The following is a 57671-nucleotide window of genomic DNA, read 5'->3' on the forward strand; positions in this document are numbered from 1 at the left end:
GGCCCGCGCTCGTCGCGCCAAGGCCCGTGCCCGCGACCAGTCCCCCGAGAACGGCGGAGATACGTCGTCCGTACCGGCCGCCAATGCTCGGGCGGAGGCGGAGTCGTGATGTCCGCCCGCACCGATAAACCTGCCCCGAGTGCGCTCGTTCGGGCCCCGGCGGCTGTTCCGAGTTTGTTCGAATTCGTCCTTGCCGGGCGGGGAGTCGCTTCCCTGCCGGTGGCGGGGCCTGTCCTGGAGGAGTGCTGATGAGCGAGCCGACGCGTATCGAGGTGCGGACGGCTGATCCGTATCCGGTGATCATCGGTCGTGGGCTGCTGGGGGATCTGGTTACCGAGGTGACCGGGCGGTCCGGGGTGCGGACGGTGGCGATCTTCTATCAGCCGCCGCTGGCGGAGACGGCCGAGGTGGTGCGGAAGGCGCTGGCGGACAGTGGCGTCGATGCGCATCGGATCGAGATTCCGGATGCGGAGGCCGGTAAGGATCTGCAGGTTGCCGGGTTCTGCTGGGAGGTGCTGGGGCGGATCGGACTGACCCGCAAGGATGTGATCATCAGTCTGGGTGGTGGCGCGGCCACCGATCTGGCGGGCTTCGTGGCCGCTACCTGGATGCGCGGGGTGAGCATCGTGCATGTGCCGACCACGCTGCTGGCCATGGTGGATGCGGCGGTCGGCGGGAAGACCGGGATCAATACCGAGGCGGGCAAGAACCTGGTCGGCTGCTTCCACGAGCCGGCCGCGGTCATGGTGGATCTGGCGACGCTGGAGACGGTGCCGCGCAATGAGATCGTGGCCGGCATGGCCGAGATCATCAAGGCCGGTTTCATCGCCGATCCGGTGATCCTGGACCTCGTGGAGCAGGATCCGCAGGCCGCGCTCGACCCGACCGGTGAGGTGCTGCCGGAACTGATCCGCCGCGCCGTTCAGGTGAAGGCCGATGTGGTGGCCGCCGACCTGAAGGAATCGAGCCTGCGCGAAATCCTCAACTACGGCCACACTCTCGCCCACGCCATCGAGCGCCGCGAGCGCTACCGCTGGCGGCACGGCGCGGCCGTCTCGGTGGGCCTGGTGTTCGCCGCCGAATTGGGCCGCCTGGCAGGGCGTCTCGACGATGCCACCGCCGACCGGCACCGCGCCATCCTCGAGAGCATCGGCCTGCCCACCAGCTACGACGCCGACGCGCTGCCGCAGCTGCTGGATTCCATGCAGACGGACAAGAAGACCCAGTCCGGCGTCCTGCGCTTCGTGGTCCTGGACGGTCTGGCCAAGCCCGGTCGCTTGGAGGGCCCGGACCCGAGCCTGCTGGCGGCCGCTTACTCGGCCGTCGCCCGCGAGGACAAGCCCGGCGGCGGCGCGATCCTGCTGTAACCGGCCGGACCGAACGAAAAACCCCGCGCCGCAAGCGATATGCGGCGCGGGGTTTCGTTTATGTCCGTGGCGTCAGACGCCGGCGGGCTCCGGGCTGACGGGCTCCGGATCCGGGGTGACCGATTCGGCCGGGGCGCCCGCGCCGCCGTTCTTCTTGTGCTCGCGTCCGGTCAGCCAGCGGCCCGCCGCCACGCCGATCACGCCGGGCACGAAGATGAGCAGCACGATGAACGAGGCACCCGCGGTGAGCTCGAACAGCAGCCCGTTGTCGCCGAGGTCGAACTTGGGCAGGAAGTCGAGCAGCCAGGCGACGAGCCCGCTGCCGAGTCCGCCCGCGATGGCCGCCTTCAGCCAGCGCATGGTGAGATCGGTGCCGTGCTCGGGATCCGGATGGGCGCGGCGGTCGGCGCGACCGTCCAGGTAACCCCACGCGACAATGGCCACGACCAGCACGATCAGGCAGAGCGGCCGCATCCAGCCGCCGTTGGTCGGCCAGTACACCATGGCGAAGCCGAGCAGGGTCCGCAGCACTACGGTCAGTGCTCCCAGGCCCACGGCGCGTAACACCCACGCATTCATGACGAACACCTTAACCTGCGCGGCCACGAAGCCGAATCGAATGAATTGAAACTTGTTCCAGAACTCTAGCGGCAGCGATCCCGCGTGGCGCACCGGGGCGCGACCGTCCGGGCCGAAACCCCGACACGCTGCTGGAAAACCCTGCCACGCTGATGGAAAGGCCACGCTGCTAGAAAGGCAATTGTGGACATCGAAGCCGTCGCCCTGCTGCAGGATCCGGTCCGCCGGCGTCTCTACGACTATGTAGCGGCCGCGGATCACGATGTCAGCCGGGACGAGGCCGCCGAGGCCGCGGATATCAAACGCCCGCTAGCCGCCTTCCACCTGGACAAGCTCGCGGAGGCGGGCCTGCTGGACGCGGTGTTCCGCCGCCCGGAGGGCCGCAATGGCCCGGGCGCGGGACGGCCCGCCAAGTTCTATCGCCGCGCCGACGCGGAATTCGCGGTCACCGTGCCCGCCCGCGACTATCGCACCGTCGCAACGGTTCTCGCGGAGGCCACGGAGTACGCGGGCCTGGAGGACGCCATCGCGAAGGCCGCGGCGGCGCACGGCCCGGCGGTCGCGGATCGCGATCTGGTGGAGGTGCTGCGCGAGCGCGGCTACGAGCCGTATCTCGACGAGGGCGTGATTCGCCTGCGCAACTGCCCTTTTCACCGGCTGGCTGTGGATTTTCCGCCGCTGGTGTGCGGTATGAACCTGGCGCTGCTGACCGGCCCGGCCGCGGAGGCGGGCTGGACCGCGCGAATGGATCCGGATCCGGGCCGATGCTGCATAAGTTTCTCTAAAATCAACGATGATTAGTTATAGTCCAGGTATGCACCTCGCACAGATCAATATCGGCCGACTGGTCGCTCCCGAAGGCGACCCGCGAGTCGCCGACTTCTATGCCGGATTGGACGAGATCAACGCCCTGGCCGAAGCCTCCCCCGGCTTCGTCTGGCGGCTGATCGACGGAGACACCAACAACGCGACCTCCCTGCGCCCGTTCGAGGGCGACCCGGACATGCTGATCAATATCAGCGTCTGGGAGTCACGAGATGCCCTGTTCGACTACGTGTATCGCAGCGCCCATATGGACTTCCTGCGCCGCAGAAGGGAATTCTTCCTGCCGATGGGCGAGGTGTTCACCGCGCTGTGGTGGATTCCGGAGGGCCACACACCGGGCATCGAGGAGTCGATCGAACGCCTGGAGCATCTGCGCGAGCACGGACCGACGCCGTACGCGTTCACCTTCCGTAGTGCCTTCGAGCCGCAGCCGGCCGTCTAGACCGGCCGCGGCGAGACGTCACTCCCGCAGGGCGGCAGCCATTTCCGCGCGCGGGGCGGGCTTGCCGGTGAACTGCTCCACCTGGCCGTAGGCCTGGTTCAGCAGCATTTCGAGACCACTGATGACGGTGTGCCCGGCGCGCTGCACGGCCTCGGCGAGCGGCGTGGGCCACGGGTTGTAGATGGCGTCGAGCACCACCGGGGCAAGTGCCACGGCCTCGGCGACCGCGGCGGCGCCGGCCGCCGGGACAGTGCTGACGACGGCGTCGACCTCGGAGCACACGAAGGTGAGCCCATCCGGGTCGAAGTCGATCACTTCGGCCGAAAGCCCCAGGCGCTCGGCCAGTTCCAGGGTGTCGGCGGCGCGTCCCCGGTCGCGGGCGACGATGGTGACGGTGTGGGCGCCGAGTTCGGCGAGGGCGAGCAGCGCCGGTCGTGCGGTGCCGCCCGCGCCGAGCACGACGGCCCGCGACACCTCGTCGACTCCCCCGCCCTGCAGTGCGCCCCGGACGCCGTCGACGTCGGTGCAGTCCGCGCGCCAGCCGTTTTCGGTGCGTACCAGGGTGTTGGCCGAACCGACCAGTTCGGCCCGGTCGGTCTTCTCCGCGGCATATTCGAGCGCCGCGACCTTGCCCGGCATGGTCACCGACAGCCCGACCCATTCGGGCCCGAAACCATCCACCAGACCGGGCAGTTGCTCAGCAGTGCATTCGATCCGCTCGTACGACCAATCCAGCCCGAGCGCCCGGTAGGCCGCCAGATGCAGTTGCGGCGACCGCGAATGCGAGATCGGGCTGCCCAGCACCGCGGCCCGGCGCTCACCGCCCACTGCGGCTTGCCGCTCACCGGCCGTTGCGGCTCGCCGCTCACCGCCCACTGTCGAGAATTCCACTCTGCCTGGCCTTTTCAATATTCTTCAGATGCTCTTGATAGTTGTCGGTGAACAGCGTGGTGCCCTGCTTGTCCACCGTCACGAAGTACAGCCACGGCCCCGGCGCCGGCGCCTCCATGGCGCGCATGGCATCCAGTGACGGCGCCGAGATCGGCGTGGCGGGCAGCCCGGTCATGGCGTAGGTATTCCACGGCGTCTGCTTGGCCCGGTCCGCGTCCGTGGTCGCGACCTCGGTGCTCGGCAGGGTGTAGTTGACCGTCGAATCGAACTCCAGCTTCTGATTCGCCTTGAGCCGGTTCAGGATCACGCGCGCCACCTTGGACATGTCCTGCGGCAACGCTTCCCGCTCCACCAGCGACGCGCCGATGAGCGTCTCGTACGGGGCGAGGCCGTTGGCATTGCCCGACTGCAGCAGACCGGTCGCCTCGTAACTCTGCGCGCTCGCGGTGACCAGCTGCTTGAGAATGTCCGTCGCGCTGGCACTGGGATCGAAATCCCAGGTGCCACCGGCGATCAGCCCCTCCAGCTGCCGGGTCCGATCCGGCACCGTGCGCACCCGATCGAGGGCCCACGCCGGCACGCCCAGCGCCGCCGGATCGGTATTCGCGCCCGCGGCGTCGAGCTGTTCGTAGGTCACGCATTTCGCGTTCGAACCGGTGCCGACACAGCTCGCGTCGGCGATCTTGCGGTAGATGCCGTCCTTGCGCGCATTGGTGCTCGCATCGGTGGAATCGTGCAGCTGCCGGCCCTCGGAGATGACCACATTGCCGACCCGCGCGTCCTTGCTGAACAAGGCGGACACGGCCTCGGAACCCTTGCTGTGCGTGGGAATCGCGTAATAGCCGGGCTGCAGCGAATTCATATTGTCATTGCGCACGGCCGCCTCGTAGAAGGCGCCGGTGCTCTCGACGACGCCCTTGTCGTGCATGGTCTGCGCGATCTGGGTCGAGGTGTCGCCGGACTTGACCTGCACCACCACCAGCGGGCCCTGCGGGCCGGAGAAGTCGGCGGGCGGATTCCACTTGCCCATGAACTTCCAGCCCGCGAAACCCACGGCGCCCAGGAACAATATGGCGAACACGCCGGCGATCACCAGCAGGTTCCGGCGGCGGCGCTTGCGCTCGGCGGCCTTGCGGGAGGCCATGCGGGAACGCCGCGGCCGCTGCCCGCCCGAGCCACGGGAGCCGCGGGTGCCGGAAGACGGCTTGCCGCGACGGGATTCGGCGCGCGTGGGCTGGCGGCGCCCGACGCGTTCGGGGGTGCGCTGCGGGGGACTGCGGCGCGGAGGTTCGGGTTCGAGGAGGGGTTCCTCGTCGTCCTCGGCCTCATCCTCGTAGCGGGGGATGACGGTGGTGTCGTCCTCGTAGTCGTCGTCCCACTCGAGGTCGTCGCGGCGGTACCGCCGTTCCGCGTTCTGCCGGTAACGTTCCTCGGCTCGCGTCCAGCGGTCGGTCATGCTTCGTCACCGCGTGGCTTCAAAAGCGAACTCCGTTCGTCCAACCAACCTTGCAGGATCGACACGGCCGCCGCCTGATCGATGACCTGCCGCTGTCCGCGGGCGCGAACTCCACTGTCCCGCAACGCTCGTGCAGCAGACACCGTAGTCAAACGTTCGTCGGAAAGTCGCACCGGAACCGGAGCGATCAGGCTCCGCAAACGTCCCGCGAAGGTGGCCGCCAGCTTAGCTGAAGAGCCACTTTCCCCGCGTAAGGTGCGCGGCAAGCCGACGATCACTTCGACTGCTTCATACTCCCGCACAATCTCGGCAATTCGGGCCAAATCCGGCGCGAGAGCGCCCGGCGCGACCTTTTTCGCGCGTGGCACCGTCTCCACCGGAGTGGCGAGAATCCCGTCCGGGTCACTGGACGCGACACCGATGCGGACCGTGCCCACATCGATCGCGATGCGACGGCCCCGGCCCGGATCATGTTCCAGGCTCGGCCGCTCGGCGGCCTCCCGGCCCCGCGCCGAGTGCGGACGCTCGAAGCCGTCCGCACTCCGCCCCCCGGGGGTCGCTGCGGCCGCAGCCCCTCCGGGCTCGAAGCCGTCCGCCACGGCGGGAATCCGGGCGCTATCGTCGGCGCCCGGCGTGTCCGATGGTTCGGAACTAGCCATCAGCCGGCGAGCTCGGCCACCCGTGCCCGCAGCGCAGCCAGCCCGGCCTCGATCCCCGACGGATCCGAACCCGCGCCCTGCGCCATCTCCGGCTTGCCGCCGCCGCGGCCGGCAATGCTCGGACCGAAGGCGCCGACCAGGTCACCGGCCTTGAGACCGAGATCCTGCGCGCCCTTGGTGAGAGCCACCACGAACGGCACCTTGCCGTCGGCATTGCCGAGCAGCGCCACCACGGCGGGCTCGGAACCGAAGCGGCCCTTGATGTCCTGCACCAGCGTGCGCAGATCACCCGCGCCCACGCCCTCGGGCGCGGCGGCGGCCACCAGCAGCACCTTGCCGACCCGCTGGGCCTGGTCCACGAAGGCACCCGCATTCGACAGCACGGCGGCCATCTTGGTGCGCTCCAGCTCCTTCTCGGCGACCTTGAGCCGCTCGACCAGCTGCTCCACCCGGCCCGGGACCTCGTCCGAGGGCACCTTCAGCGAGGAGGCGATACCGGCCAGCAGCGCACGCTCCTTGGCCAGGTACTTGTAGGAGTCCAGGCCGACAAAGGCTTCCACGCGCCGCACACCCGAACCGACCGACGACTCACCGAGCACGGTGATCGGGCCGATCTGCGAGGAGTGCCGCACATGCGTGCCACCGCACAACTCCATGGAGAACGGCCCGCCGATCTCCACGACCCGCACCTCGTCGCCGTAGTTCTCGCCGAACAGCGCCATGGCGCCCATCTTCTTGGCCGAGGACAGGTCGGTGACGAAGGTGTTCACCGGGAAGTCGTCGGCCACAGCGTCATTGGAGACAGCCTCGATATCGGCCTTCTGCTGCTCGGACAGCTGGCCCTGCCAGTTGAAGTCGAAACGCAGGTAGCCCGGCTTGTTCAGCGATCCGGCCTGAACCGCGTTGGGGCCCAGCACCTGTCGCAGCGCGGCATGCACCATATGGGTGCCCGAGTGACCCTGGGTCGAGCCACGCCGCCATGCCGGATCCACGCTGGCGAGCACGGTGTCGCCCTCGGTGAGCTGACCGGCCTCGACGGTGGACTTGTGCACCCACACCTTCTTGGCGATCTTCTGCACATCGTTGACGTGCAGCTTCGCGCCGTGCGAGGAGGAAATGGCGCCGCGGTCGGCGATCTGGCCACCGGACTCGGCGTAGAGCGGGCTGCGGTCCAGGATGACCTCGACGTCCTGCCCGGCCTCCGCGACCGGCACCCGCACGCCGTCCTTGATCAGGGCGAGAACGGTTGCCTCGGTGGCCAGTTCGTCGAAGCCGGTGAACTCGGTCGCGCCGCGGTCCACGAATTCCTTGTAGACGGTGAGGTCGGCGTGCGCGTGCTTACGCGACAGCGCGTCCTCCTTGGCCCGCTTGCGCTGCTCGGCCATGAGCGAGCGGAAGCCGGCCTCGTCGACCTGCAGACCGGCCTCGGCGGCCATCTCCAGGGTCAGGTCGATCGGGAAACCGTAGGTGTCGTGCAGCGTGAACGCGTCGGTGCCGCTGATCTTCTTGCTGCCCTGGGACTTCACCTCGTCGACGGTCTCGTCGAACAGCTTGGTGCCGGTGCTCAGGGTCTTGAGGAACGCGGATTCCTCACCGACGGCGACGGTTTCGATGCGCTTGAAGTCGGTGGCCAGCTCGGGGTACGAGGGGGCCATCAGCTCGCTGACGACCTTGATGAACTCACCCATCACCGGCTTCTCCGCGCCCAGCAGGCGCGCCGAGCGGACGATGCGGCGCAGCAGGCGGCGCAGCACGTAGCCGCGGCCGTCATTACCGGGGTTCACACCGTCGGCGATGAGCATGGCGGCGGTGCGGGCGTGGTCGGCGATGACGCGGAAGCGCACATCGTCGGTGTGCTCGACACCGTAGGAGCGGCCGGTCAGTTCCTCGGCCTTGTCGATGATCGGGCGCAGCAGGTCGGTCTCGTAGACATTGTCGACGCCCTGCAGCAGGAACGCGACACGCTCGACGCCCATGCCGGTGTCGATGTTCTTCTTGGGCAGCGGGCCGAGGATCTCGAAGTCGTCCTTGCCGCGCCCTTCCCCGCGCTCGTTCTGCATGAACACGAGGTTCCAGATTTCGAGGTAGCGGTCCTCGTCGGCCTCCGGGCCGCCCTCGACGCCGTATTCGGGGCCGCGGTCGAAGTAGATCTCCGAGCACGGGCCGCAGGGGCCGGGGATGCCCATGGACCAGTAGTTGTCGGCCATGCCGCGGCGCTGGATGCGCTCGGCGGGTACGCCCAGATCGAGCCAGATGCGCTCGGCCTCGTCGTCGTCGAGATAGACGGTGGCCCACAGGCGTTCCGGATCGAAGCCGAAGCCGCCGTCCTCCACGCTGGAGGTCAGCAGGGTCCAGGCGTGGGTGATGGCCTCGCGCTTGAAGTAGTCGCCGAAGGAGAAGTTGCCCGCCATCTGGAAGAAGGTGTTGTGGCGGGTGGTGATGCCGACGTTCTCGATATCGCCGGTGCGCACGCACTTCTGCACGCTGGTCGCGGTATCGAAGGGCGGGGTCTGCTGACCGAGGAAATACGGCACGAACTGGACCATGCCTGCGTTGACGAACAGCAGGTTGGGGTCGGCCAGGATGAGCGAGGCACTGGGTACCTCGGTATGTCCCGCCTTTACGAAATGCTCCAGGAAGCGCCGTCGAATCTCGTGGGTCTGCACAACTATCCAGCCTACCGGTCCGGGTCCAGGGCGTTTCCACCCACCACCTGGCGATAGCTACCCTCGGCGGAGTGACTGTGATCCCCGACCCATCCCAGCGCTTCCCGCTCCCCCACGCACACCGGACCGTCTTCCTGAAACCGCATGTCACCTCGGCCAACATCGAGGTCGGCGACTACACCTACTTCGACGACCCGGACCGCCCGACGGCCTTCGAGACCGAGAACGTGCTGTACGCCTTCGGCCCGGAGAAGCTGATCATCGGCAAATACTGCGCCATCGCCGCCGGGACCCGCTTCATCATGGCCGGGGCCAATCACCCGACCGCGGGCGTGTCGACCTTCCCGTTCACCATCTTCGGCGGCACCTGGGCCGAGCAGACCATGGACATCATCACGTCCATCCCGTCCAAGGGCGACACGGTCGTGGGCAATGACGTGTGGTTCGGCTACCACACTCTGATCATGCCGGGCGTCCGCATCGGCGACGGCGCGATCATCGCCACCGGCGCGGTCGTCACCGGCGACGTTCCGCCCTACACGATCGTCGGCGGCAACCCGGCGCAGCCGGTGAAGCAGCGCTACGCCGACGAGGACGTGGACCGTCTGCTGCGCGCGGCGTGGTGGGACTGGCCGGTGGAGCTGGTGACCGACAACGTCCGGGCCATCATGGCCGGGACTCCTGCCGACATCGAGAAAATCGCGCGCGACAACGGCCTGTTCCGCGGGTAGAAATCGGTCGAATCGGTAGTATCAGTAACACTCTCAACTGGACGAACGCCGAAAAGCTTGCACTCGATGCACTCTCGCGTCGAGTGCATCTCGGCGTTACATGCTTTCGCGCAGAGGCTGTCGGAGTGAGGGTTTCATTTTCCCCGCACGATACGGCGGAGTTTGGTTACCCGCGGTCCGACTTCGCGCTCGTAACCGTGGTCGGTGGGCTGGTAGTAGTCGACGCCGACCAGCTCGTCCGGTGGATATTGCTGGGCGAGAACGCCGTCCGGGTGATCGTGGGGGTACTTGTAGCCCTGGGCATTGCCGAGTCCGGCCGCGCCCGCGTAGTGACCGTCGCGTAGGTGCGGCGGGACGGCGCCGGCCTTGCCCGCGGAGATATCGGACATGGCGGCGCCGAGCGCCTTCACCACACCGCCCGATTTGGGGGCGGTGGCGATGTGGATCGTGGCCTGGGTCAGCGCCAGCTGGGCTTCGGGCAGGCCGACCAGCTGGACGACCTGGGCCGCGGCGACGGCGGTCTGCAAGGCCATCGGGTCGGCCATGCCGACCTCCTCGCTGGCCTGGATCATCAAGCGGCGGGCGATGAATCGCGGATCCTCGCCGGCGCTGAGCATGCGAGCCAGATAGTGCAGGGCCGCATCCACATCCGAGCCGCGCAGGGATTTGATGAAGGCACTGATCACGTCGTAGTGCTGATCACCCGCGCGGTCGTAGCGCACGGCGGCCTTGTCCACGCTGGCCTCGACCAGTTCCACGCCGACCGTACCGTCGAGGGAGGATTCGGCCGAGGCCTCCAGCGCGGTCAGCGAACGACGGGCATCGCCGCCCGCGATGCGCACGATGTGGTCGATGGCCGCATCGCTGACGGTGTACTCCCCCGCCAGGCCGCGCGGATCGTCGATGGCCCGCTGCAGGACGGTGCGAATGTCGTCTTCCGACAAGGACTTCAGCTGCAGGACCAGTGACCGCGAGAGCAGTGGCGACACCACCGAGAACGACGGGTTCTCCGTGGTCGCCGCGACCAGCAGCACGATGCGATTCTCGACGGCGGCGAGCAGTGCGTCCTGCTGCGTCTTCGAGAACCGGTGCACCTCATCGATGAACAGGACGGTCTGCTCGCCCACGGTGAGCCGGCGACGCGCGAGATCGATCACCCCGCGCACTTCCTTCACCCCCGCCGACAGCGCGGACAGCGCCTCGAAGCGACGCCCGGTGGCCTGGGAAAGCAGCGAAGCCAGGGTCGTCTTACCGGTGCCGGGCGGCCCGTACAACAGCACGGACGCGGCGCCCGACCCCTCGATCAGGCGGCGTAGCGGCGATCCAGGACCGAGTAGATGCTGCTGGCCGACGACCTCGTCGAGATTGCGCGGCCGCATGCGCACGGCCAGCGGCGCGAAGCGATCGTCGCGGCTCGACGGGCGCGGCACGCTCGTCTCGAAATCTTCGGATACGGCCTCCACCCCCGGCGCCGCGAACAACCCATCACTCACCACAGAGACCCTACCGACGAACACCGACACAACGAGACATACGGCAGGTCAGCGCGGCTGCGAGCAATACGGCGAAGGCCGAAGTCCGGTCGGTGACCAGGCTCCCGCCCTCGCCGTAGCGCCTATTCCTCCCAGTGCTCTTCCAGCGTGGCCGACACGTGCTCGGCGAAGTCGCCCAGCGTGTCGTCGCCGGTGCAGCGCGCGTCCTCGGCCAGTGCGGCCCAGCGGTTGATCAGCGCCGCGGACCGCGGGATGGAGAGCCCGTGTTCGCGGGCGGCCGCGATGCGGGCGTGGTCGGCGGGCAGGAACCAGTAAGTGGACAGCCACACCCAGATGAGCCGGGCCTCGAGAATGCGTTCGGCCAGCACATCGTCGTCGGCGAGGGCGGGCCACACCGCGACCACTTCGGATCGCCAGGCCTCGACCATCTGCCGGGCGCGTTCGCGGGAGAGCTCGAAGTCGCACAGGCAGCCGGGGAAGGAGACCAGCGCGTACGCGATATCGAGGGTCGCGTCGCGGAAGCCACCCCACTCGTAGTCGAGGAACCGCGCGCCCTCCTCGTTGAGGATGACATTGTCGGGGCACAGGTCGGACGGGCTGAAGGCGCGATAGCGGCCCGCGGAGAACAGCCGGTTGCCGCGCACGATGCGCTCGGCGATCTCGCCCGGCACTTCGATGCCGAGTTCGTGTTCCAGCATGACGGGCACCTCGGCGACCGCGGATTCGGCCTGCTGGGCAATGCCGTCCACCCGGTGTACGACGTCGACGCGGCGTAGCAGTGCCACGAAGTCGGCCTCGCGGCCGACGGTCGCGGCGTGCATCCGGCCCAGCGCTTGCGCGAAGGCCATGAGCGAGTTGCGCCCGGCGGGTTCCGATCCGGACTGCAGTACCGCGGTGAGTGACGTGTTCTCACCGAGGTCGCTGAGGATCAGCAGGCGCTCGGGCAGGCTGTAGCCGAGTAGGTACGCGCCGGGCCGATGGTCACGGCCCAGTGCGGTGGTGAACTGGTACGACACCGCTTCCCGGAGGAAGGCGGAGTCGATGCTGGCGACGCCGGGTGCCATGCCGCCAGTGCGTCGCTGCGTCGCGTTCCCGGCAACCTGCTTCACAATGAGGGTGCGCGGAAGTGAAAAAGCGTTCTCCGCAACGCGGACACGTAGGACCGTCGTTCTACCACTGCCGCTGAGTTCCATAGGATCACTCAGCTTTACCGGAGCACCCATTCGCTTTGTGAGCAACTGTTGTGCCGCGGACACGACTTCGGCGGCGCGTTCGGCCAATAGTGCGGTCATCGGAACCCAAGGTACTCCCGCCAGGTCACTTTCAGCGAGCGGTTGCGCAACCTTTCGCGCGTCGGTCGGCGTGTCTTTGTGAAGGGTTTGCCCACACCGCGCTGGTTGCTTGACACAACCAAGGTGGTCTAGTTGGGTTCGTATTCAACTGCTGTGCGCCACACCGTAAACCGGGAAATGTGAAAGGCTTGTGACCATGACTGGCACGCCGCCCTCAGCACCGAACGAACCCTTCGGCGACCCGTCCGGCGAGGGGGAAGGCGAGCAGTATACGAGTCACGCGAGCGGACGACAGCACCCGGAAGCCGGACAATTCACCGGCGCACCGGATCCCACCGGCGGCCACGGCCGGCACGAAATGCCCGGCCTCTCCGGCTATCCGCAGTTCGGTGGACTCGGCGCGGCGCAATACGGCAGCGAACCGGTCGAACCCCCGCCGCCGCTGCCCGCACAGCCGGGCGCGCCGGTGCAGGTTCCCGGATATGCGCAGGCAGGTGCCGTGCCACCGGGTTATCCGACACAGCAGGGCATGCCGCCGCAGGGCCCGCCGCCCGCCGGTTACCAGGGCGCCGGCGGCTTTCCGCCACCCGGCAACACCCCGCCCGGCGGCTATCCGGTGGCGGGCGGCACTCAGCCCGGCGGCTTCGCACCGCCCGGAACCATGCCCCCGGCGAGCACCGCACCCGCCCCCACGGGCCAGCTGCCCGCCTACGACTACCCGCGCGAGAAACTGAATGTCGGCGCCGCGCTGGCCTACGGCTGGGACAAGTTCCGGCTCAACCCGCTTCCGTGGGTGGGCATGGTGCTGATCGGCCTGGTCGCCTGGCTGGTGGTGACGCTGCTGGTGAATATCGTTGATGTGCAGTCGTTGTCCGCGGTGTTGCTGCTGTTCGCGGTGGCCTCGCTGCTGGTGTGGCTGCTGCAGGCCGCCATGATCCGGGGCGCGCTGTATGAAACCGATGGGACACCACCGGATTTCCCGGCCTTCTTCGGTTTCGTGAACGCCGGCAATGTGCTTCTCACCGCGCTCATCGTGTTCGTGGTGTGCCTGGTGGCCTCGTTCGCATGTCTCTTCCCCGCGATCATCGTCGGTGTGTTGTGCATGTTCGCACTGAATTTCGTGATCGACCAGGATCAGAATCCGCTCGAGGCGATCAAATCCAGTGTGCTGCTGGTGGTCCGCAATGCCCTGCAGGTATCGCTGCTGGCCTTGGCGGTATTCGTGATGACGTTCTTCGGCGTGCTGCTGTGCGGCCTGGGTCTGCTGGTGGCCGGTCCGGTCACGGCCATCGCGATCACCTACGCCTACCGCACGCTCACCGGCCGGCTGGTCGTCCCGGTCTGATCGACCCGATTCCGGTTCCGCTCAAGCGGTATCGCTCAGCCACCATCGGTTGAGCCGGCTCAATGTGCCGCCGCCCGGACGATGCCGGGGCCGCAGCCACAGCACGAGCACGCCCGCGGCCACGATCCCGACCATGTTCACCGCGAGCTGCCCGAGGGACATGGCGGCCTTGTGCCAGGACCCGACCTCGGCGGCCACCACCGCGAATCCGGCCGCCGGGATGGTGGTGACCGAGATGAAGACGCCCACCAGCGCAGCCGATTTCGGGGTCATGGTGGCGAGCATGCCGGCCGCACCGGCCAATAGCGCCACCACCACCGAGAACGGCCCGACCTTGTAGATGAAGTCGACGTTCTGCAGATTCTCGACGCCGGCGGCGGTGACCCAGCCCAGTTTCCGGAACAGCCAGGTGGCGAACCAGGCCACGGTCATGGCCACCGGGAACCCGACCAGCAGCGCCAGCGCGGAACGCGCGGCGAGCCGATAATCCTTGCGCACCAAGGCGACCGCGGTCCCGGCGAGCGGCCCGTACTCGGGCCCGACCACCATCGCGCCGACGATCGTGACCGAGGAGTCGGTGGCCACACCCACCACGGCGAGCAGGCACGCGATGATGATGAAGGCGAGGAACGAAGGCGTCAGGGTGGAGGCCTCACCGGTCTGTGCGACCAGTTCCTGCCACACCACCGAATCCGCGCCGCGGTCCGGCGCTTTCTCGGCGGCGACCTCGGCGGCATCGGAGAGCAGCGTGCCGACATCCTCGAGTGCGATGCCGCCCGTGCGTACGACGCCCAAGTCGCGCAGCGCATTCAGGACATCGTCGGCGGATTCGCGGGCGAGCACGCACTCCAGGAGGTCACCCGCCGGTTCCACCGCGGCGCCGCGCTGGACCGTGACCAGGGTGGCGCCGGGGTCGGCGCGCAGCAGGTCCAGCGCGGTGTCGGTGATGTCGGCGGGGCAGACGGCCCGGACATGCAGCACCCGTAACCACCTCGTATCGGCGGGTTTCCGGTATCGGCCGATACCGGCGGGTGCAGCCTATCCGGGCGTCCGGTTACTTCCCGGCTTCCTTGATGGGGTTGCCGTCCGCGTCGAGCTTGACGTCCAGGCCCGCTTCCTTGCGCTGCTGCGGCGTGATGCCGGCGGGCGCGTCGGTGAGCGGGTCGACGCCGCCGCCCGACTTCGGGAAGGCGATGACCTCGCGGATGGAGTCGACGCCGGCGAGCAGCGCGGTGATGCGGTCCCAGCCGAAGGCGATGCCGCCCATGGGCGGAGCGCCGAAGGAGAAGGCGTCGAGCAGGAAGCCGAACTTCTCCTGCGCCTCGTCGTGGCCGATGCCCATCACCTTGAACACGCGTTCCTGCACGTCGCGGCGGTGGATACGGATGGAGCCGCCGCCGATTTCATTGCCGTTGCAGACGATGTCGTAGGCGTAGGCCAGTGCGGAGCCCGGGTCGGTGTCGAAGGTGGCCAGGTGCTCCGGCTTCGGCGAGGTGAAGGCGTGGTGCACGGCGGTCCAGGCCGAATGGCCAAGGGCCACATCGCCGCTGGCGGTGGCGTCGGCGGCGGGTTCGAACATGGGCGCGTCCACGATCCACACGAAGGCCCAGGCGTTCTCGTCGATGAGGTTGCACTTGCGGGCGATCTCACCGCGGGCCGCGCCGAGGATGGCGCGGCCGGCCTTCTCGTCGCCGGCGGCGAAGAAGACGCAGTCGCCGGGCTCGGCGCCGACGAACTTGGCCAGGCCCTCGCGCTCGGCGTCGGTCAGGTTCTTGGCGACCGGACCGCCGAGGGTGCCGTCCTCCTGCACGAGAACGTAGGCGAGGCCCTTGGAGCCGCGCTGCTTCGCCCAGTCCTGCCATGCGTCGAGCTGGCGGCGCGGCTGCGAGGCGCCGCCCGGCATGACGACCGCACCGACATAGGGAGACTGGAACACCCGGAACGGGGTGTCCTTGAAGTACTCCTTCATTTCGGTGATCTCGATGCCGAAGCGCAGGTCGGGCTTGTCGGAACCGAAGCGGCGCATGGCATCCGCGTAGGTCATGTGCGGGATGGGGGTCGTGATCTCGTAGCCGACCAGCTTCCACAGCGCGGCGAGGATGTCCTCGGCGAGCAGGATCACATCTTCCTGCTCGACGAAGCTCATCTCGATGTCGAGCTGGGTGAACTCGGGCTGGCGGTCGGCGCGGAAGTCCTCGTCGCGGTAGCAGCGCGCGATCTGGTAGTAGCGCTCGATGCCGCCGACCATGAGCAGCTGCTTGAACAGCTGCGGGGACTGCGGCAGCGCGTAGAACTTGCCGGGCTGCAGGCGCGCGGGCACCAGGAAGTCGCGGGCGCCTTCCGGGGTGGACCGGGTCATGGTCGGGGTTTCCACCTCGACGAAGGCGTGCTCGGCGAGCACGGCGCGCGCGGCGGCATTGACCTTGGACCGCAGCCGGATGGCGTGGCCCGGGCCTTCGCGGCGCAGGTCCAGGTAGCGGTACTTGAGGCGGGCCTCTTCACCGGGTTCGTCGTCGAGCTGGAAGGGCAGCGGCGCGGCCTCGTTGAGCACCTCGAGCTCGGTGACGTTGACCTCGATCCGGCCCGTCGGCAGATTCGGGTTCCCGCTGCCCTCCGGGCGGTCCTCGACCACTCCGGTGACCTTCACACAGAACTCGTTACGCAGCTTGTGGGCCTGTTCCGCGGGCACGCCCTCCCGGAAGACGGCCTGCGAAACACCCGACGCATCGCGCAGATCGATGAAGATCACGCCACCGTGGTCTCGCCGACGAGCCACCCATCCGGTGAGGGTGACGGTCTGACCGGCGTGCTCGCTTCGCAGCGAACCAGCCAAGTGGGTGCGCAGCACGGGATTCCTTTCGACGGGCTCGAAACACCGGCAGAGTCGGCCGAGTGCGGAACCCATCGTAGTGAGACACGTCCGGCGAGTGAAAACGGATATCCGCCGGACCATGCCAAAGTAGACGCCATGACCTTCAACGAGGGCCTGCAAATCGACCCGGACCGGGTGCAAAGCGGCGGCGGACCGGGCAGGGGCGGCGGTTTGGTCCTCGGCGGCGGTGCGATCGGTCTCATCGCGGTGGTGGTGACGCTGCTGCTCGGCGGCGACCCGGGGAGCGTGCTCGGGCAGTTCACCGGAGCGGACGCCAAGTCCGAAGGCGAGACCGCGGCCACGCCCGCGCACTGCAAGACGGGTGCGGATGCCAACAAGTACGTCGACTGCCGCGTGGTGCTGACCGTCCAGAGTCTCGACAATGTGTGGGGCACCGAACTGTCCAAGCAGACCTCGACCCGCTATGCGGCGCCCAAGGTGCGGCTGTTCTCGGGCGCGGTCAACACCGGCTGCGGTCAGGCGTCCTCGGCGGTCGGTCCCTTCTATTGCCCGGCCGACCGCACCGCGTATTTCGATACCAGCTTCTTCCAGGAGCTGGTGGATCGTTTCGGTTCCAGCGGTGGACCGCTGGCGCAGGAGTATGTGGTGGCGCACGAGTTCGGCCATCACATCCAGAACCTGCTCGGCGATATCAATCGCGCCCAGCGTGATCCACGCGGTCCGCAGTCCGGCGCGGTGCGCACCGAACTCCAGGCCGACTGCTATGCGGGTGTCTGGGCGTACTACGCGGACAAGCTGCCCGCGCCGGGTAGCAATCAGCCGTTCCTGAAGCCGTTGACCGACAACGATGTCCGCGATGCGCTCTCCGCGGCGGCCGCGGTCGGTGACGATCGGATCCAGAAGGCCTCGACGGGCCGGGTCAATCCCGAGGCCTGGACGCACGGTTCGTCGGAGGAACGGCAGAAGTGGTTCCTCGCCGGATATAAGACCGGTCAGGTCAAGGCCTGCGACACCTATTCCGCCACCGATCTGAACAACCCGCCCGCGCTGCGCTGACAAGTTCTTCCACCGCAGGTCGCACGGATTCCGCCCGCCCGCAAGCGTTTTCTCGCGCGTGTGGGATCGCTCGCACCTGGGCGGAGTTCGGCGTGCCGTTGCGCGGGTCGCGGCGCGGACCCGGCAGAATCACCGGCGGCGAGCGGCTGCTCGCAGGGTGATTCGGAGGGTAGCGATGCAAAGAGTCGGTGCGGCAAGCTCATTCGAGACGGTACGGGGTGAGCTGTGGCGCGGCTGCCGGATCGCGGCGACGACCCTGCTGACCGCCGCAATGCTCACCGGCGCAACCGGTTTCGCCACCGCCGATCCGGTACCGGGCGCGCCGCCCGCGCCTGCGCCGGCCCCCGCACCGGCGCCTGGGCCCGCACCTGCTCCCGCCCCTTCGGCGGCCTTGTTCACCCTGACCGCCATGCCCGCGGGTTGGCAGACGCGCACGGATCTGCATCCCGCTCTGGAGATCCAGTCGGACGGCCATGCCACGAAATGGCCGGGCGACGGTGCGACGCAGCCGCTGAACGGCACGATTCCGCAGGACGTGCTGGGCGCCGCCACCGCGGAGGTCCGGCAGCTGGCCCTGGTGGATATGGGCATGCCCACGGTGGTCGACAAGAGCACGTCCATCATCGATTTCATGCCGCAGCCCCCGGATCAGGATGCGCACGTCATCGTCTACGCGCCCGAGCTGACCGATGGCCTCACCGATGACCAGAAGGCGTCCCGCAAGCGCTTCACGGATCTGTTCCAGCGCCTGCTGAACGCCTTCGTCCAGGGTTAGTTCCGGCCGGGCCGGTTCCGGAGGGTCAGCTGACCGTCCAGGTTTCGCGACCGGTGAGCAGGGACTGCAGCGAGTTCTCGTGCACCGGTTTACGTTCGGCGGCGGCGGTGAGCTGCGCGCGGACCCCGTCGTCGTAGGTGGGCCGGTTCACACTGCGGAAGATGCCGGTGACCACGTGCGACAGGTCCTGATCGGACAGCCGCGAGAGGGCGTAGGCGTATTCGGGATTGTCGCTGTAGGCGTCGTGCACCACGATGTCGGATTCGGCGGCGGCATCGGAGCGCGCCACCCGCAGGCCGAAACCGTCACGCACGACCGCGAATTCATTATCGGCCCCGAAGCGGATCGGCTGCCCGTGCCGGAGCCGGATGAGGTGGGATTCGGCGTTCTCCTTGCGGAGCATGTCGAAGGAGCCGTCGTTGAAGATCGGGCAGTCCTGCAGGATCTCCACGAAGGAGGTGCCGCGGTGTTCGGCGGCGGCGCGCAGTACCTCGTTGAGTCCGGCGCGATCGGAGTCCAGGGCCCGTCCGGCAAAGCTGGCTTCGGCCCCGAGGGCCACCGACAAGGTGTTGAACGGGTGGTCGACCGAGCCCATCGGAGTCGACTTGGTGACCTTGCCGGTTTCGGAGGTCGGCGAGTACTGCCCCTTGGTCAGACCGTAGATCCGGTTGTTGAACAACAGGATCGTCATGTTCACATTGCGCCGCAGCGCGTGGATGAGGTGATTGCCGCCGATGGACAGCGCGTCGCCGTCGCCGGTGACGACCCAGACCGACAGGTCCGGCCGGGTGACCGCGAGCCCGGTGGCGATGGCGGGCGCGCGGCCGTGGATGGAGTGGATCCCGTACGCCTCCAGGTAGTACGGGAACCGGCTGGAACAACCGATGCCGGAGACGAACATGAGGTTCTCGCGCTTCAGCCCGAGGTCGGCGAGGAAGCCGCGCACGGTGGCGAGGATGACGTAGTCCCCGCAGCCGGGGCACCAGCGCACCTCCTGATCGGAGGTGAAGTCCTTGACCTTCTGTGGTCCCGCGGCGGTGGGCACGCCGGAGTATCCGGTGAGCCCGAGATCCGTTCCGATGAGCGGGTTTTCCATGATGGTCATCACTTGCCCCCTGTGGTGCGGTAGGTGGCCCGCGCCCGCGCGGCGAAGGCCTTGCTCTGCTCCATCTCCGCAATGGAGCCATCGAGTGCCGCGTCGATGACGCCGACGAGTTCCTGGGCCTGGAAAGCGGTTCCGGCGATCTTGGTCCACGGTTGCACGTCGACGAGGTAGCGGGCGCGCAGCAGCATGGCCAACTGTCCGCCGTTCATCTCCGGGCAGACCACGGTGCGGTACCTGCTCAGTACGTCACCGAGGTTGTGCGGGAAGGGATTCAGGTGCCGCAGGTGCGCCTGGGCCACGGGGACGCCGCGGCGCCGGGCCCGCCGGCATGCCTCACCGATCGGACCGTAGGAGCTGCCCCAGCCGATGAGCAGCAGTTCGGCGCGGCCGTCCGGATCGTCGACCTCGAGTTCGGGCACGGTGATGCCGTCGATCTTGGCCTGCCGCAGTCGCACCATGAGTTCGTGGTTGGCCGGTTCATAGGAGATATTGCCGCTGCCGTCGGCCTTTTCGAGGCCGCCGATGCGGTGGGCGCGGCCCACGGTGCCGGGTACGGCCAGCGGGCGGGCCAGGGTTTCCGGGTCGCGGGCGTAGGGCTGGAACGAATCCTCCTCGGACCCAGCGGGTTCGAAGGCCGGATGGATGGGCTCCAGCTCGGACACCTGCGGAATCGACCACGGTTCCGAACCATTGGCGATGGCGCCGTCGGAGAGCACCAGGACGGGCGTGCGGTAGGTGAGGGCGATGCGGGCCGCCTCCACCGCGGTGTCGAAGCAGTCGGCGGGTGACCGCGGCGCGACCACCGCCACCGGCGATTCGCCATTGCGCCCGTAGAGCGCCTGCAGCAGATCGGCCTGTTCGGTCTTGGTGGGCAGGCCGGTGGAGGGCCCGCCGCGCTGCACGTCGACGATGAGCAGCGGCAGTTCGGTCATGACGGCGAGGCCGATGGTCTCGCTCTTGAGCGCCAGACCGGGCCCGGAGGTGCTGGTGACGCCGAGCGCGCCGCCCAGGGCCGCGCCCAGGGCCGCGCCGATGCCGGCGATCTCGTCCTCGGCCTGGAAGGTGGTGACGCCGTAGTTCTTGTGCTTGCTGAGCTCGTGCAGGATGTCGGAGGCCGGGGTGATGGGATACGTCCCGAGGAACACCTGCAGCCCGGACAGCTGCCCGGCGGTGACGATGCCGTAGGCGAGCGCGGTATTGCCGGTGATCTGCCGGTAGGTGCCGGCCGGCAGCGTCGCGGGGGCTACCTCGTAGGTGGTGGCGAAGGCCTCGGTGGTTTCGCCGTAATTCCAACCTGCCCGGAATGCGAGGATATTCGCTTCGGCGACATCCGGTGTCGCCGCGAATTTCTCCCGTACGAACTGCTCGGTCCCGCCGAGTGGCCGCCCGTACATCCAGGACAGCAATCCCAGCGCGAACATATTCTTGGCGCGCTGGCCGTCCTTTTTGCCCACACCGGTCGGTTCGGTTGCCGCGAGCGTCAACGACGTCATGGGCACCCGGTGCACCACGAAATCGGACAGCGTGTCATCGGCGAGCGGGTCACCGGAGTAGCCGACCTTGGCCAGATTCCGCTTGGTGAATTCATCGGTATTGATGATCAGCGTCGCCCCGCGCGCCAGGTCCTCCAGATTCGCCTTCAGCGCAGCGGGATTCATGGCCACCAGCACATCGGGCTGGTCACCGGCGGTGAGGATGTCGTAGTCCGCGATCTGGATCTGGAACGACGAGACGCCCGGCAGCGTGCCCTGGGGGGCCCGGATCTCGGCGGGGAAGTTCGGTTGTGTAGCAAGGTCGTTGCCGAATGCGGCGGCCTCATGGGTGAATCGGTCGCCGGCCAGCTGCATGCCGTCACCGGAGTCCCCCGCGAAGCGGATTACGACCTTTTCCAATTTCTCTGCGGTACTGCTCTTTCCGGGCAGCTCCGCGGAATCGTCATGCTGCGAAACCATGCGCGTGCATCACTTCCTTGTCAGGTGTGAGGTACCAACGCCAAACTACTCCGCAATATTCGCGACACACCCGCAATATGCAATGGTTTCGATCATCGAAGGCGTCAGGCGAACAACGCCAGCTGTGGATCGGGCGTGTACGACTCGGCGGCGCGCACCTCGGGTTCGGCCGGCCGATCGCGGTTCAAACGATGTTTCTCGAGCAACGGCTCAATCCGGCCGCGTAGCCACGCAGAGTACTCCGGCGTGACCGAAGCTCCACGACCATACAGCTGCCGATAGCGTCGGAGCAGCGATGGGTGCGCTTCGGCGAGCCACTCGATGAACCAGCCGCGCGTGCTCCCGCGTAGGTGCATGGGGAAGGCGGTGACACCGGCCGCGCCCGCGGCGGCGATCTCCCCGAAGAGCTCGGCCAGGTGTGCCTTGCTGTCCGTCAGATACGGAATGACCGGGGCCACCATGACATTCACGGCGAACCCGGCATCGGCCAGCGCGCGCACCAGTTCCAGCCGCGCCCGCGGCGAGGGCGTCCCGGATTCGACGGCCTTGTGCAGCTCGGGATCCAGAATCGCGATGGAGACGGCGAGATGCACCGGCACCTGCCGGGCCGCCTGGCTGAGCAGTGGCAGATCCCGCCGCATCAGCGTGCCCTTGGTCAGAATCGAGAATCCGGTGCCGGATTCGGCCAGCGCGCCGATGATGCCCGGCATGAGCCGGTAGCGCCCCTCGGCGCGCTGATAGGGATCCGTATTCGTGCCCAGCGCAACGGGTTCGCGGTGCCAGGACCGCTTGTGCAGTTCCTTGCGCAGGATGGGCACCACATTCGTCTTGACCACGATCTGCGAGTCGAAGTCGGTGCCGGAGTCCAGATCCAGGTACTCGTGCGAGCCGCGCGCGAAACAGTAGCGGCAGGCGTGCGAGCAGCCGCGCATGGGGTTGACCGTCCAGCCGAATGGCAGACTACCCCCGTCGGGGACCTTGTTCAGCGCACTCTTGCACAACACCTCATGGAAGGTGATGCCCTCGAACTCGGGGGTCTGTACGCTGCGTACGAAGCCGGCACGTTCGAGCCCGGGCAGCGCGCCGTCATCGGCGTCCAGGGTCTGGCTTTGCCACCGCACCACCCAAGTCGAACATTTGTTCTAGCCGCTGTCAAGCAATCTTCTGCGTGTCGACCTTGATCGTGCGCCCGTTGTAGAAGTCCACAAGATCCGAGATGGTCTCCCGGGCCGGACGCGGGCGGTAACCGAGTTCCGTTGCGGCCTTGTCATGTTCGACGCGCGGCGCGGACAGCAGCGCGCCCATGGCAGCCTTGGAGACGCGGTCGCTGCCGAAGGCACGGGCGGCCGGTTCCAGCACCGGCATGCAGGCATTGATGACCTTGGCCGGAATCGCGAAGGCGGGCTTCATCTTCCCGTTCACCTCGGCGGCGGTCCGAGTGGCCTGGAACATATCGGTGAAATGCCCGCCGAGCAGGTAGTTCTCACCCGTGCGGCCGCGTTCGCCCGCGAGGATCAGGCCACCGGCGACGTCGCGCACATCGACCAGGTCGAAGCCGCCGCTGATCATGACCGGTACGCGGCCGCGCGCGGCGTCCCACAGGGTCTTGTTGATCCGGGAATCGGAGTGGTCGATGGGGCCGTACACGCCGGTCGGGTTGCAGATGACCGCGTCCAGGCCCGCGTCGACGACCTTGCGCAATTCGGTCTCGCCCTGAAACTTCGACCGGTCGTACACCGGGAGATCGGGATTGATGGAGCGCGGCGAGCGCTCGTTGATGACACCGCCGCAACAGTATTGATCGAACGCGTGAATCGAGCTGGTGTGCACCATGCGCCGCACCCCGACCTCGCGCGCGGCCTCGGCCACCACCCGCACGCCCTCGGTGTTCACCCGCCAGGCCAGATCATGCTTGTGCGCCAAGGTGATCAGCGCGACCAGGTGGTAGACGACCTCGGCGCCGTCGAGGGTCTTGCGCATGGAGGCGGGATCGAGGACGTCGCCGCTGACCCAGGTGACGCCGGGCTGATCGGCACCGGTGGGACGCACGCGGTCGATGGCCGTCACCTCGTGCCCGCGTTCGATGAGCTGCTGAAGCAAGTTGGTGCCAAGGAACCCGGCAGCGCCGGTGACTGCGACCTTCATGGCATCGAGAATATAGAACTTGTTCTAATTTGCAACAAGTTCCAGTTTGGTGAGTGGGACGCACGCCACGCCGAGCGAGACGGCGAGTGGGATATATTCGCTTTTCGCATGTCTATGACGATAGGGGGGCTCTGAAATGGCCGATCTCTCGGTCGACACCGCGGCGGTCCGAACCTTCGCCACGACGCAGGATGGCGTGGCCACCGACATCGCCGCGACCGGCAATCTCGACACCGTATCCCACGTCGCCGCCATGACGCCGGTATTCGGCCTCGTCGGCGCCGACTTCCTGGCCAGCTTCGCCGTCGCCGAACTGCTACACGACCGCGACATCAATGCCCTGTCCGCCCGCTTCGCCGAGCTGGGTCAGGCCGCCTTCGGATCCGCCGGCACCTACGAGGCCACCGACGCGGGCTTCGCGGGCGGATTGGACGGGATCGCCGGACAGGTCGGAGCCGAGGCGTGAACCCCCTCGATCCCGACGCCGGCGTCATCGCGCCCGCATATCCGGTCGCGCCGGCCGCTGCCGCGAGCACTGTGCACTATGCGCTCGCACCAGGCGCGCTGCCCGATCTGCCGGTCGGTCAGTTGCCCGCCGATGTGCCGGCCTTCGAGCCGCCCGCATTCGCCTTGTCGCGCAAGGAATTCGAGCAGGGCACCCCACCACTGACCGGCGGCGTACCGCAGGGCCCCGGCAGCCCGCAGGGCGCTGCCGACGCCGTCCTCGGTGGCACGATCTCCCCCGCGGTCGATGCCGCGCACGGCGTGCTGGCGGGTGCGCAGCAGACCTTGGGTGACGCGCAGGACGCGCTTTCCGGCGCGCAGGCCGCGCTCGACAGTGCGCCGGCCGCCTTCGTCGCCGCGCAGACCGCGCTCGCCCGGGCGGCCGCCAACCCGGCGGCCCTGCTGCCGCCGCTGTCCGCCGATCCGGTGGGCGACCTCATGAAAGGTCTCGCACTGCCCGCGGTGCCGGGCCTCGACGCCCTGTTCAAGCCGTTCCTGGACCTGATCAACAGTTTCGGCACCGGCGTCATGGGCGCACTCAACCCCGCTACCCTGCTGAGCCAGGCCTCCCAGTTCATCGAGGGTGCCGTGCAGGTCGGCGGCGGTGCGCTGAAGACCGTCGAGGGGCTGTGGCAGGGCAAGGCGTCGCAGTGCGCCCAGGATTCCGGCGTCCAGGCGCAGAATCACGGCAAGGAGACCAGCCAGCGCGGTTTCGACCTCTCGTCGCTGACCGAACAGGCGGCCGGAGTCGTACAGCGCGGCAATATCCAGCTCACCGCGATCGCGCAATCCTTCGCGGCCCAGGCGACCGCGCTGGCTCCGGTGGCCCTCACTCCCCCGGGCCAGACCGCACTGATCACCTCCGCGACCGAGCACCTGGCTTCCGCCGTCTCGGTCGTGAACGTGACTCGCGGCGAATTGTCCGGCTACACAGCCCAAGTCAACGGCCTGGTGGCCCAACTGCTCGGCCAGGGCAATGGTCCCAACCCCGCCGACGTGGCCCAGTCCCTGGCCCAGAATGTCGGCCAGCCCATCCTCGACCAGGCCAAGGGCCTGCTGGACAGCGGCCTCCAGGCCGCGAACCAGTCCGGCCCCGGTAACCCCGCGGGTCCGGCCCCGGGCGGTGCGCCCGACACGATGGCCGCGGGCCTCGGCGACGGCGGAGCCGGTGGTGGCGGTGGCGGTCTCGGCGGCGGCGGTCTCGGCGGCGGCCTGGGTGGCGTACCGTCGACTCCGGGCAGACCGGGCCAATCGGTCCCCGGCGGCAAGGCTCCCGGCTCCGCGAACCCCTTCGGCTCGGGCATCGCGGGCATGCCCGGCGCGGGCGGCCCGGGTTCCCAAGGCTTCATGGGTTCTCCGGGAGCAGGCGCCGGTGCGGGCGGCCGCGGCTCGGATTCGCAGCACTCGCGCACCGTGCAGCCCTACCAAAACCAGTCCGGCGAAAGCGAACTCACCGGCAATCTCGGCGCTTCCGCCCCCGGCGTCATCGGCGGTCTCCCCGATGACCCCGACGGTATCGAGTCCGACCAGACCTGATCCAGCCCGTAGATCGGACTGCGCCGCAGCGGCATTCGTGCCGCTGCGGCGTTGTCGTCTGTGCCGTCCGCGGGCCGCATCGCGGCCCGGACGTAGTGATGCCGCGGTGATCGGGACGGGTACCCCGATCACCGCGGCATCGAGTGGGGTCGAGCACGAGTTGTACACCTCGCGGGCCCGACCACCGTTTCCGGCGCGGATGCGCTGTGCCGCAGTGGGTTACACCGTGGTCGGGCGCGTCTGCGCGTCCATGCCTCCGTCGATGACGAATTGGGCGCCGTGGATGAACCCGGCCTGGGGGCCGAGGAGATACGCGATGAGAGAAGCGATCTCGTCCGGGCGGCCGTTGCGTCCGATGGGCGCCACGAAGTTGCGGATGGCTTCACCATAGCGGGGATCGTCCATTCCCGCTTGCAGCAGCGGGGTGTCGACGCTGCCGGGGGCCACCGTGTTCAGTCGCACGCCGGCCTTGCCCCATTCGACCGCGCGTTCCCGGCAGGCCACGGTCACGGCGTTCTTGGAGGCGGCGTACGCGAAGGCGCCCGCGGCGTCGCCGGCGCGCGGGAAGGACTCGGCCTCGGCGCCCTTCGCGATCGGGTTGTCCTCCCATTTGACCTGCGTGGAGGCCACGGAAGAAACCACCACGGCCGCAGGCGATTCGCCCTTCTGCAGGGCGGGGTAGAGCGCGTCCAGCAGGGCGACGGTGGACCGGTAGTTGACCTCGAGGATGGTGTTGAAGTCGGGTACCTGCGGTCCCACACCGGCGCACAGCACGAGTCCGTCGAGCGCGCCGCCGGAGCGTTCCAGCAGTTCGGTGACGGCGGCCGCGCGGGCCTCGGAGTCGGTGAGATCGACGGTGATGTCGGCATTGCGCAGGTCGATGCCGATGATGTCGTGCCCGGCGGCGGCCAGGGCGGCGGCGGTGGCCGCGCCGATGCCGGACCCGGAGCCGGTGATGGCGATCGTCATGCCGTCGATTAGAACAAGATCCAGAACCGCTGAGCAAGCCAAACCGTGGCGGGTCTCGGTTGCCGGGATTAGCATCAGGGCCAGAACTAGAATCTGTTCTAGTTTTCGCCCTTGCTCACCGTCGAGAGGACCCACCCGATGCGCTTCACCTACGCGGAGGCGATGACCGATCCGGACTACTACATCCCCCTCGCCCAGGCCGCCGAGGCCGCCGGGTTCCACAGCATCACCATCGCCGACAGCATCGCCTACCCGGCCGAATCCGACTCCAAGTACCCGTACACGCCGGACGGCAATCGCGACTTCCTGGACGGCAAGCCGTTCATCGAGACCTTCGTGCTGTCGGCGGCCATCGCGGCGGCCACCACCACGCTGCGGCTGACGCCCTTTGTTCTCAAACTGCCCATCCGGCCGCCGGTGCTGGTGGCCAAGCAGGCGAGCTCACTGGCCCGCTTGAGCAACAACCGTTTCGCGCTCGGCGTGGGCATCAGCCCGTGGCCGGAGGATTTCCAGATGATGGGCGTCCCGTTCGAGAAGCGCGGCAAGCGCATCGACGAGTGCATCGAGATCGTGCGCGGCCTGTCCACCGGCGAGTACTTCGAGTACCACGGCGAGTTCTACGACATCCCCAGGATCAAGCTCACCCCCGCGCCCACCGAACCGCTGCCGATCCTGCTCGGCGGCCACAGCGATGCCGCGCTGCGCCGCGCGGTCCGGCTGTGCGACGGCTGGATGCACGCCGGCGGCAAGGGCGACGACCTGGACAAGTACCTGGCCCGGATCGACGAATTGCGCAAGGAGCGCGACAATCCCGGCGAATTCGAGATCCACGCCGTCTCCCGTGACGGCTACACCCCGGACGGGGTGAAGCGGCTCGAGGAGAAGGGCATCACCGACCTGATCGTGGGCTTCCGCAACTCCTACGCCAAGGAGCACGATACGGAAACCCTCGAAGAGAAGATCGTCAAGCTGAACTGGTACGGCGAGAACGTGATCGCCAAGCTCAGCTGATCGGACCTGCTGCGCGGAGGCAGGCTACCCCTGCTTGGCGAAGCCGAGCGCGATCACCGCATCGCGTTCGGCTTCGAGCTCGGCGACGCTGAGATCGATTCGGCCCCGCGAGAATTCGTCGATCTCCAGTCCCTGCACGATGTGGTACGCACCGTCCGCGCAGGTGACCGGGAACGAGCTGATGAGCCCCTCCGGCACGCCGTAGGACCCGTCCGAGGGCACCGCCATCGAGGTCCACTCCCCCGGCGCGGTACCCAGCGCCCAGTCGTGGATGTGGTCGATGGCCGCACTCGCCGCACTCGCCGCCGAGGACGCGCCGCGCGCCTTGATGATGGCGGTGCCGCGCTGCTGGACGGTCGGAATGAAATCGTCTGTCACCCAGTCCTGATCGCCGATCACGTCGAGGGCGCGGCGGCCGTCCACGGTGGCGTAGCTCAGGTCCGGGTACTGCGTGGCGGAGTGGTTGCCCCACACGGCGATCCGGTGGATATCGGCGGCGGCCGCCCCGGTCTTCTTCGCCACCTGGGCAATCGCGCGATTGTGGTCGAGCCGGGTGAGCGCGGTGAAGCGCGCGGCGGGCACGTCGGGCGCATTGCTCATGGCGATGTAGGCATTGGTATTGGCCGGATTGCCGACCACCAGCACCTTGACGTCGTCGGCCGCATTGGCATTGATGGCCGCGCCCTGGTCGGTGAAGATGGGCCCGTTGGCGGCGAGCAGATCGGCGCGTTCCATACCCGCGGTGCGCGGTCGCGCGCCGACCAGAATCGCGATGTTCGCGCCGTCGAAGCCGACCCACGGGTCGTCGGCGATATCGATGCCGGCCAGCAGCGGGAAGGCGCCGTCCTCGAGTTCCATGGCCACGCCCTCGAGGGAGGCGACGGCGGCGGGAATCTCCAACAGCCGCAATCGGACCGGAGTGTCGCTCCCGAGCAGTGCACCGGAGGCGATGCGGAACAGCAGCCCGTAGGCGATCTGTCCGGCGGCGCCGGTCACGGTGACGGTCACGGGTCGGGCGGCACTGCTCACGACTGACTCCTCAGGTGGTCGTTCCCTCGATTTCCACCCTATCGAGCTGTCACCGCCCCTTCCCAGCCGTCGTGAGCAACGAGACAGCCGCCCATCCGCGGACGGCTCGGCACCGTAGCGGGGCTCACATCTTGATAAGCGGTCGCTATGGGAAGGCGGCGTCAGCGAGCCAGTTCGGCGATATCGCTGTCGCTGAGCACGATCGCGGACACCACATCGCGCACCCGCACCAACTGCACGGCCCGATACAGCGGCCGCTCTTCGGCATTGGCATCGCGGGCCTCGGCGCGCAACTGCTGCACGAGCATTCCGGAGATGGCGAGCGCCGCCGCGAGCGGACACGAGGCCAGCCCGTCGGCGAGCTTGCGCAATCCGAGAATGTGCAGTTCGCGCCCGCTCCCGGAGTCCGTGTACATGGCCAGCGGCACCACCCGGGTTTCCGGCCCTGCGGTGACCCGCAGCACGATCCGGCTGAGCTTCCCCGGATGCACCACGATCTCCATCCCGGTGGCCTCCGCCAGATTCAGCCGCCGCTCCCCTCGCCACGTGCGAGTCCGAAGTTCGGTGCCCGCCAGCCGAATCCGCCGCCGCTGCACCGCCATCGCATACAGCGCGGTAGGCGCCCCCAGCACGATCGCCGCCGCGAGCGCAACGGTCCAATGCACCACCAGCGCCAGCAGCAGCCCGACGCCCACGCCCACCCCGAGCGCGGCCAGCGTCAGCCGCCGCAGCGCGGGCGCCAGCATTTCGGGTGCGATGAGGTCGAGCCCCACCTCGGCGGCGGGCCCGGGCTTCGAAGGTTCAGTCACGGCTTTCTTCCACGTCCAGCTCCAGGCGCGCCACCCGCCACCGATAACCCGTTCCACACACGGCCCGGGACGCTACCAGCCCGGCCCCGCGCACGACCGCACTTCGCCGCCGACCCATGGGTATTCGCGATTCACCCGCACCGGCTCGGGCGGCGGGCAGCCGTCCGAGCCGGTGCCGTGGCGTCAATCCTGTTCGCTCGCAAGGGCGGCCGCGACCTGGGCGACCGTCTCGTCGAGGGGGATCTGCCGCTGGTCGCCGGTGCGGAGGTCCTTGAGGGCGATTTCGTTGTCGGCTACCTCGCGGTCGCCGAGGACGAGGGCGAAGCGGGCGCCGGACTTGTCGGCCGCCTTCATGGCGCCCTTGACGCCGCGCCCGCCGTAGGCGAGATCCGTGCGGATGCCCGCGGCCCGCAACTGACCGGCCAGGGCGACGAGGCGCTGCTTGGCGAGGTCGCCGAGGGGGACGCCGTAGACGTCGACGCGGGAGCCGTCGGTGGCGGTCTTGCCTTCGGCTTCGAGGGCGAGGACGGTGCGGTCGACGCCGATGCCGAAGCCGATGCCGGACAGGGCTTGTCCGCCGAGTTCGGCCATCAGGCCGTCGTAGCGGCCGCCGCCGCCGATGCCGGACTGGGCGCCGAGACCGTCGTGCACGAATTCGAAGGTGGTCTTGGTGTAGTAGTCCAGGCCGCGGACCATGCGCGGGTTCACCACGTAGGGCACGCCGAGGGCGTCGAGGTGGCCGAGGACCTGGTCGAAGTGCGCCTTGGCCGACTCGGACAGGTGGTCGATCATGAGCGGCGCGCCGGCGGTCAGTTCCTTGACCTCGGGGCGCTTGTCGTCGAGTACGCGCAGCGGGTTGATCTCCGCGCGGCGGCGGGTCTCCTCGTCGAGGGGCAGCGCGAAGAGGAACTCCTGCAACAGTTCCCGGTACTGCGGCCGGCAGGTCTCGTCGCCGAGCGAGGTGATCTCGAGCCGGAAGCCGTCCAGCCCGAGTCCGCGGAATCCGGCGTCGGCGACGGCGATGACCTCGGCGTCGAGGGCCGGGTCGTCGATGCCGATGGCCTCGATGCCGACCTGCTGCAGCTGCCGGTAGCGGCCCTTCTGCGGTCGTTCGTAGCGGAAGAAGGGTCCGGCGTAGCAGAGCTTGACGGGCAGGGCGCCCCGGTCGAGGCCGTGTTCGATGACGGCGCGCATGACGCCGGCGGTGCCTTCGGGCCGCAGCGTGAAGCTCTCGCCGTTGCGGTCGGCGAAGGTCCACATCTCCTTGGAGACGACGTCGGTGGATTCGCCGACACCGCGCGCGAACAGGGCGGTCTCCTCGAAAACCGGCAGCTCGACATGCCCGTATCCGGCCAGTCGCGCGGTGTTCACCAGGCCGTCCCGGACGGCGATGAACTCCGCGGACTCGGGCGGCAGGTAGTCGGGGACTCCCCTCGGGGCGCTGAAGCTGCTGGTCTTGGTCACGATGGTCAAGTTTCCACCACCGCCCGCCGTCAAGTCCAACCGGTTACCGAGTGGGTCCGTACGGGCGGTTATAGAGGAACGTCTCAGGAAGTGATGGCACACTCTTACCGCGATGGCAACCGATACGGAGGGAACTGGCTAGTGCCGACCAATGAGCAGCGACGCGCTACGGCGCAACGGAAGCTGGAGCGCCAACTTGCCAATCGGGCAAAGGCGACGCGTAGGCGCAAGCAGCTGACCATCGGGGCGTCGGCCCTGGGTGTGGTGGTCGCGGTTGCGGCGGGTGTCGGCATCTACTTCCTGACCAAGAGCGATGACAACAGCAGTACCGCTGCCGCGTCGACCACTTCCCCGGACGCCTCGTTATCCTCCGCGCCCCCGCCGGCCGCCAAGCCGAAGCCGGCCTCGGTGAGCTGCGAGTACCGCGATGCGAAGGCCCCGGCCGCGAAGCCGGTGAGCAAGCCGGGCACGGACAATATCTCCACCGCCGGCCAGGTGAAGGGCACCATCGATACCAGCCAGGGCGCGATTCCGATCACCTTGAATCCGGGTGAATCCCCTTGCACGGTCAACTCTTTCGAGAGCCTGGCCAAGCAGAAGTTCTTCGACAACACCAGCTGCCACCGCATGACCACCAGCGAGGGCCTGAAGGTGCTGCAGTGCGGTGACCCGACGGGCTCCGGAATGGGCGGTCCGGGTTACCAGTTCGACAATGAGTACCCGACCGATCAGTACGCGCCGACCGATCAGGCCGCTCAGTACCCGGTCGCCTACAAGCGCGGCGTGCTGGCGATGGCCAATGCCGGCCCGGATCAGACCGACGGCAAGGGCACCAACGGCAGCCAGTTCTTCCTGGTCTACGGCGACTCCCAGTTGCCGCCGCAGTACACGATCTTCGGCACCATCGACGAGGCCGGTCTGGCCACCCTCGACAAGATCGCGAAGGCGGGTGTGCAGGGCGGCGGCCAGGACGGTAAGCCGGCCCTGGACGTGAACATCTCGGCTGTCCAAATCAACTGACCAGCACGATCTTTCGGTCCCGGCGCCTCCAATGGCGCCGGGACCGGTCCTTTTCCGGCGTTTTCGCGTTCTAAACCTCCGAAGCCCCCTGAAGTCCTCCGATGTAAGGCATTCCTAACCAAAGAAAATCCTGAGTTTTTCGTCCCGTGCCGGAAATGTGCGATATATGCTGTATCGCGACGCGCGCGTCAGGCGGTCTCCGAGTTTTCGCTGGTAACCTCGTAGAACGGAGTACCAAAGGCGTAGTAAAGGCCCCGTGGGCAACCCCCCAACCGGTCGGTACTACGCCCGAGTTCTCCCGGTGTCACGTTTGCAGGCGGGATATGGCCAAGCGAACCACCGTTCGTGTGGCGATATTCGTGACGAAGCACCACAATCATCCATAGTGATCACTGCAGCATCGGGGAGCAGGCAATGGCCGAGGAACTCGACGACATCGGCCGCGAGACAGCGGCGATGATGAGGCAAATGTTGCAGCTCGCGACGCTTGTCGCGCTGCGCACCCGGGAACGTGGCCAGAAGGAAGCGGAAGCACGCGTCAAGGTCACCGAGGCCCAGCAGAAGCAGGCTCGCGAACGTCAGCTTCGCGACGCCGCGGACGCAAAAGCCAAGGACCCGCGCAATCTCGAACTCGCGCGCATGATCGAGAAGCCCCCGCTCGACAAGGGTGTTTCCCTCGAGAAGGACCGATTCGCGGCGCAAGCCGAAGCCACCCGTATGGCCGCCACACAGTCCGCGATGAACAAGGCTCTCGTGCGCCATGATTCGGTGGAACGCCGAACCGCTCTCGCCCAGCACCTTTCCCGCATGGGCATCGCTCCGGAACTGGCGGCGGTGCGAATGCTGCTGGAAGTCGGGCAGGCTCAGTCGGCAGCCGAAGCAACGCGCGCCCGCGAGCAGGAGGTCGTCGCCGAACGGCGGCGTGCTCGTGAGATGGAAGCCCGTGCGCGCGAACGGGTTCGCACACTCAGCTGAATCCCGCGCTCAGTTGCATCCAACTACGCGCTAATTTCCCATTACGCACAGCGTCTCCCGGATTGTGGCGGATCGCAACCGATTTACGGTCCGCCACAGCCCGGGAGCCTCGCGTTTCAGCTCCGGAATTCTCCGGCCGGATCCCCGTAGGGATCACTGAACAGTCCGTGCTGCGGTGACTTCAGCGGTAACGGCGTCAGCATGTCCTTGTGCCCGTTGCGGACACTGCAGTACTTGAACGGACCCTTGGGGTCGAACAGCTTCGCCATGTGCGGGTCCGCGTGATCCAGGAACCATACGCTCAGACCGGTTTTGCCGTCGTGGCGGTAGTGTTCCCACGCCCGCCACATGGCATCCAGCCGGGCCACGGCCTCCGCGTGCTTCCACCATTCCGGGCACCACACGGTGTCGCTGATATCGGTCACCTGACGCCGGTACACCAGGCTCAGGTAGTTCTCCACGAACTCCACCACGCTGGTGTAGACCATCGGTTGTTGCTGCTGCTCACTCACAGCGGCCGGACCTCCTCGATTGTTCCAGCGTCGTTATATGTGCCGGACGGCTTGTCGAACGTGATGCGCTCGTTGACGAGATCACTCATCTCGGTCCGCTTGTACGGCGCCGGATCGTGCGCGTTGATCGACCTCTCCACTGCCGCAGCGTATTCGCCCTCCCACCACGGTACGGTGCGGATCAGCACCGGCGGGGTGGCGGAGGAGAACACGATCGCGCGGCCACGAGGCAGCGAGGCGAGCGCGTTCACGCTGAACGTCTTCGAGGAACCGAGCGAACGCGAATAGCTCTTGCCGCCCTTGGATTCCGATACCGACTGCGAGATCGAGTCGTATTCGCCGATGGCTTCGGAGCGGTCCTGCAGGAACTTCATATCGTCCACGCCGCTGCCCAGCACCTTGATATTCGCTGCCGCCCACAGGGCTTCCATACCGTCCACGCCCCAGCAGCGGGCGCCTTGGGTCCAGGATTGCAGCACGGTCATGACGACGATGCCGCGAGATCCGAAGTGGCTGTAATGCTTCGGCAGATCCTTCCAGCGCACCACGTTCGCCGCCTCGTCGAGCACGGCGAGCAACGGAATGGGCAGCCGGCCCTTGGGCGACTGCGACGCCTTGCGGATCGAGACATCGATGACCGCTTCGATGAAGGCGCTCACCAGCGGGCCCGCCGAGCCGCGGCCTTCCAGCGACAGCAGGTACAGGGTGCCGTTGCGCTCGATGAAGTCCAGCTCGTCGAACTGCACGCGGCCGCTCTCACCGGTGCGCGGCGGGGTGACCCAGGGATGCACGGTGGTGAGCTTGAGGCAGCGGATCATCTTCTTGGCGGTGCCGAAAATGCCACTGACCGTACGCGGATCGACGTTGTACTGCTGCGCGAGCCCGGAGGCGACGAAGTGGTAGCCGCCGCGCAGTTCGCTCGGGACATCCTCGGCGCGGCGCAGGATTTCGACCGGTTCGGTGTCGAGCGGGTTGGTGACCCAGTCCCAGACCTGGGTGATCGGGAAGTTGCCGACCGCGGCGGCCAGGAACAGGGCGGCCAGCAGATCCTCGGCCTCCTGTTCGAAGTACGAGTCGGTGGAACCGCCGCTCGCATTGCCGTCCATACCGTCGGCGAAATGCCCGGCCAGGCTGGCGGCGCGCGCGTCGTAGCCTTCGCGGCGCGGGTTCACCCAATCCAGCGGATCCCAATACCAGGTCGGCGCCTCACCGGCGACGCCCTGCGGATCGAAGACGAAGGTGCGACTGCCTTTCTGCTCACGGACATCGCGGGTGGCATCGACGACGTCGCGCTTGTTCGAGGTGGCCAGCACCGGGCCGATGGCGGACAGGATCGCCGGAATCACGCGTGAAGTGGTCTTGCCCTGGCGGGGTCCCCAAATGTCGACCTGCAGATCCTCATAGGAGCCGTAGAGCATATTGCCGTCCGCCACCGAGACGCCGATGGGCACGCCGGGCATATCCTCGCGGCCCAGCTGCATGCCGATCTGGGTGGCCTTCTCGCGGGCGCCATCCTCGGTGAGGCGCTTGATGGCGCCGCCGCTGCCCATGTAGTCGGCCTTGTCGTCCACGGCTAGTCGGCCCTTGCCCGCGCGCTTCTTCAGCTCGCGGCGGACCACCACCCACGCGACGCCCGCGAGCACGATGACGATCACGATGAAGGTGGACGCGGCCGGCCAGTGCAGGTTCCCCTTCGCCATATTGATGCTGATGGCGATCGGGTTGATCGGCAGCGTCTGTCGCGGGGAGGACAGCAGATTACCCAGTTGGACTGAGACCCACAGTGTTCCGAAGAACGCGAAAGCCACGTAGATGAGGTGCAGGGTGGTGTCCGGACCCGGATCGGCCGGGTCCTTCACCGGGGGTTTCTTCGCCATCTCTAGCCTCCTGGGATGACCTGTGTGTCGTTGCCGCTCAACGGAATTCGTCCAGCAGCCAGCTGCCGTTGACGTGCACGACAGTGGCTACGACCGTGGTCGGCGGCAGCGTTGCACGTTTGCCGTCCGGGTATACGACCGTCTGCTCGATACCGATCTTGTACTGTTGCCGATTCGCGTCCGAGCCGGGCGCCTTCTCGCCGGATGCGAACGCGAATGCCTCCACGTGCGCGTTCGCCTTACCCCAATCGGCCCATTGCACTGTCGGTCTCGGTGTCTCCGTGACGCTGGGTGGTGTATCCAGTGTACGGATGAGGGTGGGACCCAGCCATTTCCGGGCGCGCGCCAGCGAGGCGCCCTGATTCTCGGTGGCCGGGTACCAGGTGTAGATCGCGCCCAGCGCCGCGACCGCGACACCGTCGGGGGTGCTGGGATCCGGGGCCGGGGCATTCTCCAGCAAGCGCGTGGTGGAGGTGGGCGGCTGACCGGCATCCGGATTCGAGCCGCCGCCACTGCTACCGCCGCATGCGGTGGCCAGCATCGCGACGCTCACCACCAGCATCACCACCTGGATCGCAGGTTTCACCGCCGGAGCCGTACCGTGCGGTCCGCGCCGGCGGCGCAGCCCGGGACCACCCCTCCAGGCTAGTCGCTGCGGCCGGTATCGGGGCAATGCCAGCGGTTTTCCCGGACCGGCGTGTTCGGTGTGGTCGGTTTCGTGACCCGGCCTCATGTGGCGCGCTTGGCGTCGTTGAGAGTCTCCACCAGGCTGCGGTTCATTTCGGCGGCGGCGGCCAGCTGCTGCTGCAGCAGCGCCACCTTGCGCCGCAGGGCGATGGCGTCCATGCGTTCCAGGCCCGGGCTTTCCGCGGCGCGGACCCAGTTGCGCACCGAATTGGTGTGCACGCCAATCTGATCGGCGACCACACGGCAGGCCTCGGATTCCGAGCGCATTTTCGCGGTCAGCGAGATGACCTGTTCCACCGCCGCCTGCCGGACCTCCGGCGAGACTCTGCGGTACGACCGATGCGGCATCATGCGGCGCTCCCCTCGTCCGTGCCGCGGCGGGCCGTGGTCTCGGTGAATTCGCTGAAACGCTGGTTGGTGTCGTGGATTCCGCTCTCCTTCTCCGAAGGAGTGAACTCCATATGGAACGGGATTCCCGGGCGCCGGTCCTCACCGATCTTCAGCAGGAACTTACCGGTTCCCGGCGCGGGCGGGCGCTGTTGTCCGGGTTTGAGTGCCTCACCGGTGAGGGCCTGCGGTGCGGACCAACTGGTCACCATCTCCTCCTCCGCGGAGGTGAACGGGATCGTGGAATCGAGGCGCTGGATCTCCTCGGCCGGCAGCGCGCCGAAGATCTTGGCGCGGGCGCGTTCCAGGAAGCCGAGCGCCTTGGCGATGGCCGCCTCGGAGCCGAGCGACTGCAGGTCCTTGATGGTGTGACTGATCATGATCAGCGAGGTGGCGATGCCGCGTTGCAAACGGGTGAGCTCGTCCACGCGGTCGACCATGAAGTCGCCCAGGCCGAGGACCTGCCACAACTCGTCCATGACCACCTGGAAGTAGCGCTGCGGGCCGAGATTCGCGTCCGCCAGCACGTGCGCGGCCTCCACCGAGGCGAAACCGTCGGCCCAGCAGGCCAGCATGACGGCGGCCTTCAGCTTCTTATCACCCTGCGGGATATGTGAAACGTCGATGCACACCGCGGTGGCGGCGGTATCGATGGGAGTGGTGGTGTGGCCGTTGAAGACCGCACCGAACGGGCCCTGGGTGAGGGCGCGCAGTGAACGGCGCAGACCCTTGATGGCGTTCTGGAATTCGTCCGGATTGTCGGCGCCGGCGTCGAGTTGCAGTTCGTCGCCGCCCGCGACCACGATGGTGAGCAGATCCTCCAGGATCGGCGGGTGATCCGGGGTGAAGCCGCTGCCCTCGCGGTAGAGGATGCGCAGGCCGGTGGCGATGAGGGTTTCCTCGAAGTCGCGGACGCGGGCGCCGCGCACGAGTTCCACCAGGCCGGCCACCAGGGTGACCTGGCGGGCGCGCAGTTCCTGGACCACCTGGACCTGTAGTTCGGGCATATCGTCGAGCAGCGGCACGATGGAACCGAGCACGCCGGCGGCGAGCGGATTCAATTTGCCGTGGCCGTAACCCAGGTCGATGACCTGACCGCCGACCAGCTCCACCAGCTTGCGGTAGTCCGGCTTGACGTCGGCGAGGATCAGCGGCGTGATCCCCTGTGCGACGCCGCCGAGGACTATGCGGCGCACCAGCGAGGACTTACCGAAACCATTGAGGCCCAGCACGAAAAGGCTCGGCGCGGTGATGAAGCTGCCGCGCATGAACCAGTTCATCGGGTCGAAGCAGACCGGCGCACCCGTGTGCAGATGCGAGCCGAGCGGCGTACCGATGAGCGGCGCGCCCGCGCCGACCGACCACGGCCACAGCCCCGCCACCTGCGCCGTAGTAGCGCGATACTCGACGGGCCGCCCCACCACGTTCATCCGGCCGCCGCCCGCGCCGATGTAGCCGCGATCGGTGAGTTGTGCTGTGGTGCGGTCGAATTCGTCGAAGCTGCCGTACTCCATCCGCTCCGTACGCGCCGCGAAGTTCCGGCGCCGCAGATCATCGGTATGCAGCCGGAAGGTGGCCCACGCCGCGCGCAGGCCGTTTCCCTCGCGAGCGGTTACCTCGAACCGGGCCCGCGCCGCGTCATCCAGCAGCTTCGGCCCGGACTGCTTCTTCCGCGCGGCCTGCCGTCGCGCCGCGGCCTTCTTCGAAGCCTCGCGGTCAGCAACCTTGTCCCGCGTCCCGCCGCGTTTCCCGCCCCGGGCCTGCACCTCATCGCGCCCCTCGCGCACGGACCGGCTCCGAACCCGCTCCCCCGGTTCACCTTCCGCCCTGCGTCGGCTGCGACCGGACCCCGAACCGCGCGCGCCGGCATTCAGCCGCTCGGCCTCACTCCGGCCACGCCCCTCGGATCCCTTGGCCCGCTGCCCATCTCGCGCCGCGCCACTCGGACGGCGCTCCCGCCGAGGCTCCTCACCCTCGGCATACGACGCCCGCCGCGCCTTGTCCCCTTCACGCCGCTCACGCACGGGTTCCTCGCCCGGCGCACGCCGCTCCCGGCGGACCTCCCCATCACTTCCGCGATGTTCACGAATCGGCTCGCCGTCGGTCCCGAGGCGCGCCTGGCCGAGATCGCCCTCGGCAGCGGGCAGTTCACGCCGCCCCTCCGCACCGCGACGCCCACGCGGGAGTTCCCCGTCAGCACCCCGGCCGTCAGGCGCGAGCGGTCCCTCGACTCCACGCCGCTCACGCGCGAGGACCTCGTCAGCGTTATGCCGCTCACGGGCGAGATCGCCGGCTGCACCGCGATGTTCACGTACGACATCACCGTCGATACTGCGCCGCTCGCGCCCGGATTCTCCCTCTGCACCGCGACGTTCGTGGCCGAGTTCTCCCTCTGCGCTGCGCCGCTCGCGCCCGGATTCTCCCTCTGCACCGCGACGTTCGTGGCCGGGTCCGCTGCCGGGTCCGCGGCGCACACGGCCGCCCTCCCCTTCGCCTCGACGCACGCGAGCGAGATCCTCCGCGCCCTCGCGACGCGCACGGGCGAGATCGCCACCGGTGCCGCGGTAGTCTTCGCCGAGATCGCCTGCCGCAGCGCGCTGTTCACGCGCGAGGATGTCCTCGGCGGCACGCTGTCCGAGCCTCGGATCGGCCTGTGGCGACCGCCGCGCACGTCCGCGCTCCGCATCGGCGCCCCGCGGCTCTCGGGCGACGATCCCGTCAGCGCCATGATGCGCGCGGGCCGGATCGGTATCCGCGGGCCGGCGCGTGCTTCCGCGCTCGGCCTCGGCATTCCGGCGCTTGCGCCCGGCGGCCTCGCCGCCACCGCGCCGCTCGCCGTCGAGGCCGGCACCCGCACTGCGGTTTTCGCGATCGGCGTCCGCCTCGGCGGCGCGCCGACCGCGTCCGAAGACCCCGGCGATCCGGCCGCCACGACGGCGCTCCTCGGATGGCGCGGGCTCGATCAGCGGTTCGCCCGCGACCTCGCCGAGACGCGCCAATTCCCTGCCAGGAGTACCGCGCTCGCCGCTCTCTGCTGCGCTGCGCGTGCGTTCTCGGTCCATTGGATCCCCTTCGCCCCGTTCCGGCCCGCGCGGCCGTTCACCGCCGGGCCCGGCGCGCCGCGCCTGCTTGCGGTTCTCCGAACCCGGCGGCCGTTCCCGCCGCACCTCCGCCGCACCGCCATTGCGAGCCTCGCCGCGGGCCACCTCGTCCGGTCGCTCGCTGAGATCCCACGACAGAGCTGCCTGCAGCGCATCGGCACTCGATGCGGATTCGCCCGCAACCCCGTACTCGGCAGCCGCATCAGCACCGACTACTTGCCCCGCAACAGCTTCCGCGATCGCACCATCAGCCGGCGCAATTGCCCCGCCCGCAGCGGACTCGAGCATCAGACGGGCACCCTCACCGTCAGCCGCCGCGGCACTACTCGCCCCGGCCTCCAACTCGAGCATGCCCTGCCCACCCGACCGCTGCACCGCATTCTCGGATACCACCGCGCCGGACGCTGCGGCCGCAAGAGCCGAATCGGCCTCCGCCACACCGGCACCCCGCGCGGAACGCCCACCCGCTTCGGCACCCGGCTCGGATTGTGCTCGGCCCGAGGCGGACTCCACCGACCGCACGGCGGATTCGCCCGCTCGCTCCGCGGTGTGCGCCTCACCGGACGCCACTTCCGCAGCTGTTACAGCTTGCGAGGTCGCGGCGGGGGTGGAATCGGCTTCCGGTGTTTCGGCACTTCGACCGGCAGGCGCGCTCGATGAGACCCCAGCCGGATCCTGCTCGGGCTGCGCACCGTGCGCATCGGATTCGGGCCGAGGCCGCGCCGACTTACCGCCGCGTGCGGCAATGTATGCCTCGCGCTGCGCCGCTTCCGCATAGCTCGCGGCTTCGAAACTCGCAGCGGCCTCGGTCGAATCGACGTCCGGCGCTTCGGAACTTCGAACAGCGCGCCTGCTCGGTGCGGCCGCAACAGGATTCGCAGCCGGCGCCGACGACGCCACGCCGGAGTCCGCAGCGGTGTAAGGCTCGACAGCCTCGTCGGCGCCTCGGGCGGCGCGGGTGGGAGTGGCTGCGGCCGGGTCGGAGTGGTCGAGGTGCGCTTCGGGTTCGGCGCGGCGCTTGGCGGCGGTTTTCCGGGCGCGTTCGGCAATGTAGGCCTCGCGGACCGCGGCTTCCGAATCGTCCAGGGCGGCACCGCGCTTGCGGGCGTCCTCGGCCATCTCGGCGGCGGTGCGGTGGGGGGCCGGGGCGCCGGGGCGGGCGGCGATGGTCGCTTCGTCGGCCGGCGGGCGGGGGGTGCGAGAGCGGGACGCGCCGGCGGGGCCGGACGTTGCGCGACCGGAGCGCGGGGCGGCCGGATCTCGGTGTGCGGATGCCGGATCGGCGTCCGGGATGTTGCGGGTCCGTTCGCCGCGGGCGGCGGGGGGCGCCTCGTCGGTGGTTTGCCGGGCGGCGGATGGGCGGCGCGCCTCTGATTCGGTGGATCGCCGGGCGACCTTCCGGGCGCGTTCGGCGATGAAGGCCTCGCGGCGTGCGGAGGCCGAATCGGACTGTGGCGCAGCATCATCCGGCGCGGGGTGATTCCGCGGATCGGTGGCGGACTCGTCGGCGGGCCGAGGGGCGGTGCCGCGGCGTGATCGCTCGGCGGCCTCGGCATCGGGCGTGACAGACGCAGGGGCCGCCTCGCCGTTGGACTGGTCGGCGCTGCCGGCGCCGGCGGCGTCTGCACTGGAAGCGCTGCCGCCGGCGCGAGAAGAGTTGCGGCGCTCGATGACCGGTTCGGGTTCGAGCGCAGGGACCTCGCGGGCGCCGGTCGCGCCGAAGCGGCCCGACGCGTCGACCCCGGTGGTGGGCGGAGCGGTGCGGGACCTGCCCACGGCGTATCCCGAGGCTCCCACGTCGTATCCCGTGGCCTCCGCGTCGTATTCGGTGGTTCCCGCGTCGTATCCCGTGGCTCCCACGGTGTATCCCGAGGCCCCCGCGTCGTATTCAGTTGCGGCAGCGGCGTATTCGGTGGCGGCAGCGGCGTATCCCGCGGTGGCCGGGTCGAGGCCGGGGTGCGCGGGAGAATCCGGGGTGGCCGGGGTGGCCGCGGTTTCGGCGCGGGCGGCGCGTTCTTGGGCTTCGACGTCCGCGGCGTAGTCGATCGGGGGGTCGCGGCGGAGCATGCGGCGGTCGGGGAGGGTGCCGCGGCGGGGGCGGTGCTCGTCGCGGACGACCCGGGAGGCCGGGGGCTGGACCGGGTCCGGGTCGGGGGTGCGGTGGGCGGGCGCCTCCGGGGCGGCGTCGCGGCGGCTGCCGCGACGCGTGGCCGGGGGCGCTGAATCCCGTTCGCGCACTGGTGGTTCGAAGTCACGAGCCATGGACGATCACCCCGCGAGTGCTTTCGGAATGGTGGCGTGCTCCGGCAGGATCACCCCGCAGCCGAGCGAGGCCGCGAAGGCCGCCGCCTGGTAGCGGTAACACCGCCGGATCTTGAGTCGCGCCTGGGTGGACAGGTCGCGGGTGATGGCTTCGATGCGCGGCAGATCGCCGCGCAGGGGCTCGGTGATGGTCACCAGCGCCCCGAAGCGGGTCACACCGTGACCCCGGGCCTGCTCTTCACGCGCCTGCTGGGTGGCGCCCACCCGCAGCGTGGCGGACGCGGAGACGACGCCGCGTTCACTCTGCTGGGCGACCAGCGCGTTCTTGTAGTCGTCGTCCACGATCTGGGCGGCGTCACCGGCCGAGTGCGGCCGGTACACGATGGCGATGCGCTTGCGCGGCACTTCGGGATTCGGCGCGAGCAGTCGCTGCAGCACGCGTTCGTCCACCGCGCCCTCGGGGGCGGTGTCCATCTCCCAGGTGACCGAGCGGCCGCCGTCGTGAATGAAGTGGTCCCAGCGTTCTTCGTGCGAGACCGGTCCGGCGTCGGCCCAATCCAGGCCGTGCCCACCGGGTTCGCCCGACGCCACTTCCAGATCCGCCTGCGCGGCCGGGTCGTAGCTGCGCCGGATGAAGGAGATGACCTCATCGGCCGACATGGGCTGCGCGCGAACGCCGGCCTCCGCCAGGGCCGCACAGATGCCCGGCAGGCGACGCCCGATCTCGACCGCTTCCTCCGCGGGGTTCTTGCGGCGTTCGGCGGTGGTGGCCTTGAAGGTGATGGCCACGCGCGGCAGCAACTGCACGCGTTCCTGCGGCAGTTCGGTCGCCAGCTCGTACATCACCTGCTGCGCCAGGTCGGGCGCTTCGGGCCGGGTGATGGTGGAAACCTCGGTGAGCAAACGGTTTCCGGTCTCGGGCACGGTGTCGATGACCGGCACCACGGCGACGATGTCGGAGGTCTGCCCGAGCGAGGCCAGGAAGGTGCCCCAGGCCGCCACCCACCGGTCGATGACCGGCTGGTCGACGGCCTCGTGCCCCTGCGGCCAGGCACGCAGAACCACTGTGTACTGGCCGAATTGGGGTAGGTGGATCATGCCGAAGGTGTATCCACCGGCATCGATGCCCTCGTACAGCCGCGAGGGCGCCATCAGCCCGGGCAGCCGGGTGACGCCACCGGGTACCCGGGAGAACCGGCCACCCCGGTACACGTGCTCGCCCTTGCTGCGGCCGCGCAACCAATGGAACATCATCAATCCGTTCTCGTAGCCGGAGCGGCCCCCCGTCCGCCACACCAGTGGAACCATCACGACCAGACCGATACCGGCGACGAACAGGGCGGGCATCGGCCCGGCGATGAGCGCCGTCAGCAGCGCGGTGATCACCACCGCGAATCCGACCACGGTCTCACCCCAGCGCAGGCCGAAAAGTCCTGCGCTGCGGGGCTTGTTCCACAGTCCGTACGAGCGGCGCTCGTAGGTGTCGGTCACGGTCATCGCGGGATGGTGCTCCTGCCCAGGTCGGGTGAACGGTTGGTCCAGCGATCACCGGCCACGTCGCCCATGGCGTCGTCGGCCTTGCTCAGCCCGGCTGTCGCGGCCCGCACCTGGGCGACTCGATTCGCGACTCGGGACGCGCCTGACGGTACTGCGCCGGAACCGCCTCCGCCCGCAGGACTCGCGGCAGCGGGCGCGCCGCCTCCACCGCCGGGACGCGGCGGCGGCACCGGACGGCCACCACCTCCACCGCCACCGGGTCCGCCGGCGCCGCCGGGTGGGCGGCGACCGCCGCGACCGCCGGGTCCGACGAAGCCGGGCGCTGCCGCCGCGGCCCGCGGAACCACCGCACGGGAACCGACCGCACCCAGGGCCGCGATACCGACCAGGGTGCCGGTGGTCGCGGCCAGACCGGAACCACCACTGCCGACGATGGCGATTGCCGGGGTGACCAGTCGCATGAGCGCCGGCAGCACGAAGGCCGTGCTGCACAACAGCACCAGCGCGACCAGCATGCGCTGCGCCTGATCCGCGTCCGGCAGTGTCGCGCTGGAGGTCAGATCGTCGGTGTTGCCCGCGGTCACGAACGCGATCATGTAGACGATGGCGGCCACGGGTTTCCACAGCATGAAGGCGATGATCCAGCCGAGCAGTTTGGGATACGACTGCTTACCGGTATTGGTGCCGGAAGCGGCCGCGGCCAGCGGCAGCACGCCCGCAGCCACCACGAGCAAGCCCTGCCGCACGATGGCCAGCACGATCTGCGCGAGCGCCCCGAGCAGGCCGACGATGGTGATGATCAGCACCAGGCCCGGCGAGAACGCCTGCAGCTTGGAGGTTTTCACCATCAGTTCGGCGATGTTCTTGGCGTCGCCGTGGGTGGAGTCGCTGATGATCCATTCGGAGAACTTGTCCGAGGCCTGGGTCCCGGCCACGATCACCGCACCCAGCATCCAGGAACTGAAGATCACTCTCGCGAACATGTGGAACGACTCCACGGCCTCACTGACCGCGGCTCCCCGGCGCGCTTGCGCGAGTCTCATGCCGGAGAGGATCACCGAGACCATTAACAGGAGTATCTGCGCTTGATACGTATAGTCGTTGATCTTCGTGAACAGCGCTCCGGCGTCGCTGACCCGTTCGTTGGGCACCTTCATCCAGAAGGTGAGCGCCAGGATCAGGGCCTCGCCGAGGCCGTTCATGAGGGAGTCGACGACCTTGCCGAAGGTGGAGTCCCACGCCTTGTCGCGTACGGCGGCGGCGGCGTCACCCGGGTGGGTGGCCACATTGCCGGCCTTGCACGCGGCGGAGGCGGCGTCGCCGAGCGAGACGCCCGGTATGCCGAGACCGTCGAGCGAGTCGTGTAATTCGTTGCACGCCTGGTCGAAACCGTAGGTCTGCCCGTATGCCACCGTCGGTGTAGCGATCATGACGGTGAACACGACCGCGAAGATCGTGAGGATACGTCGCAGCAGATGATTGCGCCTCAGCATGTGGTCCACCTTTCGATGGGTCGCAATGCCACGTTCTTCAGATGTTGCGGTGGACGAGATCGCGATGGTCACCATTTCGTCCACCCCGCAAGCGAATCCACGTAATCCGTCTGCGGCACCTTCGATTCCGACGGCTTGAGCCGCCAATCGCCGGCGTCCCACACCATGATCAGCCGGACGGCTGCCCACAGTTGCCTGTTGTCGACAATGGGTCCGCGTGCGGCGAGCCGCACGATCGCCATGTCATCGGCATAGTTCTCGATCTGGAAGGCGTCCGGCGCCACCAGGTACCGGGTCACCTTCTCGGGCTGCTGTTTCGGCAGCCGTTGATCCGCCAGCGCCTGGTCGTAGAGGCTGACCTCCTGCGCCGAGACCCGCACCTGCCGCACATACAGTTCGCGGTCGGCCGGTCGGGCGTTGAGCCGATAGGTGATCTGGGCTGCCGCGATCGCCGCGCCCTGGGGCGTGTGCGAATAGCCGACGGCCAGACCGTCTTCCAAGCGTGCGGGGCCGTCGGAGGTGGAGAAGGGGACCGATGCGCCGAACACCCGCTGCCAGCCGTGCGGATCGGCGGTGCCGGCCGGGGCGGCCGTCAGCCAATCGTTGTCGGTGGACTTCTTCTGCTTGGTCGGGTCCTGCGGCAGTGGTTGTCCCGCGGGGTTGTTGGGGATGTCGACCCGGCGGCCGAACAGATCGACCTCGGGTGCGGCGAAGCCGGTGGCGTTGGCGTTCACCGAAGTCGAGGGCGCCCCATCGCCTTTCGCGGCCGACGGGGAGGAATGCGAGCTGTCGCGCCCGAAGTACACCACGGCGCCGACGACGACGATCAATGCCACGACGGCCGCCGAGGCGATGACACCGAACGAGACGCCGCCGCGCTCGGACGGCTCCTTCTCGCTCATGCGTTCGCCTCCGAAGTGTGTGTGCCATTGGACAATTCAGTTACCACACGCCCTTATGCGGGCAGCAGGGCCAGTGCGATGCCGCTGGCCGAGGACGCCATGATCGCGCCCACCAGACTCATCACCACCCCGTGCGTCGCGTCGTTGGCCGCCAGGTCATCGCGGAACGCGTACCAGAGTCTGCCCGCGGCCAGGATCATCCAAGCCAGGCAGAACAGCAGTACGCACCACAGCAGCCAGTCGATCAGCTGCATGAGCGGCCGGAGCACATCGGCCGGCATCTGCTTGTAGGCCAGCACGGTGGCCTGTGCCAGGGCGGCGGACATCAGCCGATCACTGCGTTCATGATCGTGCCCGCACTGGTCGCGATGATTCCACCGATCATGGCTCCCGCCACCATCTTCGGCGACTCCAAACCGCCTCCCGTCCACTTCTCCCACGCGAAGCGGCCGCCCGCGTAGGTAATGCCCAGAACTCCCGACAACAGAACGAACCAAGTGAAGTAACGAACCAGCTTGAGTAGCTTGTCCGACGCGGGTGGCGCCTCGGGGGTCGGATTACCGACCTGGGCGAGGATCTGGCTGTACGCGTCGTGTACGGCGAGGATCATGCTCATTGTCTGTCCTTCTCCAAAAGCGAACTGCTAGTAACAATCTCGCCGATCACCGATCCTGCCGTCCAACCGGTCCCGGCCGACCCTTCGATCGAAGGTCCTAGCGGTTCCGCCTGCCCGGGTTCTCCGGCCAGCACGGAGTGAACCGGGGAATACGTTCGCGCACAAAGCATTCCACGAGACACCATGTGATCACTCCTCCAGGTCCGCACGGTCGTCCTCGTCGCGGGCCGCGTCCAGGGCGTCCTGGACCGCCGCCACGATGCCGACGCCCAGTTCCCGGACGTCGGCCGTGATCTCTTCCAGCGGATCGGATTTGCGTTTGCGCTGTTGCGGCACCGGATCACCCGGCGACCACACCGGCAGCTGGTCGGGTTCGACCAGCGTCCACTCCTCGTGCCACGGGACCTGCCACACCTGGCCCGCCAGCGAACCGACGACATCGCGGTAGCGGCGGATCTCGGCCGGAATCCGGCCGGGACGCGCCGCCACCGTGATCAGCCCCAGCACCTCGCACGGTCCTGCCAGACCGGCGTGATGCTGACGCAGGAGGTCATGGGCGCGGGTGAGTCCCGCGATCGTCTCGCGGGCCACCAGCACCACGAACGGGGATTCCCGATCGAAGACGCCGGGCCAGCGGCGATACGAATCGGCGGTGGGCGCGAGCACATGTGCGAGCGTGCTGACTCCGGTCCCGCCGTGCACGCCGAGCAGCCACACCAGTGGTGCGCGTCCGCCGCCGGGTACGGGGCGGTCCCAGATGGGTGCTCGACGGGTTTCCGGCGGCGGCACCACACCGGCCGCCAGGGCGGCTTCGGACGGGGTTCGGCGTTCCTTCATGGCTGCGGTCATGATGCCACTCCAGCAAGCAGGCGGCGATATGCCCGGCGTGTCTCGGCGGCCAGGTTGCTGTGCCGCACCAGTTCTCCCCGAGCGAGGTGCGGATCATAGGGTATCTCATTGATTTCCCGGACCCAGCCGTCCATATGCTCCCGCAAATGATCAGCGATCCGAGAATCGGTGCCCGGCAACTGATGTGACACGACAATTGTCGTGTCACCTACGATGCCGCCGCCCTGTCCCTCGCCCGGCGCGCCGAACTGATCATCGAGCCACTCCAGGGTCACCCGCAAGCGGTTCGCCGCATCGGCGCGGGCCGGAATGGCAAGCACCAGAGCGATATCCCCGTCCTCGAGCAAAGGGCGCAGGTGGCGGCTGGCAATGGGATTGCCGCCGTCGTAAACGGGGGTATACCCGGCATCGGTGACGCCACGCGCCACCGTCAGATACGTGGCCCGGCGGCGCAGCGGCGCGGGATCGCGCCACAGCAAGCCGATTCCGGAGGTTGCCTGCGACAGGCATTCCTTGAGCGGTGCGGGCTCACCGTCACCGCGGCCATAGAGCCAGGCCTGCAGGCTGATCGGGCTCAGATGTTCATCGGCGCCGCGTAATGCCAGGTCACTGCCCGCGAAAGTGGCGTCAACGGCAACGGTTTGCGCGCCGGCCGCTCCGATCTCACCCGCGATGCCCAGAGCCGTCGTCGTGGTTCCGGCGCCGCCGCAACCACCCACCACCATGATCGGACGCTGCGCGGGGCCGGCCTCACCGGACTCGCCGCGGCGTTTGCGGAACCGCACCACCGGAGCCTTGGAACGCGCGGCACGGCTCGGCGATTCGCCCTCCTCGGGCACCTCGTCGAGCCAGCGGCTCCAGTCCTGATCCATCGTCTCAGCTCTCCCTCTTATCCCGCCGGGCTGCCCGCGGCGGGGATATGGTCGCCGATCGCCACGGTGGCCGTCATTTCGTTGTACGCCGCCAGGCGATAGCTCGGACCGGAACCGGCATGCCCCTCGAGTGTGCCGGTGGATTGCGCTGTGCCGCCGTGGTTGTTGAGCACATACAGAGCAACCCCGCCGGCGACCGCTAGCAAAAGGATGGCAATGATCAGGAAGGCCATGGCGAAAAGTCTTTTGGCCGTGGACCGGTCGTGCGGCGCCGACTCGCTGTCGGTGACCGCGTCCAGCAGCTCCGAGGCCCGGTCGGTGGGCCGATCGGCCTGGTCGGCTGGCCGATTACGCTGCTCGGCAGGCCGATCCCGGTCCGCCGCAGGCCGATCCCGGTCCGCCGCGGGCCGTTTGCGCCGCTCGGCCGGTCGTTTGCGCGGCTCGGCCGTTCGATCGCGCGACTCGGCCGGCCGATTGTGCGTTACAACAAGTTGTTCGGCTTCGACGTCGGCCCCGGTTTCGTCGCTCTCGCACGGGAACTCCACCACCGTGGCGTCGCGATAACCCGGTCCCGGTGCGTAGGAGGCGGACTCGCGATCGGACATCCAATCCGACCAGGCGCCATTGAAATGACCGCGCCGCAGCACCGCATCGGGTACCGGCGGGATGTCGAGCTCGGGCTCGAGCTCTTCCTCGGGAATGTAATGGGGATAACCCGACCGGCCGCCGTCCGCGTCGAACACGGTGTCGCCCAGCGCCTGCGCGGGTCCGGCATCGCCCGCGGGCTCCAGCGCCGGGTACCAGCGCGACACTTTTTTGTACGACTTCAACATTGCCGTGGCATTCGCGGCGCCGGGCACGTCGCTCTGCATCGTCAGACCCTCTCGGCGGTCGGTTCGTGGCGGACGGTGTTGTCGTCGGTGTTCGGAACAGCAGCCCGCCGTCACCGCGTCGCCGAGCGCGTCGCAGTCCGGACGGTCCCGATCGAAAATTCTCTCCCATCGGCGGGATTCCAACGACTCGACGCGCCGCGCGACACACCTGAGAATCCGCGCGCGTACGCGATACCAGCCGGTCGGCGCGGGGTTGCACGCCACGCCGAGGGGTCCCTCTTCCGCCCGGACGTATGAGAATCTACATTAACTAGAACACGTTCTATTGGAGGTTTTGTGAAGACAGCTGACATCGCCGCGGTCGTGACCGGCGGCGCCTCGGGCCTCGGCCTGGCCACCGTGCGGGAGCTGCACTCGGCGGGCGCGAAGGTCGTTATCCTCGACCTTCCCTCATCGCAGGGCAAGGCGGTGGCCGAGGAACTCGGTGAGCGCGTGGCGTTCTCGCCCGGCGACGTGACCAGCGAGGCCGACGTGACGGCCGCGCTCGACGCCGCCCAGGCACTCGGCACGCTGCGAATCACGGTGAACTGCGCCGGAATCGGCAATGCCATCAAGACCGTCGGCAAGCAGGGCGCGTTCCCGCTGGAGTCCTTCACCAAGATCATTAACGTTAACCTGATCGGAACATTCAATGTCATCCGCCTGGCCGCGGAACGCATCTCGGCCACCGAGGAGGCGGACGGCGAGCGCGGTGTCATCGTGAACACCGCGTCGGTCGCGGCCTACGACGGACAGATCGGGCAGGCCGCCTACTCGGCCTCGAAGGGCGGCATCGTCGGCCTGACGCTGCCGGTCGCGCGCGACCTGGCCTCGTACAAGATCCGCGTGGTGACCATCGCGCCCGGCCTGTTCCACACGCCGCTGTTCGCGACCCTCCCGGACGCCGCCATCCAGGCGCTGGGCGCGCAGGTCCCGCACCCGTCCCGGCTCGGCGACCCGTCCGAATACGCGGCGCTGGTGCGGCACATCGTGGAGAACCCGATGCTCAATGGCGAGACCATCCGCCTCGACGGCGCGATCCGCATGGCGCCGCGCTGATCCGATACGGCTGTCGCGGACGCTCGGCACGGGGTGACGAGCGTCCGCGATTCGGGCGTCAGACAATTCGAGCGGTGGGTTCCCGATCTTCGCTGTTCCAGGTATTTTTCGGCTTGCCGGTGCGTTCCTGGACGGGCAGGCCCGCGATCGCCCGTACCAGCACCCGGCCCAGCGCCAGATAGCCACGCACGGCGGACATCGACAGCGCCAGGGACAGCACGGTTTCCGTGGTGTCCGGCGGCAGTGGGCGATCGGCGAAGCGGTCCCCCAGCCAGTTCTCCAGTAGCGGCGCGGCCAGCACCGCCAGGGAGATATGGCCACCGATCAGATCCCGGATATAACGGACAGGGGTGCCCGCGGCGCGGTAGCGGTCGATCAGCCGATCCACATTGCCGACCGGGATGATCAGATCGTGCACTCCCTGCACGGCCAGCACCGGGAAGGCCGGTGGATGGTCGCCCGGCTGGATGTCCGTCAGCACGGCCCGCACCTCGGGCGCCGTGCGCAGGATCGCGAGGGCCGTGCCGTCCGTATCGTCGAGGCGAGAACCCGCGCCGCGCAGCAACAATGGCATCGTCGTCGAGGTCTCCGCACGATCCAGCAGGGCCAGTGAGGCCGCATCCAGGTGCGCGCGCAGACTGCGATCCAGATCCGGATACGCGCGCCGCAGCCCCGCCAGGCACAGGGTGGCCAGGCCGCCGAAGCTGGAACCGTTGAGGCGGAAGAAGGTCGACTCCAGATCACCCACCGGCGAACCGACCACGGCCGCGAGAATATTCAGCTCGGGGGCGTAGGTCGCCGCGCATTCCGCGGCCCACACCGTGGCCAGGCCGCCACCGGAGTATCCCCACAATGCCACCGGCGTATCGCACGGGCGGCCCAGCAGGTCCAGGGTCGCGCGCAGGCCGTCCAGCGTGCGGTAGCCGGGCTCCCGCGGCGAGCCGAAATGCCCCGCGGTGCCCACGTGATCGGGCACCGAGACCGCCCAGCCCCGGGTCAGCGCATGCTCGATGAGCAGCAGCTCCAACTGCGGCACCGAGCCGAGCGCCCGCGCACCCTGGCGGAAAGCGTACGAGGGCAGGCAGTTCGAGGCGACCGCGTCGATCGCGCACTGGAACGACACGATCGGCCGCGGCAGCCCCGGATCCGCGCCCCAGGGCAGGAGCACGGTCGTGACCGTCGCCTCCGCCCGACCGCGCATATCGGTGCTCCGATACAGCAGCTGCCGGGCGTCCACCCGCTGCCGGATCAGCCCCAGCAGCCCGAGTTCCACCGGCCGCGACCGCAATACGGTCCCGGGCGCGGAGCGCGCCATATTCCGCGGCGCCCGATAGAACGGATCCTGTTCCGGGAGCAGCGGTTCCGGCGGACGATCCGCCGGCCCCTCCTCCGCAGCCGCCATGTTCATGCCGAACCCCTTCCGAACACCGATCACCCGACAGCGGTATGCGTGGTCCCCTCGGTCCGGGCGAGCAGCGCGAAACGCAACTCGCTGCGCCGCGAAACCGCCAGCTTCCGATACACGCGAGTCAGGTGCTGCTCCACCGTGCTCGTGGTGATATCGAGAGCCTCGGCGATATCCCGATTCCGATTCCCCAGCGCGGCAAGCTCGGCCACCCGCCGCTCCGCGGGACTGAGCGGATCGCCGGCCGGGGCGGGCGAGCGCAGCGGCAACGATCCGGTGGGGAACTTGCCCGGCGGATCGCCCGGCGCGGACCCGAATCCCGATCCCGGATTCGCCCCGAACACGCCACCTGTGCTCCCGGGCGGAGCTCCGGTCGCGGCCGGCCACCCGCCCGTCGCCCCGGTTCGGCCATCGGGAGGCCCCGGCTGTCCATCGTTCGCACCCCGGCCGCCGTCGATCCCTCCGGACCGGCCACCGGTCGAACTCGCTTGGCTGCCAGGCCCTTCGGACCATCCGGCCACGGCCCCCGGCTGATCGGGAACTCCCGGTCGCCCACCGACCGCCCCGGTCGAGCCACCGAGCCCGCCGGACCAGCCCTCGGCCGGACTCGCTTGACCCCCAGCGCTTTCCGGCCATCCCGCCGCGGCCCCCGGCCGGCCACCACCCGGAACGGCTGGACGACCACCCGCCACACCGGCCTGGCCGCCGGCTGCCGGAGCATGCGAGGCCGGCATTCGGTGCTGGGCGCTGTTGGTGGGCAGGCGTTTCCGGACCGCCGCCGCATCGCAGGCGTTGGCCAGGCGATTTGCCTCGCGCAGTAGGGGACGGGCGCGGTCCAGGTCGCCTACGGCGCGATAGGCGGTGCCGAGATCGGCCAGGACCAAGGCCAATTCGATCCGGTCCACGCCGGAGCGGGCGATGGTTACCGCGCGGCGGAGTAGCGGGACTCGACGATGCGGTTCGCTGGTGGCCGCGAGCAGGCGCAGGGAGACCGCGCCGGTGTGATGGTGTTCGGCGCGGCCGATGAGGTCCAGGTGGCGGGTGGCGAAGGTTTGGGCCTGCCAGTGGCGGCCCGCCCAGAGCGAGGCGGCCGCGAGCTCATTGCGCCAGGGCACCAGCCAGGCGAAATCGAGGCCCCACTCCTGCATCAGGCGGCCGCAGCGGCGGAAATGGCCGAGCGCCTCCTCGACTCGGCCGGTCGCCAGGCAGTGGCGGCCGTGCGCGGTCAGATACAGCAGGGCGAACCGCGATTCGAACATGGCGCGCGGTACCGGCCGCTCCAACTGCGCGGCCGCCTCCGCATGCTTGCCCTGCCCCGTGAGCGCGAGCACCAGCACCGCGATCGGCCGCCCCACCCATACGCCCAACTGCTCGGCGGGCAGGACGTTCAATGCGAGCACCGCATGCTCCACGGCCCCGACCAGCTCTCCCTTGCGCAGCAACGCCTCCGCCCGCGCCGCCGCGAAGATCGACTGCCAGGCCGGCGCACGCCGCGCCGTGGCCTCCGCCAGCAGCGCGGCACACCACGCGTCCGCGGTGTCCAGCCGATCGCAATACATGAGGCAATCCACCGCCGCCACCAGCGGTTCCACCGTCGTCAATGTCAGCCGCTGCCGGGCCAGCAGCCGCTGCGCCCCCGCCGCGATCTCGTCGCGATCGCCACCGATCCCGCCCGGCTCGAACGCACCGCACGAGAGCCGCTGTCCCCCAGCCGATTCCATCCCGGACGTACCGGAGATCCGCCCGGACGCCGGCGCGGACACGAGGGGCTCACTCTTCTCCAATACAGACGCGGCACCCCTCTCCCCCGCGGACGCGGCGCAGGAGTCCTGCGCGGCCGCGGAAGCATCTGCGGTAGCCGAGTCCGGAGCGCACAGCGCGGCCAGCAGCAGTCCCGCTTGCCGATGCGGTGAATCCTGCTGCACCGCCGTCGATTCCGCCGCATCGCCGGCCGCGGCGGCCAGGCCGGCATGCCGCTGGGCGTGCCCCGGATGGGTGTAGCGCAGCCACGAGACCAGAAAGTCGAGGCGCGCGGCATGTCTCGCCACATCGACCACCTCGGCGGTATCCACACCGCGATCGAGGCGGGTGAGGGCGTGATCGGCGTGCAGCCCGTACCCGTGCCACAGCATGTGCAGCACGGTGCCGGGCAGGTCCGCCTGCGGAACCCGGCCGGTCCGCAGGGCGGCCTTGAGCCGCCCGAAATTACGCGTACGACTGGACGGATTGATCCGCCACTCCACCGAAACGAGCCGAGTCGCGATCGCGGCCCGCTCATCGGCCCGGCGCGCGGCCCGATAGGCCAGATCCAGACATCGCCCCGCGCGATCGAGTTCATCCCCGGCCAGCGCATCATCCGCGGCGGCCACCAGCACCCGAGCCGCCCACGATCCCCGGGCCCCACCGGCCTCGAGCAAATGCGTGGCCACCACCACCGCCGGAAAACCCCCATGGTGCAACAACTCCGCGGCCCGCGCGTGTAGCCCGCGATATTCCGCCTCCGACATCTCCCCGAGCACCCGGCCCGTCACCACCGCCGACGTCCGCCCCGCCCCATCGATCAACCCCGATTCCGCGAGTTCCGCCACGGCCGTGCGGATCTCCCCCACCGGCACCTCGAGCAGCGCCGCCACCCGGCCGGTGGTCGAAGTCCCACCCAGTACCGCCACCGCACGCAAAGTACGTAGTCGAGCCCCCGCCGCCCCTTGCCGCCCGCCCCGGTCCAGCTCGGGGCGGATCGGCGCGGATTCGGCGGGTCGGTGGAGGTCCGCATCGAGTGCAGGCTCCGCCCGAGCGTGGAATACAGGCTCCGCCTGCGTGTTCTGTCGCAGGTCGGTGGGGGCCGCTACCCCGCCGGCCGGTCGTGGCTGCGCGGCCGGGACTGCGCGCAGGTCTTCCACGATCGATGGTTGTTGTCGGTCCCGAGCGACCGCATGCCGCATCTCCCATCCCTTCAGCAATCGGTCCCGGCTGAGGGGTGGCACGGCGAGCTTCGGTGTGCTGGAGCGGCAACATTGCAGCGTGAGCGCGGGGGCGCCCGGTTCAGCCGGGGCACAGCGGGTTCCGGGGCCGCCGGTGTGCATTCCCCCTGCGTGACCGGCGGCTCCGGATGAAACTTCCTGCCGGTCAGTGTATTTGAAGCACGCCTGTACTGCCGGGTACGGCGAGGGACAGCGGCAGCGGACGGTAGACCAGCGCGGCCGCGGAGGTGTGGTCGGCGGCCAGGAAGACCACCGCCCGCGCCGTATCGAGCAGGCCCTGATCGGCCGCGCTCAGGTAGGAGTGGACCGGGGCCGCGGAGTAGGGGTCGCCGACGACGGGGTCGAGGCCGGCGACCGCCGCGGAGGTGATGCCCAGGCGGTAGGCCAGCCGCTCCCGGAAACCGGGCTCCGGATTGGGGGCGAGCAGCACCGCCCGGCCGGTGGCGAAATCATTGGTGTCCAGGCCTTCTCCGGCCAGGCAGGCCTGCACCACCTCGGCGGCGGTGGCGAGCGGATCGCCGCCGCCGGCGCTGATCGTCAGGGCGGTACGCCCCGCCGTGCCCGCCTCCTGCAGGCTCACCCAGGCCGTCGGCGCCACCGCGCTGTCGGGCTGCGCGGCGTAGATGCGGCCGAAACCGCCCGCGCTGTCGGAGGAACGCAGCAGCAGCGCCGCACCGCTGGCGCTGTAGGGGAAGTCCTCGCGATCCCGCTCCATCGACGGATGGGTATCCCCCGCGACGATCAGCGCGTACTCCAGTTCGCCGGTCCCGGTGAAGCATTGCGCCGCCATGAGCGCGTGCACCACACCGGTGCTGCCGTTCATCAGATCGAAGGAGAAGGCGGGCACCCGCCCGGTCTTGTACTCCAGTCCGACCTCGAGCCGCTTCTGGATCAGCGCGGCCACGGCGGGTTCGGCAATGTTCTTGTCCCGGAACACGCCCGCATTGATGACCAGCCCGATCCGATCCGGCGACACACCGGCCTGTTCCAGGCAGGCCCGCCCCGCCCGCTCGGCCAGCTCGAAGTAGCTGCCGGTATCCGCGTCCGTGCAGACCGCGGCGGAAACGATTGCAGTCTTCATACTTTCAGGCCTCCAGACGGGTGATGGTCGCGGCGAGATGCCCGGACACGACGCCGGACGCCTCGGGGATCAGCAGCACCTTGGAGCCCTTCGGAATCCGCTGCTGCGCAAGATGCTCGTGCAACACCAGGAAGTGCGAGGTGGAAGCCGTATTGCCGTACTTCTCGTAGACATTCAGCTGCTGCGGCATCGGAGTGTCGAAATGCCGTTCGGTGAGCTGACTGATGTAGTCGATCGCCGGCCCGCTGAACTGGTGATGCACCCAGTAGTCGAATTTCTCGCTCTCCCAGGCGCGTCCGGTCTCCTTCATGAAATCCGCCATCCGGCTGATGCCCTGCAGATACCGGGATTCGCTGGCCAGCGCGCGATTGTCGGTGTACATGGCGATGCCGGTGGTCTTCTCACTCGGCATGCCGATGCAGTGTTCGGCGCCGGCCGAGGTGGTCATCAGCTCGATGTAGTGGATCTCGTCGTGATCGTCACCCTGATCGTCGACCACCACCGAGACCGCGGCATCACCCACGGTGAGCGCGGCGAACTGTGGGTCGTAGGGCTGGCTGATCTCGCGGGTCGCGGTCTCGGCGATGGGCGTGATCTGCTCGCCGCTGACCACCAGGCCCCGGCGCACCACCCCGGTCTTGATCATGCGGTCCAGCAACAGGACTCCGGTGATCATGCCGGCGCAGGCATTGGACAGGTCGAAGTGCAGTGCATTGGTCGCACCGATCGCATTGCGCAGCTGCAATGCGAAAGACGGTGCGTAGGTGTGTTCCTCGGGCCCGCGGAAGCGGGTGATGGACACCGAGATGATCACGTCGAGGTCCTCGGCCGCGTAGCCGGAGTGGGTGAGGCAGTCGTCGATGGCCTGCCGCGCCAGCTCGAACGAGGATTCGTAGTGCTCCGGATCGGAATTGTAGACGCGCCGATTCTTGATTCCGGTAATGCGCTCGAGATCCAGCGCTCTGGGTACGGAAAGACTGGCGATCACATCCTCTGTCGATCGCGCGGTGACGGGTGTGTACGCACCGATCGATTCGAAGCGTGTACGCATGGCCCCCTACTTCCTGGACTGAGTGCGTCCGGTCGAATTCTGCTGCGGCACGCGGAATCCAGAATAAACACCGACGGAGGAATTCCCACTCCCGTGCCACAGATATATCAATAGCCCCGATGCCGGAACGAACGGTACCGTACCCACCGGTAGCGGATGTTTCACATCAGTCACACGAATCACACGATTACCAGGGTCATTTCGTCGCACTTAACGTGGAAACCGCTGGTGAACAGCCTGGTTCACCCGCATTGACGGAAGTTGCTCATAGGGGGCACCTAGGGGGTTATGAGGAACTGATGTCGGTACCGCGCGACACACCAACGGAGTTGTGAGACAACGTATTACACATGCTCTCGCGGTAGCGGACCCACGCGGCCTGCGGTACCCTCCCGGTATCTTCTTCGCATTCCTCGACAATTCTCTGGGGGAAGTGTGCCCTATTCCGAGACCATCATTTCCGTGCTTACCAATTCGAACGAGGTGATCGCGTGAGCACCGCAATCTATTGGCGCGCACTGGATCGGTTCCGCGACACGGTCGTCGCCCATCCCGAGCGGGAAGCGGTGATCTATGCCGACGGCCGTATCACGGCCGGCCTGCCCGAATACCGGCAGTTGACCTACGCCGAACTCGACGAGTGGTCCGACACCATCGCCGAGCAGTTCACCGCTGCCGGCGTGACGCCCGGCATGCGCACCATAGTGCTGGTCCGGCCCGGACCCGAGCTGTACGCGGTCCTGTACGGGCTGTTCAAGATCGGCTCGGTGCCCGTGGTGATCGACCCGGGTATGGGCATGTTCAAGATGCTGCGCTGCCTGCAGGCCGCCGACGCCGAAGCCTTCATCGGCGTCGCCGAGGCCCAGGCCCTGCGCATCGTGTTCCGCGCCTACTTCCGCAAGGTAAAGATCGCCGTCACCGTCGGCCGCTGCCTGTGGCGCGGGCCCACCCTCGAGGGCTGGGGCCGCAAACCCGCTGCGCCACTGCCGGATCGGGAACCCGCACCCGATGACGAACCCCTGCTCATCGCCTACACCACCGGCAGTACCGGCCCCGCCAAGGCGGTGGTGCTCACGCACGGCAATATCAGCGCGATGATCGACCAGGTGGACGCGGCCCGCGAGCACGTCCCGCCCGGCACCTCGCTCATCACCGCACCCGTGGTGGGCATTCTCGAACTGCTGCTCGGATCCCGTTGCGTCATGCCACCTTTGATCCCGTCCAAGGTGGGCGCCACC

General features: G+C 68.5%; 48 protein-coding genes (1 of these 48 only partly in view). 14 read left to right on the top strand and 34 right to left on the bottom strand.

Annotated elements, in window-relative coordinates; translation table 11 throughout:
- Nucleotides 1–248 precede the first annotated feature (248 nt).
- A complete protein-coding gene (gene aroB / locus ACIP5Y_RS30160) occupies nt 249–1367 on the top strand; it encodes a 3-dehydroquinate synthase (RefSeq protein WP_400355147.1) in 1119 nt (372 codons plus the stop codon).
- 72 nt (nt 1368–1439) lie between these two features.
- Here the strand turns inward: aroB and ACIP5Y_RS30165 are convergent, their stop codons facing one another.
- The gene (locus ACIP5Y_RS30165) at nt 1440–1946 is read right to left on the bottom strand and encodes a B-4DMT family transporter (RefSeq protein WP_400355149.1); all 507 of its coding nucleotides are present in this window, start codon (nt 1944–1946) and stop codon (nt 1440–1442) included.
- A gap of 183 nt (nt 1947–2129) precedes the next feature.
- Between ACIP5Y_RS30165 and ACIP5Y_RS30170 the strand changes: the two genes are divergently transcribed.
- Entirely contained in the window at nt 2130–2747 is a 618-nt protein-coding gene (locus ACIP5Y_RS30170) for a helix-turn-helix transcriptional regulator (RefSeq protein WP_400355151.1), read from the top strand.
- A gap of 13 nt (nt 2748–2760) precedes the next feature.
- Nucleotides 2761–3213 (top strand): DUF3291 domain-containing protein, encoded by a 453-nt coding sequence (locus tag ACIP5Y_RS30175; protein ID WP_400355152.1) that lies wholly within the window; start codon nt 2761–2763, stop codon nt 3211–3213.
- A gap of 18 nt (nt 3214–3231) precedes the next feature.
- Here the strand turns inward: ACIP5Y_RS30175 and ACIP5Y_RS30180 are convergent, their stop codons facing one another.
- The 4 genes from ACIP5Y_RS30180 to alaS all read right to left on the bottom strand — a co-directional run bounded on the left by ACIP5Y_RS30180 (nt 3232) and on the right by alaS (nt 8885).
- Nucleotides 3232–4041, bottom strand: coding sequence for a shikimate dehydrogenase (locus tag ACIP5Y_RS30180; protein ID WP_400355868.1), 810 nt, complete (start codon nt 4039–4041; stop codon nt 3232–3234).
- Nucleotides 4042–4078: 37 nt separating this feature from the next.
- Nucleotides 4079–5560 carry an endolytic transglycosylase MltG gene (mltG, locus tag ACIP5Y_RS30185; protein WP_400355154.1) on the bottom strand — a complete coding sequence of 494 codons (1482 nt, stop codon included), beginning with the start codon at nt 5558–5560 and terminating at the stop codon, nt 4079–4081.
- Nucleotides 5557–6039 carry a Holliday junction resolvase RuvX gene (gene ruvX / locus ACIP5Y_RS30190; RefSeq protein ID WP_400355870.1) on the bottom strand — a complete coding sequence of 161 codons (483 nt, stop codon included), beginning with the start codon at nt 6037–6039 and terminating at the stop codon, nt 5557–5559. The genes mltG and ruvX overlap by 4 nt, the downstream gene beginning before the upstream one ends.
- A gap of 179 nt (nt 6040–6218) precedes the next feature.
- Nucleotides 6219–8885 (bottom strand): alanine--tRNA ligase, encoded by a 2667-nt coding sequence (gene alaS / locus ACIP5Y_RS30195; protein ID WP_400355156.1) that lies wholly within the window; start codon nt 8883–8885, stop codon nt 6219–6221.
- A 71-nt stretch (nt 8886–8956) separates the two neighbouring features.
- Between alaS and ACIP5Y_RS30200 the strand changes: the two genes are divergently transcribed.
- The gene (locus tag ACIP5Y_RS30200) at nt 8957–9616 is read left to right on the top strand and encodes a CatB-related O-acetyltransferase (protein ID WP_400355158.1); all 660 of its coding nucleotides are present in this window, start codon (nt 8957–8959) and stop codon (nt 9614–9616) included.
- A 134-nt stretch (nt 9617–9750) separates the two neighbouring features.
- Here ACIP5Y_RS30200 and ACIP5Y_RS30205 read toward each other — a convergent pair whose 3' ends face one another.
- Complete coding sequence (locus ACIP5Y_RS30205) at nt 9751–11109, bottom strand: replication-associated recombination protein A (RefSeq protein WP_400355160.1); 1359 nt, start codon at nt 11107–11109, stop codon at nt 9751–9753.
- 122 nt (nt 11110–11231) lie between these two features.
- Nucleotides 11232–12401: a phosphotransferase family protein gene (locus tag ACIP5Y_RS30210; protein ID WP_400355162.1), complete on the bottom strand. Its 1170-nt coding sequence runs from the start codon at nt 12399–12401 to the stop codon at nt 11232–11234.
- Between the two features lie 196 nt (nt 12402–12597).
- On the opposite strand from ACIP5Y_RS30210, the gene ACIP5Y_RS30215 reads away from it, so the two are divergent.
- Nucleotides 12598–13746 (top strand): hypothetical protein, encoded by a 1149-nt coding sequence (locus ACIP5Y_RS30215; protein ID WP_400355164.1) that lies wholly within the window; start codon nt 12598–12600, stop codon nt 13744–13746.
- Between the two features lie 21 nt (nt 13747–13767).
- Here ACIP5Y_RS30215 and ACIP5Y_RS30220 read toward each other — a convergent pair whose 3' ends face one another.
- Together ACIP5Y_RS30220 and aspS are read right to left on the bottom strand one after the other, a co-directional pair.
- Complete coding sequence (locus ACIP5Y_RS30220) at nt 13768–14727, bottom strand: DUF389 domain-containing protein (RefSeq protein ID WP_400355165.1); 960 nt, start codon at nt 14725–14727, stop codon at nt 13768–13770.
- A 73-nt stretch (nt 14728–14800) separates the two neighbouring features.
- Nucleotides 14801–16594: an aspartate--tRNA ligase gene (gene aspS / locus ACIP5Y_RS30225; protein ID WP_400355167.1), complete on the bottom strand. Its 1794-nt coding sequence runs from the start codon at nt 16592–16594 to the stop codon at nt 14801–14803.
- 120 nt (nt 16595–16714) lie between these two features.
- Between aspS and ACIP5Y_RS30230 the strand changes: the two genes are divergently transcribed.
- Complete coding sequence (locus ACIP5Y_RS30230; RefSeq protein ID WP_400355169.1) at nt 16715–17635, top strand: neutral zinc metallopeptidase; 921 nt, start codon at nt 16715–16717, stop codon at nt 17633–17635.
- 175 nt (nt 17636–17810) lie between these two features.
- Nucleotides 17811–18410, top strand: coding sequence for a hypothetical protein (locus tag ACIP5Y_RS30235; protein ID WP_400355171.1), 600 nt, complete (start codon nt 17811–17813; stop codon nt 18408–18410).
- Between the two features lie 25 nt (nt 18411–18435).
- On the opposite strand, the gene ACIP5Y_RS30240 is transcribed toward ACIP5Y_RS30235, so the two are convergent.
- From ACIP5Y_RS30240 to ACIP5Y_RS30255, 4 genes are all read right to left on the bottom strand, one after another.
- Nucleotides 18436–19515 carry a 2-oxoacid:ferredoxin oxidoreductase subunit beta gene (locus ACIP5Y_RS30240; RefSeq protein ID WP_400355172.1) on the bottom strand — a complete coding sequence of 360 codons (1080 nt, stop codon included), beginning with the start codon at nt 19513–19515 and terminating at the stop codon, nt 18436–18438.
- Nucleotides 19515–21467 (bottom strand): 2-oxoacid:acceptor oxidoreductase subunit alpha, encoded by a 1953-nt coding sequence (locus ACIP5Y_RS30245; protein ID WP_400355174.1) that lies wholly within the window; start codon nt 21465–21467, stop codon nt 19515–19517. Before ACIP5Y_RS30245 ends, ACIP5Y_RS30240 begins: the two co-directional genes overlap by 1 nt.
- 104 nt (nt 21468–21571) lie before the next feature.
- Nucleotides 21572–22588, bottom strand: a complete 1017-nt coding sequence (locus tag ACIP5Y_RS30250; protein WP_400355176.1) for an Rv2578c family radical SAM protein — start codon at nt 22586–22588, stop codon at nt 21572–21574.
- A gap of 31 nt (nt 22589–22619) precedes the next feature.
- Nucleotides 22620–23612 (bottom strand): NAD-dependent epimerase/dehydratase family protein, encoded by a 993-nt coding sequence (locus ACIP5Y_RS30255; protein ID WP_400355178.1) that lies wholly within the window; start codon nt 23610–23612, stop codon nt 22620–22622.
- A gap of 136 nt (nt 23613–23748) precedes the next feature.
- On the opposite strand from ACIP5Y_RS30255, the gene ACIP5Y_RS30260 reads away from it, so the two are divergent.
- Nucleotides 23749–24078: a type VII secretion target gene (locus ACIP5Y_RS30260; protein WP_400355180.1), complete on the top strand. Its 330-nt coding sequence runs from the start codon at nt 23749–23751 to the stop codon at nt 24076–24078.
- Entirely contained in the window at nt 24075–25652 is a 1578-nt protein-coding gene (locus tag ACIP5Y_RS30265) for a hypothetical protein (protein ID WP_400355182.1), read from the top strand. Before ACIP5Y_RS30260 ends, ACIP5Y_RS30265 begins: the two co-directional genes overlap by 4 nt.
- A gap of 219 nt (nt 25653–25871) precedes the next feature.
- Here the strand turns inward: ACIP5Y_RS30265 and ACIP5Y_RS30270 are convergent, their stop codons facing one another.
- Nucleotides 25872–26621 carry an SDR family oxidoreductase gene (locus tag ACIP5Y_RS30270; protein WP_400355184.1) on the bottom strand — a complete coding sequence of 250 codons (750 nt, stop codon included), beginning with the start codon at nt 26619–26621 and terminating at the stop codon, nt 25872–25874.
- A gap of 138 nt (nt 26622–26759) precedes the next feature.
- On the opposite strand from ACIP5Y_RS30270, the gene ACIP5Y_RS30275 reads away from it, so the two are divergent.
- Nucleotides 26760–27632, top strand: a complete 873-nt coding sequence (locus tag ACIP5Y_RS30275) for a TIGR03619 family F420-dependent LLM class oxidoreductase (protein WP_400355185.1) — start codon at nt 26760–26762, stop codon at nt 27630–27632.
- Nucleotides 27633–27656: 24 nt separating this feature from the next.
- On the opposite strand, the gene ACIP5Y_RS30280 is transcribed toward ACIP5Y_RS30275, so the two are convergent.
- The 3 genes from ACIP5Y_RS30280 to hisS all read right to left on the bottom strand — a co-directional run bounded on the left by ACIP5Y_RS30280 (nt 27657) and on the right by hisS (nt 30934).
- Entirely contained in the window at nt 27657–28661 is a 1005-nt protein-coding gene (locus tag ACIP5Y_RS30280; RefSeq protein WP_400355187.1) for a malate dehydrogenase, read from the bottom strand.
- A gap of 161 nt (nt 28662–28822) precedes the next feature.
- Nucleotides 28823–29470 (bottom strand): hypothetical protein, encoded by a 648-nt coding sequence (locus ACIP5Y_RS30285; RefSeq protein WP_400355188.1) that lies wholly within the window; start codon nt 29468–29470, stop codon nt 28823–28825.
- A 183-nt stretch (nt 29471–29653) separates the two neighbouring features.
- Complete coding sequence (gene hisS, locus ACIP5Y_RS30290) at nt 29654–30934, bottom strand: histidine--tRNA ligase (protein WP_400355871.1); 1281 nt, start codon at nt 30932–30934, stop codon at nt 29654–29656.
- Nucleotides 30935–31075: 141 nt separating this feature from the next.
- Between hisS and ACIP5Y_RS30295 the strand changes: the two genes are divergently transcribed.
- Both ACIP5Y_RS30295 and ACIP5Y_RS30300 read left to right on the top strand, forming a co-directional pair.
- A complete protein-coding gene (locus ACIP5Y_RS30295) occupies nt 31076–31954 on the top strand; it encodes a peptidylprolyl isomerase (protein ID WP_400355190.1) in 879 nt (292 codons plus the stop codon).
- Between the two features lie 414 nt (nt 31955–32368).
- Entirely contained in the window at nt 32369–32929 is a 561-nt protein-coding gene (locus tag ACIP5Y_RS30300; RefSeq protein WP_400355192.1) for a hypothetical protein, read from the top strand.
- Between the two features lie 116 nt (nt 32930–33045).
- Here ACIP5Y_RS30300 and ACIP5Y_RS30305 read toward each other — a convergent pair whose 3' ends face one another.
- The 13 genes from ACIP5Y_RS30305 to ACIP5Y_RS30365 all read right to left on the bottom strand — a co-directional run bounded on the left by ACIP5Y_RS30305 (nt 33046) and on the right by ACIP5Y_RS30365 (nt 48856).
- Entirely contained in the window at nt 33046–33441 is a 396-nt protein-coding gene (locus ACIP5Y_RS30305) for a DUF4913 domain-containing protein (RefSeq protein ID WP_397001374.1), read from the bottom strand.
- Entirely contained in the window at nt 33438–35318 is a 1881-nt protein-coding gene (locus ACIP5Y_RS30310) for a type IV secretory system conjugative DNA transfer family protein (RefSeq protein ID WP_400355194.1), read from the bottom strand. Before ACIP5Y_RS30310 ends, ACIP5Y_RS30305 begins: the two co-directional genes overlap by 4 nt.
- A 37-nt stretch (nt 35319–35355) precedes the next feature.
- Nucleotides 35356–35904: a hypothetical protein gene (locus ACIP5Y_RS30315; protein ID WP_400355196.1), complete on the bottom strand. Its 549-nt coding sequence runs from the start codon at nt 35902–35904 to the stop codon at nt 35356–35358.
- Nucleotides 35905–36047: 143 nt separating this feature from the next.
- A complete protein-coding gene (locus tag ACIP5Y_RS30320) occupies nt 36048–36356 on the bottom strand; it encodes a transposase (RefSeq protein WP_397001368.1) in 309 nt (102 codons plus the stop codon).
- On the bottom strand, nt 36353–41755 hold the full coding sequence (locus ACIP5Y_RS30325) for a hypothetical protein (RefSeq protein WP_400355198.1): 5403 nt from the start codon (nt 41753–41755) through the stop codon (nt 36353–36355). The genes ACIP5Y_RS30320 and ACIP5Y_RS30325 overlap by 4 nt, the downstream gene beginning before the upstream one ends.
- Before the next feature lie 6 nt (nt 41756–41761).
- Nucleotides 41762–43252, bottom strand: a complete 1491-nt coding sequence (locus ACIP5Y_RS30330; RefSeq protein ID WP_397001364.1) for an SCO6880 family protein — start codon at nt 43250–43252, stop codon at nt 41762–41764.
- The gene (locus ACIP5Y_RS30335; protein WP_400355200.1) at nt 43249–44745 is read right to left on the bottom strand and encodes a hypothetical protein; all 1497 of its coding nucleotides are present in this window, start codon (nt 44743–44745) and stop codon (nt 43249–43251) included. The genes ACIP5Y_RS30330 and ACIP5Y_RS30335 overlap by 4 nt, the downstream gene beginning before the upstream one ends.
- A gap of 68 nt (nt 44746–44813) precedes the next feature.
- The gene (locus tag ACIP5Y_RS30340; RefSeq protein WP_400355202.1) at nt 44814–45647 is read right to left on the bottom strand and encodes a hypothetical protein; all 834 of its coding nucleotides are present in this window, start codon (nt 45645–45647) and stop codon (nt 44814–44816) included.
- 53 nt (nt 45648–45700) lie between these two features.
- The gene (locus ACIP5Y_RS30345) at nt 45701–45973 is read right to left on the bottom strand and encodes a hypothetical protein (protein WP_397001358.1); all 273 of its coding nucleotides are present in this window, start codon (nt 45971–45973) and stop codon (nt 45701–45703) included.
- Entirely contained in the window at nt 45973–46263 is a 291-nt protein-coding gene (locus ACIP5Y_RS30350) for a hypothetical protein (RefSeq protein ID WP_397001356.1), read from the bottom strand. Before ACIP5Y_RS30350 ends, ACIP5Y_RS30345 begins: the two co-directional genes overlap by 1 nt.
- Nucleotides 46264–46452: 189 nt before the next feature.
- Entirely contained in the window at nt 46453–47112 is a 660-nt protein-coding gene (locus ACIP5Y_RS30355) for a hypothetical protein (RefSeq protein WP_400355203.1), read from the bottom strand.
- Complete coding sequence (locus ACIP5Y_RS30360; RefSeq protein WP_400355205.1) at nt 47109–47984, bottom strand: MinD/ParA family protein; 876 nt, start codon at nt 47982–47984, stop codon at nt 47109–47111. Before ACIP5Y_RS30360 ends, ACIP5Y_RS30355 begins: the two co-directional genes overlap by 4 nt.
- 17 nt (nt 47985–48001) lie before the next feature.
- Nucleotides 48002–48856 carry a hypothetical protein gene (locus ACIP5Y_RS30365; RefSeq protein WP_400355207.1) on the bottom strand — a complete coding sequence of 285 codons (855 nt, stop codon included), beginning with the start codon at nt 48854–48856 and terminating at the stop codon, nt 48002–48004.
- A gap of 297 nt (nt 48857–49153) precedes the next feature.
- Here ACIP5Y_RS30365 and ACIP5Y_RS30370 point away from each other — a divergent pair, with 297 nt between their 5' ends.
- Nucleotides 49154–49915 carry a 3-hydroxyacyl-CoA dehydrogenase gene (locus ACIP5Y_RS30370; protein WP_400355209.1) on the top strand — a complete coding sequence of 254 codons (762 nt, stop codon included), beginning with the start codon at nt 49154–49156 and terminating at the stop codon, nt 49913–49915.
- 58 nt (nt 49916–49973) lie between these two features.
- Here ACIP5Y_RS30370 and ACIP5Y_RS30375 read toward each other — a convergent pair whose 3' ends face one another.
- The 4 genes from ACIP5Y_RS30375 to ACIP5Y_RS30390 form a co-directional block, all read right to left on the bottom strand.
- The gene (locus ACIP5Y_RS30375) at nt 49974–51323 is read right to left on the bottom strand and encodes a lipase family protein (RefSeq protein ID WP_400355211.1); all 1350 of its coding nucleotides are present in this window, start codon (nt 51321–51323) and stop codon (nt 49974–49976) included.
- 23 nt (nt 51324–51346) lie between these two features.
- Nucleotides 51347–53989 (bottom strand): LuxR C-terminal-related transcriptional regulator, encoded by a 2643-nt coding sequence (locus ACIP5Y_RS30380; protein ID WP_400355212.1) that lies wholly within the window; start codon nt 53987–53989, stop codon nt 51347–51349.
- Nucleotides 53990–54446: 457 nt separating this feature from the next.
- Nucleotides 54447–55382 carry a hypothetical protein gene (locus ACIP5Y_RS30385; RefSeq protein WP_400355214.1) on the bottom strand — a complete coding sequence of 312 codons (936 nt, stop codon included), beginning with the start codon at nt 55380–55382 and terminating at the stop codon, nt 54447–54449.
- A 4-nt stretch (nt 55383–55386) separates the two neighbouring features.
- Nucleotides 55387–56433 carry a 3-oxoacyl-ACP synthase III family protein gene (locus tag ACIP5Y_RS30390; RefSeq protein ID WP_400355216.1) on the bottom strand — a complete coding sequence of 349 codons (1047 nt, stop codon included), beginning with the start codon at nt 56431–56433 and terminating at the stop codon, nt 55387–55389.
- Nucleotides 56434–56924: 491 nt separating this feature from the next.
- On the opposite strand from ACIP5Y_RS30390, the gene ACIP5Y_RS30395 reads away from it, so the two are divergent.
- Nucleotides 56925–57671: the beginning of a fatty acid CoA ligase family protein gene (locus tag ACIP5Y_RS30395; protein ID WP_400355218.1), read on the top strand. The gene runs 918 nt beyond the window's last position; only the first 747 of its 1665 coding nucleotides appear in the window; its start codon is at nt 56925–56927; the stop codon falls past the right edge of the window.

This window comes from Nocardia sp. NPDC088792 (genome assembly GCF_044750615.1).
In the GTDB taxonomy this organism is placed as follows: domain Bacteria; phylum Actinomycetota; class Actinomycetes; order Mycobacteriales; family Mycobacteriaceae; genus Nocardia.

What these genes read in the sequence shown, in the direction of transcription:
- mltG (WP_400355154.1), bottom strand. Translation starts at nt 5,560, where the DNA reads ATGACCGACCGCTGGACGCGAGCCGAGGAACGTTACCGGCAGAACGCG.
- ACIP5Y_RS30320 (WP_397001368.1), bottom strand. Translation starts at nt 36,356, where the DNA reads ATGATGCCGCATCGGTCGTACCGCAGAGTCTCGCCGGAGGTCCGGCAG.
- ACIP5Y_RS30360 (WP_400355205.1), bottom strand. Translation starts at nt 47,984, where the DNA reads ATGGATCAGGACTGGAGCCGCTGGCTCGACGAGGTGCCCGAGGAGGGC.
- ACIP5Y_RS30255 (WP_400355178.1), bottom strand. Translation starts at nt 23,612, where the DNA reads ATGAAGGTCGCAGTCACCGGCGCTGCCGGGTTCCTTGGCACCAACTTG.
- ACIP5Y_RS30385 (WP_400355214.1), bottom strand. Translation starts at nt 55,382, where the DNA reads ATGAAGACTGCAATCGTTTCCGCCGCGGTCTGCACGGACGCGGATACC.
- ACIP5Y_RS30215 (WP_400355164.1), top strand. Translation starts at nt 12,598, where the DNA reads ATGACTGGCACGCCGCCCTCAGCACCGAACGAACCCTTCGGCGACCCG.
- ACIP5Y_RS30210 (WP_400355162.1), bottom strand. Translation starts at nt 12,401, where the DNA reads ATGACCGCACTATTGGCCGAACGCGCCGCCGAAGTCGTGTCCGCGGCA.
- ACIP5Y_RS30325 (WP_400355198.1), bottom strand. Translation starts at nt 41,755, where the DNA reads ATGGCTCGTGACTTCGAACCACCAGTGCGCGAACGGGATTCAGCGCCC.
- ACIP5Y_RS30165 (WP_400355149.1), bottom strand. Translation starts at nt 1,946, where the DNA reads ATGAATGCGTGGGTGTTACGCGCCGTGGGCCTGGGAGCACTGACCGTA.
- ACIP5Y_RS30300 (WP_400355192.1), top strand. Translation starts at nt 32,369, where the DNA reads ATGGCCGAGGAACTCGACGACATCGGCCGCGAGACAGCGGCGATGATG.
- ACIP5Y_RS30275 (WP_400355185.1), top strand. Translation starts at nt 26,760, where the DNA reads ATGCGCTTCACCTACGCGGAGGCGATGACCGATCCGGACTACTACATC.
- ACIP5Y_RS30235 (WP_400355171.1), top strand. Translation starts at nt 17,811, where the DNA reads ATGCAAAGAGTCGGTGCGGCAAGCTCATTCGAGACGGTACGGGGTGAG.
- aroB (WP_400355147.1), top strand. Translation starts at nt 249, where the DNA reads ATGAGCGAGCCGACGCGTATCGAGGTGCGGACGGCTGATCCGTATCCG.
- ACIP5Y_RS30340 (WP_400355202.1), bottom strand. Translation starts at nt 45,647, where the DNA reads ATGAGCGAGAAGGAGCCGTCCGAGCGCGGCGGCGTCTCGTTCGGTGTC.
- ACIP5Y_RS30365 (WP_400355207.1), bottom strand. Translation starts at nt 48,856, where the DNA reads ATGCAGAGCGACGTGCCCGGCGCCGCGAATGCCACGGCAATGTTGAAG.
- ACIP5Y_RS30335 (WP_400355200.1), bottom strand. Translation starts at nt 44,745, where the DNA reads ATGCTGAGGCGCAATCATCTGCTGCGACGTATCCTCACGATCTTCGCG.
- ACIP5Y_RS30175 (WP_400355152.1), top strand. Translation starts at nt 2,761, where the DNA reads ATGCACCTCGCACAGATCAATATCGGCCGACTGGTCGCTCCCGAAGGC.
- ACIP5Y_RS30330 (WP_397001364.1), bottom strand. Translation starts at nt 43,252, where the DNA reads ATGACCGTGACCGACACCTACGAGCGCCGCTCGTACGGACTGTGGAAC.
- ACIP5Y_RS30230 (WP_400355169.1), top strand. Translation starts at nt 16,715, where the DNA reads ATGACCTTCAACGAGGGCCTGCAAATCGACCCGGACCGGGTGCAAAGC.
- ACIP5Y_RS30390 (WP_400355216.1), bottom strand. Translation starts at nt 56,433, where the DNA reads ATGCGTACACGCTTCGAATCGATCGGTGCGTACACACCCGTCACCGCG.
- ACIP5Y_RS30240 (WP_400355172.1), bottom strand. Translation starts at nt 19,515, where the DNA reads ATGACCATCATGGAAAACCCGCTCATCGGAACGGATCTCGGGCTCACC.
- ACIP5Y_RS30355 (WP_400355203.1), bottom strand. Translation starts at nt 47,112, where the DNA reads ATGACCGCAGCCATGAAGGAACGCCGAACCCCGTCCGAAGCCGCCCTG.
- ACIP5Y_RS30310 (WP_400355194.1), bottom strand. Translation starts at nt 35,318, where the DNA reads ATGGCGAAGAAACCCCCGGTGAAGGACCCGGCCGATCCGGGTCCGGAC.
- ACIP5Y_RS30350 (WP_397001356.1), bottom strand. Translation starts at nt 46,263, where the DNA reads ATGAGCATGATCCTCGCCGTACACGACGCGTACAGCCAGATCCTCGCC.
- ACIP5Y_RS30345 (WP_397001358.1), bottom strand. Translation starts at nt 45,973, where the DNA reads ATGTCCGCCGCCCTGGCACAGGCCACCGTGCTGGCCTACAAGCAGATG.
- ACIP5Y_RS30375 (WP_400355211.1), bottom strand. Translation starts at nt 51,323, where the DNA reads ATGAACATGGCGGCTGCGGAGGAGGGGCCGGCGGATCGTCCGCCGGAA.
- ACIP5Y_RS30270 (WP_400355184.1), bottom strand. Translation starts at nt 26,621, where the DNA reads ATGACGATCGCCATCACCGGCTCCGGGTCCGGCATCGGCGCGGCCACC.
- ACIP5Y_RS30260 (WP_400355180.1), top strand. Translation starts at nt 23,749, where the DNA reads ATGGCCGATCTCTCGGTCGACACCGCGGCGGTCCGAACCTTCGCCACG.
- ACIP5Y_RS30245 (WP_400355174.1), bottom strand. Translation starts at nt 21,467, where the DNA reads ATGGTTTCGCAGCATGACGATTCCGCGGAGCTGCCCGGAAAGAGCAGT.